Genomic DNA, 54050 nt, shown 5'->3' with positions numbered 1-54050 from the left:
CCCGGGGGACGGCGTGAGTCCGGAGACCGTCGCCGCACCCCCTGTGCGACCGCATGCGTGAAACTCCGCTCATGATGCTCAATCATGCGCACAACGAGCTCCAACCGAACACCTATTGACACACCCCTGATCGCCCCGCCAGAGTCGTGACGCGTCCGACGCCGTATGCACTGAGGAGCGATGAACCCATGTCAAAACTCCCCGCAGTCTCACGCCGCCTGCTCCTGGGAGGCGCCCTGGCCACCACCGGGGCCCTGGCGACCGGGGTGGGATCCGCCCCCGACGCGGCCGCGGCGGTGACGGCGGCGCCCGTGCCTCGCCGGAGGCCGGGCCAGAAGTCCATGGTCGACGTGCCCTACGCCGTCCACCGGACGGTGCGCGTCGGCGTGATCGGCCTGGGCAACCGCGGCGCCGGCATGACCACGGGCTGGTCCGTCGTCCCCGGCTGTACGGTCACCGCCGTCTGCGACATACGCGCCGACCGGGCCAAGCGGGTCGCCGACGGCCTGGCCGCCGCCGGGAAGCCCCGCCCCGCCGAGTACGGCGGCTCGGACGACGCGTACACGCGGATGCTGCGGCGCGACGACGTCGACCTCGTCTACATCGCCACGCCCTGGGAGTTCCACTACGCCCAGGGCAAGGCCGCGCTCCTCGCCGGCAAGCACGTCGTCGTCGAGCTGCCCATCGCCACGGAGCTCGACGAGCTGTGGGACCTCGTCGACACCTCCGAGCGCACCCGCAGGCACCTCATGCTCTCGGAGAACTGCAGCTACGGCCGCAACGAGCTGGCCATGCTCAAGATGGCGCACGAAGGCCTGTTCGGCGACATCACCAACGGGCACGGCGGCTATCTGCACGACCTGCGCGAGCTGCTGTTCTCCGACACGTACTACACCGACGCGTGGCGGCGGCGGTGGCACACCCGCAGCACCGCCTCCTTCTACGCCATGCACGGCCTCGCGCCGATCGCCGCCGCCATGGACATCAACCGGGGCGACCGCATGACGACGCTGCGCGCCACGGCGACCGAGCCGAAGGGCCTGGCCGACTACCGGGAGCGGTTCGTGCCCAGGAACCACCCCTCGTGGAAGGAGACGTACGTCAACGGCGACCTGGTCACCTGCCTGATCGAGACGGCCAAGGGCCGGGTCATCCGCGCCGAGCACGACGTGAGCTCCCCGCGGCCGTACAGCCGGATCAACTCCCTCGCGGGCAGCCGGGGGATCTTCGAGGACTACGCGGGCGTGCTGTCGTCCGGGGGCGGCCGCGTCTACGTCGAGCCGGACCACAGCGGGCACTCCTGGCGGTCCTTCGACTCCTACCGCAAGGAGTTCGACCACTGGCTGTGGAAGAAGATCGGCGACGACGCGGCGAACAACGGCGGCCACGGCGGCATGGACTACGTCCTGCAGTGGCGGACGGTGCAGCTCATGCGGGCGGGGCTCGTACCCGACATCGACGTCTACGACTCGGCGGCCTGGTGCGCGCCCGTCCCCCTGAGTGTCATGTCCCTGGCGGCGAAGGGGCGTCCCGTCGAGATCCCGGACTTCACCCGGGGCGCCTGGGTCAACCTCCGCATGGGCCTCGACTCGCGCGCCACCGAGATGCCCCCTGTGGTCTGAGGCCGCCCCCGCTTCCCTTCCCCCTTTTTCCCGTCTCCGCCCCTGCCGTGAAGGAGCAGCACGTGAGACCAGCAGGATTGATCCGCTCGCTCGGGGCCGTCGTCGCGGCGGGCGCGCTCGCGCTCCTCCCGGCCACGGCTTCGGCCGCGACCCCGTCCGTGACTCCGAGCCCGTCCGCGGCCACGGCCACGACGGTGTCGATCTCCCCCGTCGACCTGGACGGCCCGGCCGTCTCGACGGTGAAGGTGACCGTCACCAACGCGGGCCCGGAACGGATGCGTTCGCTGAAGGTGTCCTTCGGGGGGCCGGTCGGCTGGGCCGTCCAGCCCTCGGTCCTCCAGGTGGACGGTTCCCTGGCCAAGGGCGCCTCCGCCGAGGCCGCCTTCCGGATCCAGGTGCCGGAGCGGCGCGCCGGCTTCACCGTCCGCACGTTCACCGCGACCGCCACCTACCGGGGCGGCGACGGAGCCGGGTCGGCCACCGGCACCAGGACGCAGCACAGCGGCACTCCCCTGGCGAACCTGGCCGCCGCGTACAACAACGTGGGGGTGACCGACGAGAGCGACACGAAGCCCGGGAACTACGACGGCGAGGGCAACAGCTTCTCCGCGCAGAAGCTCGCCGCCGCCGGACTGCGTCCCGGCGGGACCGTCGACGCCCTGGGCGCCGAGCTGCGCTGGCCGGACGTCCCGAGCGGTACCGAGGACAACGTCTCCGCCGCCGGCCAGGCCATCGCCCTGAACGGCAGGGGCAGCAGGCTCGTCTTCCTCGGTTCGGGCGTCACGAGCGGGGCCTCGGGCACCGCGACCGTGTACTACGCGGACGGAACGAGCGGCAGCGGCTCGTTCGGGTTCCCGAACTGGTCGTTCGACCCGGCCGACGCCCACGGGGCGACCCTGGTGGCGTCGAGCGACGGGCGCAACCGGCCCCATGGGTACGGGAACGCCGGCATCGCGTACCGCGTGTTCGCCCACTCGATCCCGCTCGACCCCGCCAAGCAGGTGGCGTTCGTGGTGCTGCCGGGCAACGGCAACATCCACCTCTTCGACCTGGCCGTCGCCCCCTGACCGTCGCCCGGTCGCACCCCGGCCCCGCCCCGGACGCCCCCCTGCGTCCGGGGCGGCCCGTCTCCGCCGGGAGGGACGGCGGAGACGGTGGTGAGGAGGGGTGCGGCCGTTCACTAGGGTGAGTCGCATGCCTGCCCCCTTGAGTTCAACGAAGACCGCCTCCGCGCTGCGCACGGCCGCACGCGTCTCCGCCGAGTCGCTGCTGGTGCTGCTGATGGCGGCGGTGGCCCTGTGGATCCTGGGCCGTATGTGGTCGGTCGTCTGGCCGCTCATAGTGGCCCTGTTCCTCACCACCATGACCTGGCCCCTCGCCCACTTCCTGCGGAGACTCGGCTGGGCACCCGCCCTGGCCGCGGCCGTGGTGACCGTCCTCTTCCTCGTGGCCGTCGCGGGCATCGTCGCCCTGATCGCGGTGCCGGTCGCCTCCCAGTCCGGGGAGTTGGCCGACGGGGTGGTCGAGGGCATCCAGAAACTGCGCGAGTGGGCCGCCGGGCCGCCGCTGAACATCGGGGACGACCAGATCTCCAAGGGCTTCGACGCGGCGGTCGCGCGGGTCCAGGACAGCGTCGGCAGCATGGTCACCACCGTCGTCACGGGGGTGAGCACCGTGTTCAACGGTCTCGTCACGGCCGTCCTGGCGCTCTTCCTGATGTTCTTCTTCCTCAAGGACGGACCGCGCTTCCTTCCGTGGCTCACCCGCCAGCTCCCCGGCCGCCTGGCCACCGACGTCCCCGTCGTGGTGGAGCGCGGCTGGGACACCCTGGGCGCGTTCGTGCGTTCGCAGGCGTTCGTCGGCCTGCTCGATGCCGTGTTCATCGGCCTGGGCCTGTGGTTCCTCGACGTGCCCCTGGTGCTCCCCCTGGCCGTGCTGACCTTCGTCTCCGCGTTCGTGCCGATCGTGGGCGCCCTGTTCGCGGGTCTGGTCGCGGTCCTCATCGCACTGGTGTCGAACGGTTTGACGGACGCGCTGCTCGTGCTCGCGATCATCGTCGTGGTGCAGCAGTTGGAGGGCAACGTGTTCCAGCCCATGATCCAGAGCCGCGGCCTCGGTCTGCACGCGGCGGTCGTCCTCCTCGCGGTGACCCTGGGCGGCAGCCTGGCCGGCATCGTGGGCAGCCTCCTCGCGGTGCCCGCGGCCGCGCTGGTCGCGGTGGTCTGGAACTACGTCCGCGAACAGCTCGCCGGTCCCCCGCGCGAGCCGGACGCCGAGGAGCCGACCGCGGAGGGCCCGAACGCCGACGGATCGGGCACCGGCGAGCCGCACACCACCGCCGTACCGTCGTAGGCCCGGCCGCCCCGCCGCCCTTCCGGGCATTCGGACCGTGCGGGGAGGGACGGACGGAGCAGGAGGGGCGGGACCGGCCGGATTCGAACCGGCGTCCTCGCAATTTTGGAGACCGCGCGCGTCGACCTCTGCGCTACGGCCCCACCCCGCGGCGATCCTACGGGCTCGGCGGCTCGCGCGGTCAAGGACGGCGTATCGAGGACGGCGTATCGAGGACGGCGGACGCGGCCCCGGGCGCCCGCCCCCTACCGTCCCCGCCAGAAGGGGGACACGTCCAACGACCACACGTCTCCCGCTTGGTGGATGTCCGGATCGCCGGTGTCGTGATCGCCGTCCCCGTACGGGTCGGGGTCGGCGATCACGTGGATCCGGGTGCCGGACTCCGGCACCCGGTAGCGGTGGATGTCTCCCGAGAGGTCGTCGGGCTCGACCGCGTGCCCCAGGGCGAGGACGGCGGAGCGCAGGTCCTCGAAGCGCACCCGGGGCGCGAACGTCCCGTACCGGCTCACCAGGAGCGGCGGCGTGCAGGGGCCGTGGACCAGGCGATGGACCTGCACCATGATGCCGAAGCAGGTCATGGAGCCGTCCGTGCCGCCGGTGCCGCCAGTGTCAGAGAAGAGGACCTCCAGCAGGCCGTAGTCCCGCCGCAGCACGCCGTCGCCGGGATCGTCGAGGCAGTCCGTCCCCAGCGCGATGTCCCAGGCTCCGGGAGTGGAGCCGGCACCGGTCCCGAAGACGTCGCGGCGCGTGGCGACGTGAGCGTAGAAGTCCAGGTCGGACACCGGTCGTTCTCCTCGTTCGGGGGGGTGCGGAACCCACCGTACCGGCCGATCCGCACGCCGCCGGACCCGCACTCGTACCTGCGCCCGCACCCGCACCCGCACCCGGTCGAAAGGCGTCGGCGCTGTCTCGAAACGGTTCCCTCAGCGCCCTCTTGTCACCCGTAAGTTGAGGTGATGGGCCGATCACCGGACCGCCCGGCGGGTCCGGCACCACAATGCGCGCATGGACGAACACTGGAAGCGACGTCTGGACGAGGTGCGCGCGGGGCTGGTGCGGGAGGGCGATCCCGTCGCCTGGGTGACCGAGGCCGACGCCGTCGAAGCCGTCGTGCGGTATCCGCGGCTCGCCGTGCGCGGTTCGCTGTTCGGCGTGGTGGCACGGGACGCCGAGGAGGGCTCCCCCTGGCGGGTGGTGCTGCCGGTGCAGGCGGGGATGCCGCAGGAGGCCCGGGACAGCCTGCACTCGAAGTTCTTCTTCCGGGCCAAGGACGACACCGACGACCGGAAGGTGCGGCGCGAACTCCTCGCGGCCGTACACGTCCTCGAACGGAAACCGGTCGACGAACTCGTCGTGCTGGGGACCACGTACCGGATCGTGCGCGGCAACGAGGTCGCGCGCGTCGGCGACGACGGCCTGGAGCCGCCGCGCCCCACCGACCCCGAGCCGGTCTTCCGGGTCTGGGAGCGGCAGGCCGGCGCCCGCGGCTGCCTCGACACCGGCGCCGTGCTCGACCCGGAGAAGGCGCGCGGGCTGATGGCCGAGGCCCTGCGGATCGGGCTGCGGGAGTTCCACTACGCAGGGAAGCGCTACCCCGCCGCCGTCCGGGCCGACTCCCGGAAGGCGGTCGCCACCCATCCGGACATCGCGATGCTGCCCGTCGGCTTCGGCGTCGTGGAGCGCTCCGGCGACGTCTGGCAGCCGCAGGGCTCCCTGTCGCCGACCCCGCACGAGGCGCGGCGGGGCCTGTACACCTGCCTCACCGACCTGTGGGGCCGGCTGTACGAGTGGGACGACGCGCAGCGGGAGCGGTACCGGCGGGCCGGTGAGCTGTTCCGAGCCGCCCAACGCGCCGACGAGGTACGGGTGGACGGCCGGGAGTTCCGGATCTGCCGCGTCGAGCGGATGGTCCGGTTTGGTCCCGACGGCCCCGAGGGGCCGCGCCCCTCGGACATCGACGAGTACGGGCCGACGAAGATGCATCCGCGCATGGACGAGGACGGCGTCGTGTACCACGGGGAGGACGCGGAGGAGTAGGCGGCAGGGGGCCGGGGCCGCCCCTCGTCCTGTCCCCGTATCCGTATCCGTATCCGTATCCGTATCCGTATCCGTATCCGTATCCGTATCCGTATCCGTATCCGTATCCGTATCCGTATCCGTTCGGAGCAGGTCGCGGCCGACCGGAAGAACCTCAAGTCGCTCGCGGTGTCGGTGGGTTATGACGGCGGGAGGACCTGGAAGTCCATGGAGGTCCGGAACGGACGGATCTCCGTGGAGAGCCCGGCGAAGGGCAGCGGCGTCTCCCTCTCCCCCGAGGTCGTGGACGAGCGGGGCAACGCGTCGAGCCTGACGATCCGCGACGCGTGGTACGGCAGGTGGCTCCGGTCGCGTGATCACCCCGGCCCGGCGCCCCCGACTCGGTCGGCGCCGGGCCGCGGTGTGTCCGGGGGTGAGTGAACCGGCGGAGGGGACGGCCCGTCAAGATCCCCTGTGTGTTCATGCCTTGAACGCTCGAAGGGGGCCGTGGGGGCCGCATCACGAGAGCGGCGCGGTTTCAGTCGTTGTCGGTGTTAACTCTTGACGACGTGGCGGGGTGGCGGTTGACTCACCGCACCGCGCTGAGAGCGCTCCCAAAACTGTTCCGACCGGCACCGGGACGGACTCCGCGCTCGCAGACCGCGTTCGTGAAGTGGAAGTGATCGAGGGATCCCGCCCGGCTCTCCGCCCGTACCACCGCACCCCGTACCGAAGGAGCCGCAATGCCACGCACCAGACACCACAGCCGCTTCGGGAACCGCGTCCGGGGCAGAACCGCGACGGCGGTGGTCGCCGCCGGCGCCGTGCTCGGCGGGCTGCTCGCCGGGGCGCTGCCGAGCGCCGCCGCCGACGAGCCCGTGCCGGTGGCCGTCGACCGGTTCGAGGGCGAGGTCCCCTTCGGCAATCCGCCGGCGGAGGGCATCTTCACCTGGGGCAGCGACGCCGACGACCATCCGGCGCTGCGGCTCTCCGAGCGCGCCGACGCGCCCGAGGGCTCCAAGGTCCTGGAGGGCACGTTCGACATCAGCGGCTGGGGCGGGTTCACCCACGACTTCGCCTTCGACCGGCCGGCCCACGACTGGACCGCGTTCAAGGGCATCCGCTTCTGGTGGTACGGCCAGAACACCGCGCCCCTGCCACCCGGTTCGGGCAAGCGGATCAACTTCGAGCTCAAGGACGGCGGCGCCAACGGCGAGGCGTCCGAGCTGTGGACCACGTCCTTCACCGACGACTGGGAGGGCTGGCACCTCGTCGAGATCCCGTTCTCCGAGTTCCAGTACCGGGCCGACTACCAGCCCGTCGGCGGCATCGACCAGGTCCTCGGCCTGAACGAGATGTGGGGCTACGCCCTGACCCTGCCGCCCGGCTCGCCCGGCTCGTTCGCGCTCGACGGCGTGGAGCTGTACGGCAGGGCGGAGCCCGCGCTGAACACCAAGGTGATCACCGACGCCGCCGTGTACCCGGTGGCCGAGGGCGGCAGCGCGCGGGTGAAGGTGACGGTGGCCACCACCGGTTCCGGCCCCATCGGCGAGCCGGTCACCGTCGCGTACGCCACCGGGAAGGGGACCGCCGAGGCCGGGAAGGACTACGCGCCGGTCAGCGGCACCCTGACCTTCCCGGCCGGCACCCCGTCCGGCACCTCCCGGGTCGTCACCGTGGCGACGGAGAAGGACCGTTCGGCCGAGGAGGCCGAGACGATCCAGCTCACCCTCGACGTGACCGGCGCCAAGGCGCCCGCCGAGACGCCGCAGGTCGTCGTGGACGCCCACGGCCTCCCGTACCTGGACAAGCGGCTGCCGGTGAAGAAGCGGGTCGCGGACCTCCTCGGGCGGATGACCCTGGAGGAGAAGGTCGGGCAGATGACGCAGGCCGAGCGCAACGCGCTGCGGTCGCAGGGCGACATCGCCTCGTACCGGCTCGGCTCGCTGCTCTCCGGCGGCGGCTCGGTGCCGGCGCCCAACACGCCCGAGGCGTGGGCGAAGATGATCGACGCCTACCAGCTCCGGACGCGGGCCACCCGCTTCCAGGTCCCGCTGATCTACGGCGTGGACGCGGTGCACGGGCACAACAACGTCATCGGCGCGACGATCATGCCGCACAACATCGGCATCGGCGCCGGGCGCGACCCGAAGGTCGCCGAGCGGACCGGGGCCGTCACCGCCAAGGAGGTCCGGGCCACCGGCATCCCGTGGGACTTCGCCCCCTGCGTGTGCGTCACCCGGGACGAGCGCTGGGGCCGTTCGTACGAGGCGTTCGGCGAGGACCCGGCCCTGGTGAAGGCCATGGAGACGGTCATCGACGGCATGCAGGGCGCGCGCGACGGATCGGACCTGGACCGCGACGACAAGGTGCTCACCAGCGCCAAGCACTTCGTGGGCGACGGCGGTACGGAGTTCGGGTCGTCGACGACGGGCTCGTACACGATCGACCAGGGCGTCACCAGGGTGACCCGGCAGGAGCTGGAGGCGGTGCACCTGGCGCCGTTCGCCGAGGCGGTGAAGCGCGGGGCGGGCACGGTCATGCCCTCGTACTCCTCGCTCGACGTCATCGGGGACGACAAGGGCCCGGTGAAGATGCACGCCAACGCCGAGATGATCAACGGCGTCCTCAAGGACCGCATGGGCTTCGAGGGGTTCGTGATCAGCGACTGGCAGGCGATCGACCAGATCCCCGGCGACTACGCGAGCGACGTGCGGACCTCGGTCAACGCCGGGCTCGACATGATCATGGTGCCGACCAACTACCAGGACTTCACCCGGATCCTGGCGGAGGAGGTGACGGCCGGGCGGGTCTCCCGGGCGCGCGTGGACGACGCGGTCGCGCGGATCCTGACCCAGAAGTTCCGGCTCGGCCTGTTCGAGAAGCCGTACGCCGACACCACCCACCTCTCCTCGGTCGGCTCGGCCGCGCACCGCGCGGTGGCGCGGGAGGCGGTCGCCAAGTCGCAGGTGCTGCTGAAGAACGACGGCGGCGTGCTGCCGCTGAAGAAGTCGCAGAAGGTGTACGTCGCCGGCTCCAACGCCGACGACCTGGGCAACCAGGCGGGCGGCTGGACCATCAGCTGGCAGGGCTCGTCCGGCCGGAACACGACCGGGACGACGATCCTCGAAGGCATGCGCAAGGCGGCTCCGGACGCGGCGATCGACTACTCGAAGGACGCGTCCGCCGCGACCGAGGGGTACGACGTCGGGGTCGTGGTGGTCGGCGAGACGCCGTACGCCGAGGGCATCGGCGACGTGGGCAACGGGCACGACCTGGAGCTGACGGCGGCCGACAAGGCGGCGGTGGACAAGGTCTGCGCGGCGATGCCGTGCGCGGTCCTGGTCGTCTCCGGGCGGCCGCAGCTGATCGGGGACCGGCTCGGGGCGATCGACGCCCTGGTGGCGTCCTGGCTGCCCGGCACCGAGGGCGACGGCGTGGCGGACGTGCTGTACGGGACGCGGCCGTTCACCGGCCAGCTCCCGGTCACCTGGCCGAAGTCGGAGGCGCAGCTGCCGATCAACGTCGGTGACGCCTCGTACGACCCGCAGTTCCCGTTCGGCTGGGGGCTGACGACCCGGCCGGTGCCGCAGGCCGGGGGCGAGCTGACGCTGAAGGCGATCGGGGTCGCGGCCAAGGTGCTCCAGGCGGCCGGGCGCGGGACGTCGCCGGAGGGCCGGGAGCTGCTGTCCCGGGCGCGGGACGTGGTCCAGAAGAAGATCGGGCAGGACATCACCCCGGCGACGGCCGGGCCGTTCGCGGAGGCGGACCGGCTGCTGCTCTCGGGTGACCTGACGGGTGCGGTCGCACGGCTGACGGCGGCGTACCGGGCGGCCTGAGGCGGTGTGCGAGAGGGGCCCTCCCCGTGTACGGGGAGGGCCCCTCCTCCTGTCGGTGGGGGCGCCGGCGGGGACGGTCCGGGAAACCGGGGTAGAAGGGCGGCATGGACAGCTCTTTCTGGATCGTGGTGGCCGGGGTCCTCGCGCTGGTGGTGGCGGGGTACGCGGCCGTTCTGCTCGTGCGCGTCTTCCGGGCCCGCAGGCTGCTGCTCGACGCGGGTGTCCCGCTGCAGTCCAAGGCCCTGTTCTGGGCGGCCGTGGTGTACACCGTGTCGCCAGTCGACCTGATCCCCGACCCGGTCTACCTGGACGACGTCGGCGTCCTCCTGCTGGCCCTGCGGGCGCTGCACTCGGCGGCCGCCAGGAGCAGGGCGGGCCGCGAGGAGCTGAAGGGCTGACGCGGTACGAGGCGGCCCCCGCGATCGGGTGCGGGGGCCGCCTCGTCGTGTCCGGCCGTGGGTCAGGCGGGGTGCGGTCCGCCGCCGAACGGCCCGCCCGTCCGGTAGTGCACGGCGATCTCCTCCCGGTACTGCCGGTCGGCGAGGTGCTTGTCGGAGTGGAACTCCGGCGCGTCCTTGATCTGCTCCTTGGTCAGGTCGAGGTGCACCGCCTCCTCCTCCAGGTCGATGCGGGTGACCGCACTCGCCGGGATCAGGACCTCCTTGCCGAAGATCCACACCCCGGTGTCGACGACCAGGTAGGCGTCACCGACCTCCGCGGAGTGCTTGTCGACCTTCCCGATGTGCCCGTCGGCCGCCTCGACCCGCCACCCGGTCAGGTCCGTGCCCACCAGGTGCCCGAACGCCTGCCCGTAGTTCCACACGTTCTCCGCCATATCGCTCACTCCTCCGTTCTCGGACGTCTCCTGAGGGGGACCGCCTGCCCGGAGGAACGGACCTCACACCCGTGCGGGCGGTCCGCGACGAAGACGATCGACCGGGGGAAGACCAGGGGCGAGTGCGCAGCCGCGAGGAGCAGTAACAGCGGCGGAAGGGGCCGGGCGCGCGTCATGGTGACGCAGGCTGTCGGGGAGCGCCCAGCGGCTCACTGGGGGTGTCCGTCAGTGGTGTGCCCGGCCCCTTCGCGGGTCAGAGGCCCGGTACGACCAGGCCGCTCTCGTAGGCGACGACGACCGCCTGGGCGCGGCTGGCCAGGCCGAGCTTCCCCATGGCTCGGTTGAGGTGGGTCTTGACGGTGGCCTCGCTGATGTGGAGCTCCCCGGCGATCTGCCCGTTCGACAGGCCCCTGCCGGTCAGCTGGAGCACCTCGCGCTCCCGGCCGGTCAGCGCGTCGAGTCCGGGGCCCCCGGACCGTACGGTCTCCTCGGCGGCGGGGGCGGCGCGGTGGGTGAACGCCTCGACGAGGCGCCTGGTGACGCTCGGCGCGAAGAGGTGGTCGCCGCCCGCCACGGCGGCGACGGCCGCCAGGAGCCGTTCGGGCCCGGAGTCCTTGAGCAGGAAGCCGGAGGCGCCGACGCGCAGCGCCCCGTACACGTACTCGTCGAGGTCGAAGGTGGTGAGGATCAGGACGCGGGGCGCCGGGTCGGGCGCCTCCGCCAGGATGCGGGCGGTGGCGTCGATCCCGTTGACGCCGGGCATGCGGATGTCCATGAGGACGACGTCGGGACGGAGTCGCGCCGCGAGGGCCACGGCCTCCTCTCCGTCCACCGCCTCGCCGACCACCTCCGTGCCCGGGGCGGCCTTCAGGAGCCCGACCAGGCCGGCGCGGATGAGGAACTGGTCGTCGACGACGAGGACCCTGATCACCTGGCTCATGCGATGAGGTGGTACTCCTGTCCGTGCCGGCGGGTTCAGCCCTCCCGGGCCGCCGGCGGAAGCCGGTCGTCCGGGACGGGTTCGCCGCGACGGGCGGTGGCGGGCGGTGCGCCGGCCCGCGCCGCGAGGGGCAGGGTCAGTCGCACGGCGAACCCGTCGCCGTCGTCGCGCGGGCCGATGTCGATCCGCCCGCCGTACAGCTTGGCCCGCTCCCGCATGCCGATCAAGCCGTGACCGGTTCCTGTGGGCATTTGCGCGGGAATCGTCCGCCCTCCCCCGTTGGTGACGCTCACCTCCAGGTGGCGCGGTCCGTAGCGGACGACGACCTCGGTCGCGGCGCCGGGCGCGTGCTTGAGGACGTTGGTGAGGGACTCCTGGACGACGCGGTAGGCGCAGAGGTCGGCGCCGGAACCGAGCGGACGGGCGTCCCCCAGGACGGTCAGCCCGACGGGGGTGCCCCCGGACCTGACCCGCGCCACGAGTTCGCCGAGGCGCGCCAGGCCGGGCATCGGACGGTCCGGTGCGCGGGGGTCGGCGCCCTCGCGCAGCAGCGTGAGCATGCGGCGGAGTTCGTCGAGCGCTTCGGTGCCCGTGTCGGCGATGGTGTCGAGGGCGGTGCGCGCGGTGGCGGGGTCGCTGTCGAAGACGAACCGCGCGAGGCCCGACTGCACGGAGATCACCGCCATGTGGTGGGCGACCACGTCGTGGAGTTCCCGGGCGATCCTGCCCCGCTCGTACGCGACCTCGCGCAGGGCCCGTTCCTCCTGCTCGGCGGCGAGCGCGCGGGTGAGTTCGGTGGCCCTGCGCGAGAGCGTCCCGAACCACCAGAGCACCGCGGGGAAGACCACCGCCTGGCCCGCGGCGGCGGCCAGCGAGCCGTGGTCGGCGCCGTTCAGCTCGTCGAGCAGACCGGCGCCGAGCCACGTCAGGCCGGTGACCGCCGCGCCGGGCACCGAGATCCGGGCCGGGCGCTCCGAGGCGAGGGTGTAGGTCGCCAGGAGCGTGGCCAGGGAGTTGACCACGGGCCAGTACCCCAGGGCCGCGTAGACCGCGAAGCCGCTCTGCGCGAGGACGAACACGGCGACGGGGAACCGCGTCCGGACCACCGCGGGCAGGTTGACCACGACGACGAGCGCGTAGGCCACCGGGTCGAGGGCCGGCCAGCGCTGGGCGGCGGCGTCCTGCCCGAGGAGCAGGGCAAGACCCGTCATCGCGACGCCGATGAGCGCGTTGACGAGGGTGCTGCGGAGCGGGCGGAGCTTCATCGCGGCAGCCTAGCCAGCCGCCGCGGCCCGGGCGTCAACCCAGCGGCATACCGCCGTGGTTGTACGGGGCGGGGGGGGCCGCGCGGCTCACGGGCCGGGGGCGGTACGGGCGCGGGCACAGCACGGGACGGGGTGGTGCGGGGCGCAGGCAGCGCGGGACGGGCCGGTACGGGGTGCGGGGCGTACGGGGCGTGGGGCGTACGGGCCTTGCGGCGTCGTGGTCCGGTCGCGGGGCGGACGTACCGCGCGTGTTGCAGGCGCACGGGTCCTACCGCGCCGGATGGACGAACGAATCGTTCCAGGACGGGACGACCGCCCGCCGATGTGTGCCTAAGATCGAGTTCCGGCAGGTGGCCGGTGGAACTCCCCTTCTTCCCGGGGGCGTTCGCGGGAACGAGGGGGCGGGAGATGACGACGAGCGGGGGATCCGGAGAGGAGCCCACCAGCTACGGGCTGCGGCCGCCGGTGCCGTCACCACGGGCCGGAGCCGCCGCCCCGCACCCGGCGGTCTCCGGGGGCCCGGGGGAACGGGACGAAGGGGGCGAAGGGGGCGGCCGGAACGACCGGCACGAGCGGCCGGTGGACGGTGGCGGACCGGCCGGTGCGGGGCCGACCGGTGCCGGGCCGTCCGGTGCGCCGTCGTCGCCGGAGGCCGGTGCCGGGCGGCTGCTGGGCGGTCGCTACCGGCTGCTCGAACGCCTGGGCGCGGGCGGCATGGGCACGGTGTGGCGGGCCCGGGACGAGGTCGTGGACCGTGACGTGGCCGTCAAGGAGCCCCGCGTCCCGGAGCACTTCTCCGCCGCCGAGCGCCGCACCGCCCACCAGCGCATGCGGCGCGAGGCGCGGGCGGCGGCCCGGATCGACCACCCCTCCGTGGTGACCCTCCACGACGTCGTGGTGGAGGACGACCGGCCGTGGATCGTGATGGAGCTCCTGCGGGGCAGGTCCCTGGCCGAGATCCTCGACGAGGGGACCCTGGAGCCCAGGGAGGCGGCACGGATCGGGCAGGCCGTCCTGGGCGCGCTCCACGCGGCCCACGAGGCCGGCGTCCTGCACCGGGACGTCAAACCGGGCAACGTGATGGTCTGCCGCCACGACCGGGTCGTCCTGACCGACTTCGGCATCGCCCAGGTCGAGGGCGAGCAGAAGCTCACCGAGACCGGGTCCTTCATCGGCTCCCCCGAGTACATCGCCCCCGAGCGCGTCCTGGGGCGGCGGCCGGGCCCGGAGTCCGACCTGTGGTCCCTCGGGATCACGCTCTACCAGGCGGTCGAGGGCGTCTCGCCCTTCCGCCGCCAGACCACCCCCTCCACCCTCCAGGCGATCCTCCTCGCCGAGCTCCCCCCGCCCCAGCGCTCGCGGGAGATGACGGCGCTGATCACCGGCCTGCTGCGGAAGGAGCCCGAGAACCGCCTCACCGTCCAGACCGCGCGGCCCCTTCTGAGCGCCCTCGTCGCTCCCCCGGCCCGGCCCGTGCCGGAGCGCACCCCCACCGAGGTGGTGGGCATCGCGCCGGACGAGCCGACCGCCCCGCTGCCGGTGCGGCTGCTCCGGAGCCGTTACGGCGTCGGGGCCGCCGCGGCGGTCGTCCTGGCCCTGGTCGTCACCCTGGTGCTCCGGCTCGGGGGCGACGGGCCGCCGGAGGGCTGGAAGGAGTACGACGAGTACCGGATGGGGCTGTCCGTCGCGGCCCCGGCCGATTGGACGATCGCCGTCGAGGACGACCTGGACAACGAGAGCGGGGCCTACCGCGGCACCCGCTACACCACGCCCAAGGGGGACGTGTGGCTGCTCGTGGACCGGATGGAGAACGCCACCGAGACCCCGCGGGCGATCGCCGAGCGGTGGAAGAAGGAGCACGAGTCGGCCAGTCCGCCGACCAACGGCACCGCCAGTGTCGCCACCGTCGAGTCCGGCACCCACCAGGGCCGTGACGCGGCGGTCATCACCGAGTCCTACAGCCGGCAGGAGGAGAACGAGGTCACGCGGCGGCTGTGCAAGACCCTCATCGTCGTCACCTCCCGGCAGGAACGCGTGACCCTGGGGGTGGACGTGCCCGACGGGAAGGGCGCGGCGAAGACCGCCGGGGACCTGCTGGAGAAGGCGCGCTCCGCCTTCGAGATCCGGAACCCGTAGCGACCGGGCGGCGCCCCTCGCACGGCGCGCTGCCGTGTGCCGTCGTCACCCCGGCCGTACGGAGGGCGCACGGGGAACGCACGGAGGTCGTACGGCGGTGGTGCGGCGGTCACAGGCTCCTCAGGAGGTCGTCGAGGGGGCCCGGCACCCGCTCGGCGTCGAGGGCCTCCACCAGGAGGCGGCCGTAGCGGATCTTGCGGCCCTTCTTCGTGCCGAGGAAGCGCCGCAACTGCCGCTGCCGGGGCCGGCCGTGCTGTGCGGGCTGGTTCAGGAAGGTCTGCCAGGCACGCAGGTCGCCCTCCGCCCGGACGATCTCCTCGACCCGCTCCGGGCCCAGCGCGCGGACCAGTTCGTCCTCCAGGTCCGCCGCGCAGACGAAGAAGTCCCCGGACGGCGCCCCGGCCCGCTCCAGGCCGCGGGCGTAGAAGCCCCGCTCGCCCTCGTCGCACAGCCCGGTCAGGCGCAGGCCGAGCCCGGGCGGCCCGAGCAGCCCGGCGTAGCGGGCGACGTTCATCGCCCCGCCCATCGACACCACGCACACGCCTTCGGCGGCGAGGTCCCGGCCGCGCCGCGCGGCCAGCGCCTCCACGGCCGCGAAGTCGCTCGGCCCCTCCAGGAGCACCGCCGTCCGCAGCCCCAGGGCCTCGGCCAGTTCCCTCGTCGTGCCGCCGGGGCCGCCGGCCGCCCGACGGTCGATCTCGTCCCGGAACGCCCTCATGTCCGCCATGGGGCGAGTCTGCACGTCCGCCGGCCGGTGCGGTACGGAATATCCCGGGGCGGCGGCTACGCCTTCCTGGGGATCAGGCGGCAGCGGGCCGGGCCCGCCGCCTGGAGGGTGATCGCGGAGGTGAGGGGCACCTCGGTGTCGACGGCCTCGAAGTCGTACCGCTGGAGGATCATCGCCAGGGCGATCACCGACTCCAGCATCGAGAAGTGCTGCCCGATGCAGGCGCGCGGGCCGCCGCCGAAGGGGAACCAGGCGTACCGGGGGCGGGCGGCCTCCGCCTCGGGCGTGAAGCGGTCGGGGTCGAAGCGCTCCGCGTCCTCCCAGTAGTCCGGGTGGCGGTGGGTGACCCAGGGGGCCACGACGACGTCCGCGCCCGCCGGGACGGCGACGCCCCCGATCTCGGTGGCGGCGACGGCGCGGCGGCCGATGACCGGGGCGGCCGGGAAGAGGCGCATGGCCTCCTTGAGGACCCGGGTGACGTAGGGCAGCACGTCGAGGTCGGCGGCGCCGGGGGTGCGGCCGTCGAGGACCCGGTCGACCTCCTCCTGGGCCCGCTCGCGCTCCTCCGGGTGGAGGGCGAGGAGGTGGAGGGCGAAGCCGAGGGAGGTGGCGGTGGTCTCGTGTCCGGCGAGCAGGAAGACGAGGACCTGCTCGCGCAGTTCGGTGGCGTCGAAGCTGCCGTCCTCGGCGCTCTCGGCCCCGATGAGGAGGGTGAGGAGGTCGTCCCCCTCGTCCGACGCCCGGCCCGAGGAACGGCGTTCGGCGATGATGCGGTCGCAGACCTCGTACAGCGCCCGGTGGACGGCCGCGGCCCTGCGGTTGCCGGGGGTGGGCCAGTGGCGGGGGACGTTGAGGGGGGAGAAGCCGCGGCGCAGAACGTAGGCGCCGAGTTCGGGGAAGCTGCGCTCGACGATCCGCACGGCGGTGTCGACGTCCGTGCCGAAGAGGATGCGGGCGACGGCGCGCAGGGCGAGCCGGGCCATCTCCTGGAGGACGTCGACGGATTCGGCGCCGGCGTCCCGCCACTCCTCGGTGAGGGTGGTGACCTCGGCGGCGACGGCGGCGGCGTAGCCGTCGACGCGGCGGCGGGTGAAGAGGGGCTGGACGAGTCGCCGCTGGCGGAGGTAGTCCTCGTCCTGGCTGGTGAGGAGGCCGTTGCCGAAGGACTCGCGGACCTCCTGGTAGAAGGCGTTGTCCTTGCGGAAGTTGGCGGATTCCCCGGCGAGGACCTGCTGCGCGCCCTCGGCGGAGAAGACGCCGTAGAGGGTGGCGCGGACGCCGGGCGGTCCCGCGGTGATCCGCACGACGTCCCCGTGCTCGCGCCGGGCGCGCAGGAAGGTCGCCAGGGAGTCGTTCTTGAGGTCGAACATGGAGCCGAGCAGCGGGAGTCCCGCGAGCTCGGGCGCTTCGGTACCGGCGGTGACGGCCATGGACGGCTCCCCCTCGATCGTCGATTGCCGGTGATTCTCCCCCAGGAAGTGACTCACGGGTAGGGACGGGTGGACAGTGGTCCGCATCTGGCCTGCCGGGGTGGGAAAGGCGTCTGCCGGTGGCGCACGGGAAGCGGGGAGGCCGTCTGTCAGTGGCGTCTGGGAAGCTCGCGCCATGGACCGGAACACGCCGTCGGAGCGCCCCGAGATGACCCTGCAGCTGACCATCGACTGCGCGGACCCCCAGCGGCTCGTGCCCTTCTGGCTGGAGGCCCTGCGGTACGTCCCTGATCCGCCGCCCGCCGGCCACGCCACCTGGCGGGCGTACTGGGAGGCCGTCGGCGTCCCCGAGGAGGAGCTGGACGGGGACGCGGGGGAGCTCCCGGAGTCCATCGTGGACCCGGAGGGCACGGGCCCCCGGGTCTGGTTCCAGCGCGTCCCCGAGCCGAAGACGGTCAAGAACCGCGTCCATCTCGACCTCAAGGTGGGCGGCGGCCGCGACGTCCCGCTCGCGCTGCGCCGCACGCGGGTGGACGGCGAGGTGGCGCGGCTGACGGCGATCGGCGCGACCGTCCTGTACACGATGGACCGGCCGAACGGCATGGACCACTACGCGGTGGTCCTCCAGGACCCGGAGGGGAACGAGTTCTGCCTCGTCTGAGCGGCCGGGGCGGCCCTCGCACCGGATCCCCGGGGGGTCCCCGGGCGGGAGAACGGCTCCGGGAGCGGGCCGGGCCCGACGACCCCGGGGCCGGTGGATCGGGGGCCGGGGCCGGGCCCGGTGGATCGGGGGCCGGGGCGGGGCCCGGTGAATCGGGGGCCGGGGCGGGAGCGGGGGTCGTTCCGTACCCTGGCGGCATGCGGATGCGCCCCACTCTGAGCTGGACCCCCACCGAGGACCTGCCGCCGGGCAGCACGGACCCGGGGCCGGTCGCCGACGCGCTGGGCGCCGGCGGCGTGCTGGTGCTCAGCGGGGCGGGCCTCTCCACGGAGTCCGGGATCCCCGACTACCGGGGCGAGGGCGGGAGCCTGAGCCGACACACCCCGATGACCTACCAGGACTTCACCGCGAGCGCCCGGGCCCGGCGCCGCTACTGGGCGCGCAGCCATCTGGGCTGGCGCACCTTCGGCCGCGCCCTCCCCAACGCCGGGCACCGGTCCGTGGCCGCCTTCGGGCGGCACGGCCTGCTCTCGGGCGTGATCACCCAGAACGTCGACGGTCTGCACCAGGCCGGCGGCAGCGAAGGCGTCGTGGAGCTCCACGGGAGCCTGGACCGGGTCGTCTGCCTCTCCTGCGGCGCCCTCAGCCCCCGCCGTGACCTCGCCCGGCGGCTGGAGGAGGCCAATCCCGGCTTCGAGCCGGTGGCGGCCGGGATCAATCCGGACGGCGACGCCGACCTCACCGACGAACAGGTCGGGGACTTCCGGGTGGTGCCCTGCGCGGTCTGCGGCGGCGTCCTCAAACCGGACGTGGTGTTCTTCGGCGAGGCCGTTCCTCCGGCGCGGGTCGAGCACTGCCGCGAGCTGGTCCGCGGGGCGGCCTCGCTGCTGGTCCTCGGCTCCTCCCTCACGGTGATGTCCGGGCTCCGGTTCGTCCGCCAGGCGGCCCAGGCCGGAAAGCCGGTGCTGATCGTCAACCGGGACCCGACCCGGGGCGACCGGCACGCCGTCACCCGCGTCGCACTCCCCCTGGGAGCCACCCTCACCGCCGTGGCCGCGCACCTGGGCATCCCCGTCGAGGACCGGTCCGGGGCCGGAGGGCCGGACGCGTAGTCCTCCTCGCCGCCTGCTCCGGATCCGCCCAGGAGTTCGGGTACGGGGAGAAGGCCACCGGTGAGGAACATCGCCGTCCGGAAGCGACCGGGCCGCGGGCCGTCGGCGGCGCCGCGGGGCGGCCCCGCGCCCGGGGCCGGTTCGGGCCCCGGGTCAGTTCGCGCGGCGGGCGGCCCAGACGGTGCGTTCGGTGCGTACGGCGAGATCGTCGCGGCGCAGGATGCCGTGGGGCCCGTCGGCGTCGAGCAGCCGGTCGAGCGCGGCGAGGTCCTCGGGCGGGAGCGCGTCGGCGACGCCGTGGCGGATGCGTCGCAGACCCCCGAGGGCGTACGCGCCGACCCGGTCGTCACGGGAGGCGCCGACGTGCGCGGTGATCGTGCGTTCGCCGGCGAGGACGAACCCGGCGCCGGTGAGCATCGGCCCCCAGTCGGCCCCGCGGTGGGGCATGCGCCCGGCGTGGAGGCGGTCGCCCGCGGCATGGCAGCGCCCTTCCAGACCGGGCCGCTCCTCCGGGGCGTCCTCGGGGAGGAAGCGGGGGAAGCCGGCCTGCTCGACCACCGTGAACAGCCCGCCGGGGGCGAGGAGGTCGCGGACCTGGCGCAGGGCGCGGTCGGGGTGGAGCATGTGGTGCAGGGAGGCGGAGGCCCACACCAGGTCGGGGGCGCCGAGGTCGGGCCAGTCGGCCCCGTCGAGGTCGGCCTGCACGGTGCGCACGCGCCCCTCCGCGCCCCGGGCGCACGCCTTCTCCCGCAGCCGCTGGAGGTGCCCGGCCGAGGAGTCGACCGCGGTGACGCGGGCCTCGGGGAAGTGGTCGAGGAGGGCGAAGGTGCCCGCTCCCGTACCGCAGCCCAGGTCCACGATCTCGCGCGGGGGCGTCCGGACGGGCAGCCAGGAGACGAGGTCGGCGATGTGCTCGGCGAGGACCTCCGCGTCCAGGTCGAGGAGGTCCGCCTGGTCGTTCGCCTCGTGGGAGTGCGCGGGGGAAAGGGTGTGTGCGTGTGCGTGTGCGTGGGTCATGCCTTCACGCTAGGACGCCCGTGCGCCTGTGGCACGACTTCATGCCGTTTACGCAAGAAGGTCGCCCCGTCCGCTGCCCGAGGCGCAAGAACCGCCCTCCCGCGCCGCCTCACCGGCCGGGCGGCGCCTGGGCGTCGCGGTCGCCGTCGTCACGCTGGTGGCCGCGGCGGGCGTCGCGGTCGAAGATGCCCAGGATCTCGCACGGTCCCCCTTCCGCGCCGATCGCGTGCGGCGTCATCGTGGGGAACTCCGCGGCCTGGTTGGTCTCGACGCGGAAGCGGCGGTGTCCCAGCACGAGGGTCGCGGTGCCGGACAGGACGACGAGCCATTCCCGTCCCGGGTGGGCGCGCATGCCGGAGGGGTGCTCCGGCGGCGGCTCGGTCATGCGCCGGCGCACGACGGTCATGCCCGGCTCGCCCTTCATCGGCCAGCGCATCGCCCCGTGCGCGCCGTCGATCATCGGGCTGACGACGACGTCGTCGGCGGCGGTCTCCACGAGCTGGTCGAGCGTGGTGTCCAGGGCGCGGGCGAGGACGACCAGCTGGTCGAGGGCCAGACGGCGCCGGCCGTTCTCGATGCGGCTGAGGGAGGACTGGCTGAGCCGGGCGCGCGTGGCCAGCTCTTCCAGGGACCAGCCCTGCGCCACCCGCAGGGCACGGATCCGCTTGCGTACCAGACCGTCCAGGTCTTCGTCCTCTTGCTGCATGAGCAGCACTTTATGCCTTCAGCGCAAAGTCGAGCCGGTGCCGCGCCTGCCCGTCACGGCTGCGGGGCGCCGGAGCGGCGCTGGTCGCTCTCCTCGCGGAGGGCCGCGGTGCGGTGGGCGAGGGTGCCGACCCGTTCGGCCAGGTCCGGGTGGAGGGGGGCCAGGTGGCGGTGGGTGCGGGCGAGGGGCTCCAGGAGGAGGGCGGGGTCGTCGTCCGCGAGGGCCGCGCCGAGGTCGTGCCGGAGGGCGGCCGGGAGGGTGTCGAGGGCGGTGATCTGACCGGCGAGGCGGCGCAGGTCGGCGGCGTTGCCCCGGGCCCAGGTGGTGACGCTGCGGTCGGCGGCCCGGCGGTCGCGGGTGGCCTGCACGCGCTGTTCCCCGGTGGTTCCGGGGCGGCCGGGACGCACCCGCAGGTAGCGGCGCTCGGCGGCCTGCCGGCTGGTGACGCCGAGGGGGTGGGCGAGCTCGGCCCAGCTGGCGCCCGCGTCCCGCGCCGCCTCGATGAGACCGGGCTCCCAGCCGGCGAGCTGCTCGCGCAGTTCGCGCAGGAGGAGAAGGGCGGCCAGCGCCTCTTCGGAGGAGGTGCCCGCGGGGGCGCCCGAAGCATCCGGGACGTCCGGAGCACCAGGAGCGCCAGGAACGCCGGGAACGTCCGAGGAGGTCGCGGACCGGGCCTTCCGCGCGGTCTCGCCCATCGCGGCGAGGGCCGTGAAGGCCGCGTGGAAGCTGACGGGGAGGTCGGCTCCTGTCATGGGATCACACCCTTCCTTCCGCTTGTCGTCCATCCGTTGACGATGGAGTTGTCGTCCATCCGTTGACATGTTACAACGGTGTCAGGTGAAGCGCATTGGCAGTCACTGCCTGAACCGACTGGAGGTGTTTCGCGATGTTGATGCGCACCGACCCGTTCCGCGAGCTCGACCGCCTCACGCAGCAGATGCTGGGCACGACCGGCACGTGGTCCCGTCCTTCCGCGGTCCCGATGGACGCCTACCGCGAGGGCGACGCGTATGTGATCGTCATGGACCTGCCCGGGGTGTCGACCGACGCGATCGACATCGACGTCGAGCGGAACATGCTGACGGTCAAGGCCGAGCGACGGCCCGTCCCCAAGGCCGACGACGTCCAGATGGAGCTGTCCGAGCGGCCCCTCGGCGTCTTCTCCCGGCAGCTGATGCTGGCCGACACCCTGGACACCGAGAAGATCACGGCCGACTACGAGGCGGGCGTCCTCACCCTGCGGATCCCGATCGCCGAGCGCGCGAAGCCCCGCAAGATCGCCATCGGCCGCGGCGACGGCCGCAAGCAGATCAGCGGCTGAGCCGCCACGGGGTGGGGGCGGAAGCCCGCCCCCACCTCCTCTCCCCCGCTCACCGTCACCCAGCCTCCCCGCCGAAGGAAGGGGCCCGTGATGAGACCGCGATGGCACGCGTTCCTCGACCAGGTCAGGGAGCGCGGTGACCACGACACGCCCCAGGAGGCCGAACGGGCCGCCCGCGTCGTACTGGCGCTGCTCGGCGCCCATCTGGTCGGCGACGTGCGGGCCGCGCTCGCCGCCCGCCTCCCGGAGACCTTCGCCGTCGTCCTGCTCAACCCCCTCCAAGCCGCCGAACCGCTCTCGCCGGAACGCTTCGTGCGCGCGACGGCCGCCTGGATCGAGGGGGCCACCGAGCGGACCGCGGCCTGGGACGTCAGCGCCGTCCTCAGCGTCGTCGCCGACGCCGCGGGGGAGGAGCTCACCGGCCAGATGCTCCTGCAGCTCCCGCCCGGCTACGACCTCCTCTTCGGCCGGCCGCACCTCTCCCGATGAGCCCGCCGCCCCGCCCTCGTGAGCCCGGCGCCCTCCCGGCGGGCCCGGCCCGCCCCACCCGTCGAAACCCGTCCACTGCGCCCGGCCCGACCGGCCGGGCCCGAAGAGAACGGCGATACGCACGATCATGACCCTCCGGACCGAGACGACGACCTCCCCCACCACTCCTGCGGCCCGCACGGTCTCCCCGACCTCCCCGGCCTCCGTGACCGAGTCCGCATCGGCGCGCGGCGGGGTGTCCTACTCCGGCCTGCTCGAACGGGTCCGCTACGAAGGCGCCTACCCCACCCGCGAGCGGGCCGAGGAGTCCGTGCGCTCCGTCCTCGCGGCCCTGGGACGGCAGCTCGTCGGCGACGAGCGGGTCGACCTCGCCGCCCGCCTCCCCGTCGAGGCGGCCCTGGTCTTCACCGCCCAGGTGCCCGCCACCGCACCGCTCACCGGCTGGGAGTTCGTCAAGGACCTCGCCCGGCGCACCGGCGGCAGCCCCGCCACCACCCGCTGGGACGTCGGCGCCGTCCTCGCCCCCGTCGCCCGGCTGGCCGGCCCCGAGCTCGTCGACCGCGTCATCGGCCAACTCCCCTCCGGCTACGCCCTCCTCTTCGGCCGGGCCGAACTCGCCCCGCGCCGGCGCGCCGCCCGCCCGGCGAACCCCATCGCGGACCGGGGAGCCGCGTAGGGGGTCGCCGGAAACGTCACCCGAACGAGGGGTGTGGCCTTCCCGCCCCGTTCCGCCGGAGCCGGGCGGGTAAGTATGATCAAGCGATGGCTGATATGACCGAGACCACGCCCGGCTGGCTGTCCACGGACGAACTGGAGATGGCCAGGGGCCACATGCCCATCCTGTACGTCGAGGCCGTGCCCGTGCGCGTGGACGACAGCGGCGAAGTCACCAGCGTCGGGCTGCTCCTGCGCATCGGCGCGGACGGAACGATCAGCCGCACCCTGGTGTCCGGCCGTGTCATGCACCACGAACGGGTCAGGGACGCGCTGCTGCGCCACCTGGAGAAGGACCTCGGCCCCGTGGCCCTGCCCCGGGTCCCCGCTTCCCTGCAGCCCTTCACCGTCGCCGAGTACTTCCCCACGGCGGGCATCACCCCGTACCACGACCCCCGTCAGCACGCGGTGTCCCTCGCCTACATCGTGCCGGTGACCGGCGACTGCCGGCCCCGTCAGGACGCCCTCGACCTCGTCTGGTTCAGCCCCCAGGAAGCGGCCTCCCCCGCCGTGCAGAGCGAGATGCCGGGCGGCCGGGGAGCCCTCCTGAAGCAGGCCCTCGCGCACGTCGGCCACACCTACTGAGGCCGCGCCGGGACGGCGTCCGGACCAAACCGGGGCGGGCGCGCCGCGTGGCGCCGTCCCGGCCTCGGCCCCCGTGCCTACGGTGCCCGCATGACGACAGAACCCGAAGGGGACCGGGCCGAGTCGGCCGACGTCCGTGCGGCCCGCGCCGCCATCGAGGCCCATCTGAACCGTACGGACCCGGCCCCGGAGGGGGAGCCGCACGCCGCCGGCCCCTCCGTTCCCCGGGAGGACCGGGGCGACACCGCGCAGGGGGTCCGCCGCGTCGACGACGCCACGGCGGAGCGCATCGCCCGCGAGGCCTGGGACGCGGTCCTCGCGGCCACACCGCCCCCGCCCGACCCCGGCACCGACCCGGCTCCCGCGCGGGGCGCCCGGGAGCCCGCCGAGGTCACCGAGCTCCGCGCGCGGGCGATCGCCGTCACCCGCGGCCTGCGGGAGCTCGGCCACCACCTCGACGAGACCCTCCTGCCCGGGCCCGACATGGCCGCCGGATAGGGCCTGCCCGGCGGTTCGGGGACGGAAGAGCGGCCGGGCTCCGGCTCCGTCGGGCGCAGAACCTTCACACGAACCGCCGCGCGTCGGACGCGGATCCGGGCACCCGCACGGAGAGCGAGGAAACGCGGTCCGGCGAGGCCGACGCGTTCGACGAGGAGGAAATGTGCCGTGGTTGCGATCGCCGTTCTCCTGCTGCCCCTGCTGGGACTGCTCCTGTTCCTCATGGACCGGGTCGAGGACCGCGTGACGAGTCCGCCGAAGGCCTCGCGCCACGCGGGCCGGCGCCATCTGCGGCTGGTGGCGGAACCCGGACGAACGGCCGGGGAGCGCCGCCCGGCCCGGCACCGGTCGGTCCGGGGCGGGTCCGCGCGCGGCGGGAACGGGCCGGGCACGGGCGCCGGGAGCGCCGACGCGGCCTGAACGACGTGGGCTTATGCCCGCCGAGCGGGGGCACCCGCAGGGGCATGGCCACATCTCACCATGCAGGAGACGAAGAGCGCGGCGGCGAGGCCGGAGCGCGGGAGAAGCCGACGCCCGAGGAGGTCGGGCCGGGGCCCGAAGTGGAGCGGCGCGCGCCGGACGCCCCGACCGAGCTGAAGGGCCGGTCCTGGCTGGGGATCCTCAAGGGCTCGGTGCGGGAGTTCAAGGACGACGAGCTGACGGACCGCGCGGCGGCCCTCACGTACTACGGCATCCTGGCCCTCTTCCCCGCGATCCTGGTGCTCCTCTCGCTGCTCGGCATCAGCGGGAAGTCGACCACCGACCGGGTCATGGAGAACCTGCGGCAGCTCACCCCCGGTCCGGCCCGCGACATCCTGAACAACGCCGTGGAACAGCTCCAGGGGCAGGCCGGCACGGGTTCGGTCATGGCGGTCGTCGGCGTGGTGCTCGCCCTCTGGTCGGCGTCGGGCTACGTCGGGGCGTTCATCAGGGCGGCCAACCAGGTGTACGACATCCCGGAGGGCCGCCCGGTGTGGAAGCTCCTTCCCGTACGGGTCGGGATGACGGCCGTCCTGATGGTCCTCGCGGTGGTCAGCGCCCTGATCGTGGTGTTCACCGGCACCCTGGCGCGCCAGGCCGGGACCGCGCTCGGCGTCGGCGACACCGCGCTGACGGTGTGGTCGATCGCCAAGTGGCCGGTCCTGGTCCTGCTGGTGTCCGCCATGATCGCGCTGCTGTACGGGGCCAGCCCCAACGCCAAGGTCAAGGGGTGGAAGTGGATCACCCCCGGCAGTTTCCTGGCCCTGCTGATCTGGATGCTCGCCTCCGCCGGGTTCGCGCTGTACGTCGGCCAGTTCGCCTCGTACAACAAGACGTACGGCACGATGGCCGGCGTCATCGTCTTCCTGGTCTGGTTGTGGATCAGCAACCTGGCCCTGCTCCTGGGTCTGGAGTTCGACGCGGAGGCGGTGCGGCAGCGGGCCGTGCTCGGCGGGATGCCGCCGGACCGGGAGCCGTACACGGAGCCGCGGGACACGCGCGCGTGGGACGAGGACGACCTGCGGCGGTTCGAGGGGATCGACCGGGAGCGGGACGCCGGGGACGCGGAGGGGCGGCGCGGGCCGTCCGGTGACGCGCCGGGGAAGCGGGCGTAGCAGCGGGGCCCGATCCCGCTCCGATGGACCACCCCGGGTGCATGAACCCTTCGAAACAGGTCAGATGCCACGCATGAGGACAGGAGAGAACGGGTTCGAACCCGGCGACGTCGTCGTGGTCACGGGCGCGTCGAGCGGGATCGGACGCGCCGTGGCACGGGCGTTCGCCTCGTGCGGCGCGCGCCTGGTCGTCACCGCCCGCAGCGCGGACGCCCTGGCGGAGGTGGCGAGGGAGTGCACGGCCGCGCACGCCCGGGCCGAGGCGGTGGCCGTCCCCGCCGACGTCACCGACGCGGCCGCGACGACCCGGGTCGCCCGGGCGGCGCTCGACCGGTACGGCCGGATCGACGTCTGGGTGAACGCGGCGGGTGTCGGCGTCCTGGGACGCCTCGACCGGGTGCCGCCGGACGACGTGCGGCGGCTGTGGGAGGTCAACGTCCTGGGCGTGTTCCACGGGATGCGGGCCGCGCTCCCCGCGATGCGCCGCCGGGGACGGGGCGTGGTCGTCACCGTCTCGTCCCTGCTCGGGGGTGCCGTCGAGGCGCCGTACCAGGGCCCCTACGCGGCCTCCAAAGCCGCCTTGATCACCCTGGACGAGGTGCTGCGCCAGGAACTGGCGCTCTCCGGGGACCACGGGATCGCCGTGTGCACCGTCCTCCCGACCGGCGTCGACACCCCGTTCTTCCAGCACGCGGCCAACCGCACCGGCCGCCGCGTCCGGTCCCTGCCGGCCGTCGCCACCCCCGAACGGGTCGCGGCGGCCGTCGTGCGCGCGGCGGTCCGCCCCCGGCGGCGCGTGGTCGTCGGACCGGGCGCACGCCTCCTGCCGGCCGCCCACGCCCTGGCGCCCGGCCTGGTGCGGCGTGTGATCCGGCGGCGTACCGAGAACACCTACTTCGGCGACCCGGGCACGGCCCCGGAGACCATCGGCATCCTCCACGAACCGTCCGGGGACACGGCGGCGGTGTCCGGCGGCCGGCACGCGCGGCTCCGTACGGCGGGCCGCCGGGCCGCCGCCCTGGCCGTCGGGGCCGGTGCCGTGGCCGGAGTCCTCCGCGTCCGCTCCCGACGCCCCTCCCCTCTTCCCTCCTGAACCTCCCTCCCGACTTCCCTCCTGAGGAGATCGCAGCCATGGCACAGTGGAACCGTCTCGTCGAGGCCACGCCCGAGGACGTCTGGTCGGTCCTGAGCGACGGACGGCTGTACTCGCGGTTCGTGACCGGCACCCACGACACGTGGGAGGAGGACGGGCAGTGGCCCGCCCCGGGTGCGGAACTGGGATACGTGCTGAAGCTCGGACCGAAGTCCTACCGGGGCCGCACCACCTCCCGGATCTGCGAGCCGAGCCGCCGCCTCGAACTGGAGGCGAAGACCGACCTGGGCACCGCGCGCATCGCCTTCCGGCTCGAACCGTGGGGCCGCGACACCCTCGTCGTTGTCGACGAGCATCCCCTCCGGGGCCCGGCCGCCCGCTGGCACAACACGGCCGTCGACGTGCTGACGCGCTGGCGGCACCGCAGCATGCTGGCACGCCTGGAGGAGGTCGCCACCTCCCGGGAGGTCCGGGAGCGGGGAGCGCGGACGTGACGGCGCCCGACGCCGTGGTCGTCGGCGCCGGGCCCAACGGCCTGGTGGCGGCCAACCTCCTCGCCGACGCCGGATGGCACGTCGTCGTCCTGGAGGCCCGGGACGAGCCGGGCGGGGCCGTGCGCAGCGACCGGGGCGTCCACCCCGACTACGTCCACGACACCTTCAGCGCCTTCTACCCGCTCGCCGCCGCGTCGCCGGTGATCCGGGACCTCGCGCTCGACCGGTACGGGCTGCGCTGGAGCCACGCCCCCGCCGTCGTGGCCCATCCGCTCGCCGACGGGCGCTGCGCGGTCCTCGACCGCGACGTCCACGAGACCGCCGCCTCGGCGGCCGGCTTCGCCGCCGACGACGGCGCGGCCTGGGAGCGGCTGCACCGGCTCTGGCGCGGTGTCGCCGACGACCTGATCGGGTGCCTGTTCACCCCGTTCCCGCCGGTGCGGGCGGGGGCGCGGCTCCTTGCCCGCACCGGTCCCGGCGACGCGCTGCGGCTGCTGCGCACGATGCTCCTGCCCGCGCGCCGCTTCGGCGAGGAGAACTTCGCGGGCGAGGGCGGGAAGCTGCTGATCGCCGGAAACGCGCTCCACGCCGACCTGGGCCCCGAGTCGGCCCTCGGCGGCGGTTTCGGCTGGCTCATGAGCATGCTCGGGCAGGACCACGGCTTCCCCGTGCCCGTGGGCGGGGCGGGCAGGCTCACCGACGCGCTCGTGGCGCGGCTGCTCGCCCGGGGCGGCGAACTGCGCTGCGGCCACCCCGTGGTCCGGGTGGTGGTCCGGGGCGGCCGGGCGGTCGCCGTGCGCACCGAGGACGGCACCGAGGTCCCCGCGCGGCGGGCGGTCCTCGCCGACGTCCCGGCGCCCCAGCTGTACGAGCGCCTCGTCGGCGAGGAGCACCTGCCGCCGCGGCTCCGCGCCGATCTGCGCCGCTTCCAGTGGGACTTCTCCACGGTCAAGGTGGACTGGGCGCTCGACCGTCCGATCCCCTGGACCTCCGAGGGCGCGCGCCGGGCCGGGACCGTGCACGTCGCCGAGGGCATGGACGCGCTCACCCGTTTCGCCGGGCAGATCGCCATGCGGCAGGTGCCGGAGGTGCCGTTCACCGTGCTCGGGCAGATGACCACGGCGGACCCGACCCGCTCCCCCGCCGGTACGGAATCGGCGTGGGGCTACACGCACGTCCCGCAGCACATCCGCTCCGACGCCGGGGAGGACGGCATCCGCGGGCGCTGGGACGAGCGCGAGAAGGAGGCGATCGCCGACCGCGTCGAGGCGGGCATCGAGCGCCTGGCCCCCGGGTTCCGCGCCACCGTCCGCGCCCGGCGGGTCCTGGCGCCGCCCGATCTGGAACGGCTCAACCCGTCCCTGGTGGGCGGGGCCGTCAACCAGGGCACCACCAACGTGCACCAGCAGCTGGTCTTCCGCCCCGTGCCGGGCACCGGACGCCCGCGCACCCCGATCCGGGGCCTCTACCTCGCCTCCGCCACCGCGCACCCGGGCGGCGGGGTCCACGGCGCTCCGGGCGCCAACGCGGCCCGGGCCGCCCTCAGGGGCCCTCACCTGCCCCGGCGGCGCCGCTGAGGCGGTGCCGGGCCGCTCGGACGCGGTACGGGGCAGTAGGCGGTGTGCCGGCAGAGGGAGAGGGGCGGACCGCCGCCACAGGGGCGGGCCGGGGCCCTCCGCCCCGCCGCACGAGGAGGCACCGCCATGACGCTCTTCGTCCACGCCGTCGTCCCGGGAGTCTCCACGGAGCAGTACGACGAGCTCAACGCCGCGCTCCAGCGGACGCCCGGTGTCTTCGACGGCTGCGTGGCGCACGCGTGCGTGTCGACGGACGACGGGATCGAGGTCTTCGACATGTGGGAGACCGAGCAGCAGATGAACGCGTTCGTCGAGAAGATGACGCCCGTCGCCGTCGAGCACGGCCGGCCCGAGACCGGCATCGCCCCGCGCATCATGCGCGTCCACAACCACTGGGTCCCCGGCGCGACCGGCTGACCTCCGCCCCGGGGCGGCTCCGGACCGGAGCCGCCCCCTCGCACGCGTACCGCGGGAAAGAGTCCGGGCGGCGATGTCGAGAACCCGTGCCCCGCTCCGTCCCCGGGGTGAACGCGACCACAATGGGCCGCACCCCCTCCGAGGAGAGACCACGATGGCGAAGTACCTGCTGCTGAAGCACTACCGGGGCGCCCCGGACCCGGTCAACGACGTGCCGATGGACCGGTGGACGCCGGAGGAGATCTCGGCGCACGTGCGGTACATGAACGACTTCGCGGACCGGCTGCGGGAGAGCGGCGAGTTCGTCGACGGCCAGGCGCTGGCCCCGGAGGGGGCGTGGGTCCGGTACGACGGCGAGGGCCGCCCGCCGGTCACCGACGGGCCGTTCGCCGAGACCAAGGACCTGATCGCCGGCTGGATGGTGATCGACGTCGACGGTTACGAGCGCGCCGTCGAGCTGGCGGGCGAGCTGTCGGCGGCCCCCGGGGCGGGCGGGAAGCCGATCCACGAGTGGCTGGAGGTGCGCCCGTTCCTGACCGCGCCGCCCACCGCCGCGGAGTGGTGCCACTGATGGACGAGGCCCTGCTCAGGGGCCTCGTGCCGGGCGTCCTCGGGATCCTCGTCCGCCGCGGGGCCGACTTCGCGGCGGCCGAGGACGCCGTGCAGGACGCGCTGGTCGAGGCGGTCCGCACCTGGCCGGCGGATCCGCCCCGGGATCCGAAGGGCTGGCTGGTCACCGTGGCCTGGCGCCGGTTCCTCGACGCGACCCGGGCGGACGCCGCCCGGCGTCGGCGTGAGGACCGCGTCGAGGAGGAGCCGGCTCCCGGGCCCGTGCCCGCCGTGGACGACACGCTCCGGCTCTACTTCCTCTGCGCCCACCCGTCGTTGTCGCCGTCGTCCGCGGTCGCGCTCACGCTGCGCGCCGTGGGAGGGCTGACCACGCGTCAGATCGCCGGGGCCTATCTGGTGCCCGAGGCGACCATGGCGCAGCGCATCAGCCGGGCCAAGCGGACGGTCTCCGGCGTGCGCCTCGACCGGCCCGGCGACGTGGCCACCGTGCTGCGCGTCCTCTACCTCGTCTTCAACGAGGGGTACTCGGGCGACGTCGACCTCGCCGCCGAGGCGATCCGGCTCGCCCGGCAGCTAGCGGCCGTGATCGACCACCCCGAGGTGGCGGGGCTGCTCGCCCTCATGCTGCTCCACCACGCCCGGCGTGCGGCCAGGACCGGGCCCGACGGCGGTCTGGTGCCGCTCGCCGAGCAGGACCGGGGCCGGTGGGACACGGCGGCGATCGCCGAGGGCGTCGGGATCCTGCAGGCGGCCCTGGCGCGCGACCGGCTGGGCGAGTTCCAGGCCCAGGCCGCCGTCGCGGCGCTGCACGCCGACGCGCCCACCGCGGAGGAGACGGACTGGGTGCAGATCGTCGAGTGGTACGACGAGCTGGCGCGCCTGACGGACAGCCCGGTCGTACGGCTCAACCGCGCGGTGGCGGTCGGCGAGGCGGACGGGCCGCGGGCCGGTCTCGCGGCGCTCGCGCCACTGGACGGTTCACTGCCCCGGTACGCGGCGGTGGCGGCGTACCTCCACGAGCGCGCCGGCGACGCGGCGACGGCGGCGCGGCTGTACGCGGAGGCGGCCCGCAGGGCGCCCAACCTGGCCGAGCGGGACCATCTGACACGGCGGGCCGCCCGGCTCAACACCGACCGGAGCGACCGGAGCCGCTGACGGGGCCGTCGCGGAGCGCGGGGCCGCCGTGGGTGCGGGGCTCGGGGCCGTGACGAAGCCGGGGTCGTCACGGGCGCCGGGCCGTCGTGAGGCCCGGGGCCGTGATGGGCGGCGGGGGCCGGGCCGGTCGTGAGGGCCGGGGCGGTCGTGAGGGCCGGGGCGGTCGCGGCCCCGGGGCCGGTCGCGGGGTGGTTCGGCCGGGCGTGGCCGTTGTTCCGTGCATGGATCACCTCGCGATGGGCAGCCGCCTCGTGGCGGCCGGGGCCCTGGCGGCCGTGCAGGCCGCCGTCAGGCGAGTGGCCGGTGGAGCCGAGCGAGGCGCCGCCGGTGCTCGGAGGCGAGCGGCACCTCGTGTGGTTCGCGGAGGCGGACGGTGAGCTTTCCCCTGCCCGACAGCGTCGATGCCCTCAAGGACATGATCGGCCGCGAGGTCACGTCCCTGCGCGCGGCGGTACGCCGGAACGCGGAGCGTCCATCGGGAGCGCCGGCCAGCACCGAGCGGGCGTCCCCGGTGCGGTCCCTGGCCGTGCTGCCGCCCTCCGTGGAGACGGGCGAGGCCTCGCCGTGCCTGTGCGGCAGCCATGAGCCGGGCGCCCGCGGGGTCTGCTCGATCCTCGCCGCGATCCCGGCCTCGGCCGTGCTGCTCGAACCGCTGTGGAACGAGTCGGGCGGCATCCCGGACTTCCGGATCGTGGCGGGCAACCGCATCAGGTCGGCGGACTGGCTGGAGGAGCCGGACCACCAGGTCGGGCAGCGTTTCCTGGAGGCGCGGCCGGGCGCGGCGGACTCCGGCCTGCTTGCCGCCCTGACGGACGTGGTGGGCACCGGCAAGTCCCTGAACGGCCAGGTGGTGGACTACACGGAGCAGCGGCTCGGACGGATCCACCGGACCCCGCTGCTGTACACCGCCGCCCGGTGCGGCGAGCAGCTCCTCGTGACGTGGCGGCCCCTGCAGAGCACGGCCGAGATGATGACGATCGACGCGCAGTTCATCGCCTCGATGGGCTGGGGGAACTGGGACCTGCTCTCCGGGAAGGTGACCTGGTCGGAGGGGCTCAGCCGGATCCTCCACACCGACGTGCGCATGCCGTGGTCCCTTGAACAGCTGTGCGACGCGCTGCTGCCGGACGACCTGACGGCGTTCGCCGAGTTCCTCACCTCGGTCCTCGCGGGCGAGGAGCCCGCCTGGACCCGGATCCGCTTCGTGGTGCTCGGCGAGGTCCGCACGCTCGACCTCCTGGGGCGGCCGGCCACCGGGACGGACGGCCGGGCCTGGGCCCTCAACCTGGTGGCCCGCGACCTCACGCCGCAGATCCGCAGCCGGCGGCGGCTGGCCGAGACGGAGCGGGAGACGGATCTGCTGCGGCGGCAGACGGAGGCGGAGCGGAGGATCGCGGACACGCTGCGCGAGGCGATCCTGCCGACGCATTCGGAGGCGCTCGCGGCGGTCGGCCTCACGGTGGCCGCCGCCTACCGGCCGGCCGAGCCCGAGGCGGCGGTGGGCGGCGACTGGTACAAGTGCCGGCTGCTGCCGGACGGCCGGGTGCTCGTGGCGATCGGCGACGCGTCGGGGCACGGTCTGGAGGCCGTGGCGCGGATGGCGCAGCAACGCCACGCCCTGGCGGGCCTGGCGCAGACGGGCGCGTCCGCAGGGGAGATCACGACCTGGCTGAACGAGCTGGTGTGCAGCGACCCGGCGGGACAGACGGCCACGGTGGTGGCCGGCCACCTCGACGACGAGAAGGTGCTGCACTGGGCCGACGCCGGCCATCCCGCGCCGCTGCTGCTGCGCGACGGCCGCGCCGAGCCGCTGGAGGCCAAGCAGCGCGGTCCGCTCCTCGGCGCGCTGCCGGGGTACGCGTACGAGACCTCGTCCGTGCCGCTGCTCCCGGGCGACCTGCTGGTCCTCTACACGGACGGGATGGTCGAGCACCGGGGCGAGGACGTGACCGTGGGGATCGGGCGGCTCGCGGAGGCGGTGGCGGCCTCGTCCCACCTGGAGCCTCGGGAGCTGATCGACGCGCTGCTGGCTGATCCCGAGATCGCGGGCCACGAGGACGACGCGTGCGTCCTGGGGATCCGGGTGAACTGAGCGGCGCGTACGGCGTGCCCCGCCGCGGCCGGGGAGGGCGCGCGGGCGGAGCGTGCGGGCGGGGTGAACGGCCGTGCGGTCCGCTCCTCCGCGGGGGGCGTGACGCCCCGCTCCCCCGCCCGTTGAGCGGACGGGGGCGGGCGTGTCGCCGCCGGACCGCCGGGGAACGAGACGGTGTCCGCGGCGCCGGCGCCCCGTACCGGCCCGCCGTCCGCGCCACGGCCCCCTTCTTCGCCGCCCCGCCCCGCCGGGGCGGCGCACCGATCGGAGAGAGATGACGACGCCTTCCGCCCCCGACGGGTCCCCCGGCCCGTCGATGACCGACGAGGAGTACGGGGCCCTGCGCACCTCGGCCGCCCTGTGGGCCGGGACGTCGGTGCTGATCACCGACGCGTGCGGGCGGGTCCTGGTCCAGCGCGTCGACTACCGCCCCTCGTGCCTGCTGCCGGGCGGGGCCGTCGACAAGGGCGAGTCCCCCGCGCGCGCCGCCGCCCGGGAGCTGTGGGAGGAGCTCGGCGTGACGGCGGTCGTCGACCGGGGCCTCGCCGTCGACTGGGTCTCCGCCGAGGGTTTCGGCGCGCCGGGGGTCATGCGGTTCCCGGGCGAGATCCTGCACGTCTACGACGGAGGCGTCTGGGACGAGGGGCGGATCGCCGCGATCCGGCTGCCCGGGCACGAGGTCGAGGCCGTGGAGTTCGCCGAGCCCGCCGACCTGCCCGGTCTGATGACCCCGGGCGACGCCCGCCGGGTCCTGTCCGCGCTGCGCGCCCGTATCGACGGCGCGGGCCCCGCGCTCCTGGAGGACGGCGTCCCGATCGCCCCCGGTGTCCTGGACCGGGTCGGTGTCCTGCGTACCGCGCGGGTCCGCGAGCACTTCCCCTTCCGTCCCGCCCCGGCCCCGGAGGGCCTTCCGGTGCGCCGGTCGGAGGGCTGGCTGCTCGCTCCGGACGGGCGGGTCCTCGTCCTCCTCGACCCCGGCACCGGCGCGGCCCGGCTGCCCGGCGGCGCGCCCGGGCCGGCGGACCACGGCGACCCCTGGGCCACCCTGGTGCGCGAGGCCGGCGGGGAGGCGGCGGCGACGGCCGCCCGCCCCCTGTACCTCGGGCACCTCCTCGGCCCGGAAGGCCCGGACGGGTCGGAAGGATCGGACCGGTCGGACGGCCAGGACAGGTCAGAAGCGGCGGAAGCGGCGGAAGGGTCGTACGCGCTCGTCTGTCACGCCGCCGTCCTCACCCGCCTCGGGCCTCCGCCCGCCGGCGCGGGCGCCGATCGCACCCCGGTCCGGGTCCTGGCCACCCCGGAGCAGGCCCTGGAGCTCTTCGACCGGGGTCCGCACGGGGCCGCGCAGCTCGCGGCCGTCCACCGGGCCCGCGCCCTCCTCGGCATCCCCCGGGCCGACCGCCGGGCCGTCACCGAACTCCCGGGCCCCGTCACCTTCCAGGCTTCCGGGGACGTCCGGCGGCCCTGTCCGAAAGTGTGCGGGTGACGGCGCTTCCGGTTCTGGTGCCGATGATCCACCCCCGCCAGAATGATTCAAGGTTGAACAATCAAGAGCGGCGGGAGAGCTGTGATGGGGACGGGTCGGGTCGTGGCGGTCTTCGGGGCATACGGGCACACCGGGCGGTTCGTGGTGGCGGAGCTGCTGGAGCGGGGGTTCACACCGGTCCTGGCCGGGCGCGACGAGGGCAGGCTGCGGGCGCTCGCGGCCTCCCGTCCGGGGCTCGGCGTGCGGCCGGCCACGGTCGACGACCCGGCCTCCCTCGACCGCGCGCTGACCGGCGCGGACGCCGTGGTCAACTGCGCCGGCCCCTTCGCCACGACCGCGGCGCCGGTGATCGAGGCGGCGCTCCGCGCCCGGATCCCGTACGTGGACGTGGCCGCGGAGATCGAGGCCAACCTCGACACGTTCGCGCACTTCGCGGAGCGCGCCGCCGCGGCGGGCACCCTCGTGGTCCCCGCGATGGCGTTCTTCGGCGGCCTCGGCGACCTGCTGGTCACGGCGGCGGCGGGCGACTGGGAGGAGGCCGACGAGGTGCACGTCGCGTACGGGCTGAGCGGCTGGCACCCCACCGCCGGCACCCGTACGGCGGGCGCGGTCTCCCGGGAGCGCAGGGACGGCCGGCGCGTGGTGTTCGAGGGCGGCGGGCTGCGGTACCGCGACGACGCCCCGCCGGCCCTGGAGTGGGCCTTCCCCGAACCGCTGGGGGTCCGGTCCGTGATCGGGGAGTTCACCATGGCCGACGTCGTCACCGTCCCCAGCCACCTGGCCGTCCCCGAGGTGCGCACCTACATGACGGCCGAGGCCGCGCGGGACCTGGCCTCGCCCGACACGCCGGCGCCTGCCGCGGTCGACGGGCGGGGGCGGTCCGACCAGACGTTCCTCGTCGAGGCCGTCGTGCGCTCCGGCGGTGAGGAGCGGCGGGCCGTGGCGCGCGGCGGGGACATCTACGCCGTCAGCGCGCCGCTCGCCGTGGAGGCGGTGGACCGTGCCCTCACCGGCCGGGCCGGGACGGTCGGCGTCGCCTCCGCCGGCGCGGCCTTCGACGCGGCCGCCTTCCTGCGCGCCCTGTCCCCGCACGTTTCGGTCGAACTGCCCCGGTGACCCCCTCGAAACGCCTGTACGGCGACGCGTTTTCCGCCGTACGGGCGTTTCGAGGTGCCCTTTGCGGCCAGACGCGACATTGGAGGCATTCACGAACCGATGCGAGGAGGACGACCGGGATGGCCAAGGTGTCGCATCTGCCCGGGCGGGCGGAGCACCAGTGGAACTGGCAGATGGCGGCGGCGTGCCGGGGCGTGGGCACCGAGGTGTTCTTCCACCCCGAGGGCGAACGGGGGCAGGAGCGGGCGGCGCGCGAGGAGGCCGCCAAGGCCGTCTGCGAGTCTCGTGGGCTCGGAGATGTGTATAAGAGACAGGTTCGGGCCCGCCCCTCGTTCCCGTCGCGTTCCCGTCCGGCCCGTCAGACGAGACGGCCGCCGAAGGGTCCGCCCAGGCCGTAGTACGTGACCAGCTGGTCGCGGTAGGCCGCGTCGTCCAGGTGCTCGTCGCGGCGGAACTCCGGGGCGTCCTTGATCTGGTCCTTGGTGCGGTCCACGAAGATCGTCCGCTCCTCCGGGTCGATCCGGGTCACGGTGCTCGCCGGCAGCAGGACCTCCTTGCCGAAGATCCAGGGGCCGGTGTCCACGACCAGATAGGAGTCGTCCACCTCGTCGGAGTGCTTGTCCACCTTTCCGATGCCGCCGTCGGTCGCCTCGACCTTGTAGCCGGTCAGGTCGGCGCCGGCCAGGTGCCCCGCGGTCGAACGGTAGCTCCACGTGTGCTCGGTCATTTCTCGACAACTCCTCCGGTGGGGAAGGACGGTCGGCGGTCCACCGCCGCCCGGGGTCCGCCTGCCCCGGTCCCCCCGGCTCATTCGCGTGCCCGCCCCGGGGGGGGGGACAGCCGGACGGCTCCTGCCCGGCCGCACGGCTCCTGCCCGGCCAGATGGCCCCTGTCCGCCCGGAAAGCGGGATACGGACCGGGCCGCCGGGTAGCCGAACCCCATGAACACCAGCGAGAACCCCCCGCACCACCCCGTCCCCCCGTTCCCCGACCAGCAGCAGGAGCATCCCGGCTCGACCGAGCGGATGGATCCGCGGCCCGACCACGGCGAGGAGTCCTACCGGGGCCACGACCTGCTCCCCGACCGGGTGGCGGTCGTCACCGGCGGCGACTCCGGGATCGGCAGGGCCGTGTGCCTCGCGTTCGCCCGCGAGGGCGCGGACATCGTCTTCACCCACTTGCCGGAGGAGACGGACGAGGCGGCCGAGACGGCGCGCCTGGTCCGCGAGGCGGGCCGCAAGGCCGTCCCCGTCGAGTGCGACGTCCGCGACGAGGAGCAGTGCACGGCCCTGATCGACCGGGCGGCGGGCGAGTTCGGGCGCGTCGACGTCCTCGTCAACAACGCCGCGTACCAGATGGCCCGGCCCGACGGGATCGAGGCCATCAGCACGGAGCAGTTCGACCGGGTGATGAAGACGAACCTGTACGGGATGTTCTGGCTCTCCCGCGCGGTCCTCCCCCACATGCCGCGCGGCGGGTCCATCATCAACACCACCTCGGTGCAGGGCTACCAGCCGAGCCCGCACCTCCTCGACTACGCGATGACGAAGGCCGCGATCGTCTCCTTCACCCACAGCATGGCGCAGCTGCTCGCCGAGCGCGGCATCCGCGTCAATGGGGTCGCCCCGGGTCCGGTGTGGACCCCGCTGATCCCCGCGACGATGCCGGACGTGAAGGACTTCGGCGGCCAGTCGCCCCTGGGGCGCCCCGCCCAGCCGGCGGAGATGGCGCCCGCGTACGTCTTCCTCGCCTCGCCCGGGGCGAGCTACATCACCGGGGAGATCGTCAACGCCACCGGCGGCACTCCCCTGCCGTGAGGCGGTCCGGGAACTGTCGCCACGCGGCCCGGGCCCCTTCCGTGAGGCGGTCCGGGGCCGCTGCGAAGGGGGCCGTACGACCTTCGGGTCGTACGGCCCCCTTCGTCGTACGGGGTGGCGGCCGGTGTCACATCGGGGCGTCGGCCGCGGGAGGCCGACCGGCCCTCCCGGGTGCGTTCCCGGCTCCGGAGGGCTCCGGCGTCCGGGTGAGGGGCAGGTGGTAGAGCGCGAAGGCCTTGCCGATGACGGGCTGGGCGACGTTGCGGACGCGCACCCCGCCCGCCGTCATGCCGTGCTCGGTGCCCAGGTGGGCGTGGCCGTGCACCGCGAGGTCGGCGCCCGCCCCGTCGATGGCCTCGGCCAGGAGGTAGCTGCCGAGGAACGGGTAGATCTCGACCGGCTCGCCCGCGAGCGTGTCGGGGACGGGCGAGAAGTGGGTCAGGGCGATCCGCGCCTCGCAGTCGGCCAGGTCGGACAGGGCCTCGTGGAGTCCCTCGGCGGCCCGGCGCGTGGTGCGGACGAAGTCCTTCATCTCGCGTTCGCCGAACTCTCCGGCGCTGCGGCCCGCGAAGCCGCCGCAGAAGCCCTTGGTGCCGGCGATGCCGAGCCGGCCGCCGTCCACCGGCAGGACCGTCCGGTCGCCCTCCAGGACGGAGACCCCCGCGTCGGTGAGGACGCGGGCGATGTCCGCCTCCCGGTCGGAGTGGTAGTCGTGGTTGCCGAGGACGGCGACCACGGGGACGCCGAGGTCCCGGACCTCGTCCGCGACCACCTCCGCCTCGGGGACCGTTCCGTGGCGGGTGAGGTCCCCGGCGAGGAGGAGGACGTCCGCGCAGAGCGGCAGGGTCTCGAAGGAGGGGCGCAGCAGGCCCCGGCAGTCCGGGCTCAGATGGATGTCTCCGACGGCCGCCACCCGGACGACGGCTCCGTCCTCCTGTCGTTCCGGGGCGGTCACAGCAGCTCCTCGGGGCGCTCGGGGGGATCGATGCAGGCGACCGTCAGGTCCGCGCGGACGAGGAGGCCGGCCAGTTCCGTCTCGGCGAGCCGGAGGATCTCCTCCCGCTCTCCGGCCGTCGGTACGGTGCCCGTCAGGAGCACGGCCCCACCGCGCGTCTCGACGCGTACTCCCAGTTCGGCCGTGTCGTCGCGTGCGAGCCGTTCCCTGAACCGGGCGATCCGGTACTCGTTCTCGCCGCTGTCCATCGCGTTCCTCCGTCCTGTCGTCCTGCCGTGCGGTCCTCCGGGCGGGCGCGTCCCGTGCGGGCGCGTCTCGTAGGGGCGCGTCCTGTGCGGGTGCCCCCGTGCGGGGCGGCCGCCCTTCACCGTCGCGTCTCCCCCGTCCCGTACGTACCATTCCTCCCCCTGCGCGGGGCCGCGGGCGGACGGGTCGGGGCCCGCCGGGGCCTCAGTCCTCCAGGGAGCGGGTGGCCGGGCCCTGGAGGACGCTGCCGTCGGCCGCGAAGCGGGAGCCGTGGCAGGGGCACTCCCACGTCTGCTCGGCGTCGTCGAAGCCCAGTTCGCACCCCATGTGGGTGCAGCGGCGGCCGGTCCGCAGCCCGGCGAGGAAGTGGCGGGCGACAGCGGCCTGGTGCCGGACGGCCCCGGGCGTCTCGCGGACGGGGAGCCGGCGGCGCGGGTCGAAGAGCTCCGTCCAGTCCGGGCGGGGCGCGCCGGTCACGTGCGCGGCGAGCAGCCGGCCCGCGGCGACCCCGTTGCTGAGCCCCCATCCGCCGAAGCCGGTGGCCACGTACACGTGCTCGGTGTCGGGGTGCTCGTGTCCGACGCAGGGGACCCCGTCGACCGTGTCGACGTCCTGGGCGGCCCACCGGTGGACGACGGGCGCCCGGGCGAAGCCCGGCAGCCGGTCGCGCGCCCAGGCCTCCAGGCGCTCGTACCGGGCGCGGACGCCTCCGCTCCCCGGCTCGAAGGACTCGCCCGAGACGATCAGGAGCCGCCGGCCGCCGGCAAGGGGGGCGGTGCGCACCGAGCGGACGTCGTCCTCGTCGCTCCAGTACATGCCGTGGGGGGCGTGGCGCTCCTCGACGGGGGCGGCGACGACGAGTTCCCGGCGCAGCGAGAGGCGCATCAGGAGGGTGGGGTGGCAGCGGAGCGGGAAGTGGGTGGCGAGGACGACGTCGCGGGCGTGGACCGTGCCCCCGCCCTCGAGGGTGAGGCGGCACTCGGCGCCCTCCTTGAGACCGGTGACGCGGGTGCCCTCGTGGATCCGGCCGCCGTGGGCGACCAGGTCGCCGGCCAGGGCGAGCAGGAAGCGGCGCGGGTGGAACTGCAGCTGGTCCTCCACGCGGACCGCCGCCGCGACGGGGAACGGGAGCCCCGTCCCGGCCTCGCCGGGCTCCCCGTCCACCTCGACGGCCCGCAGGCCGGCTCCGGCCGCGGCAGCCGCCTCCGCGCGGATCTCCCCGGTCCGCTCCTCGTCGGAGGTGTACGTGTACGCCGGGCGGTGTTCGATCTCCGCGTCGACGCCGAGCTCCTCGCACAGCCGCACGACCTCCCGCAGGGCGTCCTCCTGGGCCGCGGCGTACCTGGCGGCCGCCCTGTCCCCCTGGGCGTGGCGGAGGGGCTCGTAGCGGAGGCCGTGGAGGGAGGTCAGTTTCCCGGTGGTGTGCCCGGTGACGCCGGATCCGATCCGGCCGGCCTCCAGGACCACGACGTCGCGTCCGGCGCGGTTGAGCGCGCGGGCGGTGCAGAGGCCGGCGATCCCGGCGCCCACGACGACCGCGTCCGCGGTGAGGCCGCCCTCCAGCGGCGGGTGGGCGGGGCCGGGCGGCGCCGACTCCATCCAGTACGAGCTTCCGGATCCGGGCATGATCCCTCCTCCGGCCGATCGGACGTCCGCCCGGCGTCTACCCGGGACGGGCGCGCGCAGTCACCGGGCGGACTCGGCCGTCGGGGAGCGCAGCCGTCGGGGGCGGTGCGAGGGCGCGTGTCGAAAGTCCCGCCTGCCCGGCGGGCAGGCGGCGCTACTTCCGGCACACGTCCTAGCGCTCCTCGGTCTCGGCCTCGCCCCTCCGCCCGTGCGGGCGGCGCTGTTCCTCGCGGCCCAGGCCCGGGGACTGGCGCTTCTCGGTCATGCCGCCCTCGTCGTCGGGGGCGCCGTCCCGGGTCGCCTTCTCGGCCTCCCGGCGCGCCGCGACGTCGCCGCTCTCGCCGACGGCCTCCGAGGGCGTGGTCCGCGGCGGGCCGTCCGCGGGCAGGGTGCGGCGGCGCTCGTGACGGGTCATGGTGGTCCTCCTCGGTCGTACGGGCGGGCACGGGGGCGGCTGCCCCCGTGCGTCACGCGGAAACAGCGCCGGTGGGGGCGAGCACGAAGGCGTGGCCGGCCGGGTCCGTGTAGCGGCGCGTGTCGGTGCGCCGGTCGAGCCGGGTGCCGTTCTGGTCGGCGGAGACGGGGCGCGCGCCCAGGGAGACGGCTTCCCGCTCGGCCTCGTCGAGCGCGTCGGGCGCCACGAGGATGAGCAGGTGGGCCTGCTGGGAGTCGTCCGGCCGGGGCCAGCTCGGCGGCGCCTGGCCGGGGTCGCGGCGGATGCCGAGGACGACGCCCGCGGAGCCGGAGACGAGGAGCAGGTCGGGGTCGCCGGAGCTCGGTTCGACGGTGGCGTCGAGCAGGGCGGCGTAGAAGCGCGCGAGGGGTTCGGGGTCGGTGCTGTCGAGGACGAGGACGCCGGTCTTGGAAACGGTCATGCGGTGCGTGTGCCCCGCCAACGCCCTTTCAGGCCGCGGGAGTCGGCGTCCGTGCGGCCGCTCTCCGGGTTGGGGGTCGCGCGGCGCGTGAGCTTGCGCGGCTCTCGGCACTCCATACGCAGTACTCTTGCTGAAGTGGTATGAAGTCGACAGCACAGACGGAGTGGGTCCATGGTGAGACGGAACGACCAGCGGCGCGCGGCCCTCGTCGACGCCGCGATCGAGGTGCTGGCCGGGCAGGGCGCCCGGGGCCTGACGTTCCGGGCGGTAGACACCGAGGCGGCCGTCCCCGCCGGGACCGCCTCCAACTACTTCGCCAACCGCGACGACCTGCTCACCCAGGCCGGCGCCCGGGTCTACGAGCGCCTCCGGCCCGACGAGGCCACGATCGCCCGGCAGCAGACGGCCGGCCGGGACCGGGAGACCTACGCGGAGCTGATGCGCGAGCTCGTCGGCCGGATCGCCGCCTTCCGCACCGGCTACCTCGCGCTGCTCGAACTCCGCCTGGAGGCCACCCGCCGCCCCGAACTGCGCAAGGTCCTCACCGAACGGGTCCGGGCCGACGTCGACGCCAACGTCGCCCACCACGAGGCCTCCGGCCTCCCCGGCGACGCCATGGGCGTCAAACTCCTCATCCTGACCCTGAACTGGCTGATCGTCGAACAGCTCACCCTGCCGGACGTCTTCACCGAGGCGGAGCGCGAGCAGCTGGTCGCGGCGGCGGTCGAGCGGATCGTACCGGCCGGATAGGCGCCGCCCCGGGCGGTGGTGACGGCCCGTCGCGTGCCCGGCCGCATCGGGGGTACGAGGAAGTGACGGCCGCCGTGTCCGGGGGCGCCGGGGAGCGGCGCTCCCCCACCGGACATCCGCGGATGGCGTACGAGTACAGGAGGCTCCATGTCCGCACTGTTGGCCCGCATCAAGCGGTTCGGTCGCAGCCCCCAGGGGCGGCGGGCGATCGCGTCGGTACGGCGCGCCGCCGCCGACCCCCGGACCCGGGCCCGGGCGCGCCGCGCCCTCGGGAGGCTGCGGGGGCGCCGCTGACGGCTCGTTCCCCCGCCGGCTCCTCGGCCGTGCGGGCCCGGCACCGGCCGGGCCCGCACGGCCGAGCGCATGGGCCGACGCGCGTGGGGCCGACGCGCGGGGGCTCACGGCGGCGCGTCGGACGGACGGACCTCGCGCAGCCGGTCCAGACGGCGGATGACCGGAGTGGCGCTCGCCCCGTGGAGGAGTACGGAGAACGCCACCGTGGTGGCGGTCAGGACCCACAGCTCGTGGGCCCGGTCCTCGAACCCGTGGTGGCCGAGCGCGTAGGCGAGGTAGAAGAGGGAGCCGATGCCGCGCAGTCCGAAGGCGGCGGTGACGACGCGCTCCCGGGGGCCGGTGACGAAGCCGAGCTGGGCGATCCAGCCCGTCACCGGGCGGACGACCACGACCAGGGCCAGGGCGAGCAGGACCATCGGCCAGGTCAGCGAGGCGAGGCCGGTGGCGGCGAGGTAGTGGCCGAGGAGGAAGAGCAGCGCCGCCGTCAGGAGGCGTTCGACCTGCTCGGTGAAGCCGTGCAGCACCTTGTGGTAGCCGTGGCCGCGCTCGGCGGCCCGGACGGCGCAGGCGGTGACGAAGACGGCGACGAAGCCGTAGCCGTGGGCGAGTTCGGTGAGGCCGTACGAGAGGAAGGTCGCGGCGAGCGCGACGAAGCCCTCCATGTGCTCGGACAGCCGAAACGATTCGGCCCCGGCCCGGAAGAACATCCAGCCGAGCATCCGGCCGAGGACGACCCCGATCACGACGGCGATCACCGCCTTGCCCACGAGGTCCACGCCGAACCAGTGTCCCCAGTCGGCCTCCGCCCAGGCGCCGCCGGCTCCGGCGAGCGCGACGGCGGCGAGGACGAAGGGGAAGGCCAGGCCGTCGTTGAGGCCGGCCTCGGCGGTGAGCGTGAAACGTACCTCGTCCTCGTCGTCGTCCTCGTCGGTCGGCTCCCCCACCCGCACCTCCGCGGCCAGCACCGGGTCGGTCGGCGCGAGCAGGGCTCCCACCAGGAGCGCGGTGGCCACCGGCCAGTCGAAGAGCCACCAGGTGAGCGCGGCGGTCGCGGCGACGGTCAGGGGCAGGGTGATGCCGAGGAGCCGCCACGGCCCGGCCCAGGAGCGCAGTCCGAAGCGCCGGTTCAGCGCGAGTCCGGCGCCCATGAGGGAGACGATCACGCAGATCTCGGTGACGTGCTCGACCCAGACCCGGTCCGCGACCGGGTCGAGTTCGGGCATCGGGAGGGGCAGCAGGCCGGACAGGGCTCCGACCGCCAGGAACACCATGGGCATCGAGAGCGGCATGCGCCGCACGAGCCTGGGCAGGACCGCCGCCGCCAGCGCTCCGAGTCCCAGGGCCGTGAACACGAGGTCGGCGGGGCTCACGGGTGGGACTCCGTTCCGGTGGTGGTGGTAGGGGGGCGAGGGGGCGGTGTCCCGGTCAGTCGGCCGGCTCGTCGGGGGTGGGGTGTTCGGGGTTGACGGTCCCGCTCTCGGGGTGTTCCCGGGGCCCCGTGCCGGACACGTCGGTGTCCGGGAGGTCCTCGTCGCCCGGGTCCCGCACGACGGGGATGGCCAGCGGGTCCTCGCCCTCGGCTGCCTGCTCGTCCTCGCGGTCGCGGGGTATCGGGTCCTCCGAGTTCCCCGGGGTGTACGCGTCACTCATGCGGGTCTCCTCTCCGTCGTCGGGTGCGGCACGGCGCGGCGGTCAGCGCGCCGTCGCCGGCGATCCCAGGCGGACGCGTTCCATGACGTATCCGCTGCGCGGGAGCGTCGGTACGCGGTGCAGGGGGATCGACAGGTCCTGGTCGGGCACGTCGTGGGGCAGCCGGGCGAGGCGCGGGACCAGGGAGGCCAGGAGGGCGAGGGTGATGTCCTCGCCGGGGCACCGGTGGCCCTCCGCCGGGTCGCCGCCGCCCTGCGGTACGAGGTCGTCGCGGCCGACCGCCGCGCCCGGCCGGGTGAAGCGGGTCGGGTCGAAGGCGTACGGCTCCGGCCACAGGTCGGGGTCGTGGTCGTGTCCGTACAGGTCGAGGAGGACCAGGCTGCCCTTGGCGATCGGGACGCCGCCCCACCGGGTGTCGGCCGCCGCGAGGCCGCCGGTGAACGGGGCGAAGGGGTAGAAGCGGCGGACCTCCTGGGCGAAGCCCCAGGCGTACCGCTCGTCCGCCGCCAGGAGCCCGCGGTGCTCGGGCCAACGGTGCAGGGCGTGGGCGGCGAAGACGAGGAACCAGGTGACCGCGACCGTGGGGCGCAGGACGTTCAGGAGCTCGACGGCCGCGGTGTGCGGGTCGAGCTGCCGGCCGTTCGCGTCGGTGTGCGCGGCCACCACCTGCGCGATCGTCGCCTGCCCCGACGGGGCGCCCGCGTGCCGCAGCTCCTCGATCAGCGGGGCGAGCCGCTCCTCCTGCCGCGTCCTCGCGCGCCGTGCGCGCACATGGCGGGGTCCGACGGCGGCGAAGCCGTCCACCATGGCCGCGAGGTCCCGCGCGGCGGTCTCCGCCTCGTCCTCGGACAGCGGGACGCCGGCCCAGTCGTGCACGGCCCGGGTGAGGACGCGGGCGGCCTCGTCGAAGAGGACCACCCGCTCCCGGCCCTGCCAGCCGGCCTCGGCGCGGTCCCACGCGCCCTGGGCGTGCTCCACCAGGGCGGCGATCCGCTCCGGGTCCTTGAGCAGTGTCAGGAACAGCGCCTTCCGGCCGCGGTGCGGCCCACCGTCGAGGGTGTGGACGGCCCCGCGGCCGAACAGGGTGTCCAGGACGGGGCCGGGCAGGGCGTCGTGCCGGCGGACGTGCCGCTCGTCGTAGAAGAAGTCCACCGCCTCCTTGCCGTGCAGCGCGACCCCGCGTCGGCCGAGGATCCGCACGGGCACGGCGGGCGCGTTCCCGGCCCGCCGACGCAGGTCGGGAAGCCATCCGTACCCCTTCACCAGGAGGGACGCGGTGCTGTCGAGCAGCGGGGGGCGGGTGGGGCCGGACATTTCCTGTGGTGTCGCTTTCATGAGAGACGGGTTCCACGAAGTCGTGATTTCACACCGTTCCGTGCCACCCGGCCGGGAGGGGGCCGGACGGCACGCGTCCGTTCAGCGGCCGGGGGTGAGCACCGCCTTGACCATGCCGTCCTTCTTGTCCTGGAACGTCTTGTACGCCTCGGGGGCGTCCTCCAGGGGGAGGGTGTGGGTGGCGAAGTCGTCGACACCGAGCGGGTCGGCGTCGTCCAGGAGCGGGAGGATGTCCTCGACCCACCGCCAGACGTTGGCCTGGCCCATGCGGAGCTGGATCTGCTTGTCGAAGAGGCTGAACATCGGGACGGGGTCGACAGCGCCGCCGTAGACGCCGGAGAGGCTGATGGTGCCGCCGCGGCGGACCACGTCCACAGCCGTGTCGAAGGCGGCCATGCTGTCCATGCCGGCCCTGGTCATCATCTTCTGGCCGACGGCGTCGGGGAGGAAGCCCGGGACCTTCTGCGCGGCCTTGGTGAGCGGGGCGCCGTGGGCCTCCATGCCGACGGCGTCGATGACCGCGTCCGTACCCCGGCCGTCCGTGAGGTCCCGCACCCGGTCACCGAGGTCCTTGCCGTGCTCCTTGAGGTTCAGGACCTCGACGCCGCGGCCGCGGGCGCGGTCGAGCCGTTCGGGGACGAGGTCCACGCCGATGACCTTGCTCGCGCCCTTGTGGAGCGCGACGCGGGCGGCCATGTCGCCGATGGGGCCGAGCCCGAGGACGGTCACGGTGCCGCCGGGCGGGACGTCGGCGTACGCCACGGCCTGCCAGGCGGTCGGCAGCACGTCCGAGAGGTAGAGGTAGCGCTGGTCGGGGGCGTCCTGGCCGACCTTGATGGGCAGGGTGTCACCGAAGGGGACGCGCAGGAACTCCGCCTGGCCGCCGGGGACCTGCCCGTAGAGCTTGGTGTACCCGAAGAGGGAGGCGCCCGTCCCGTACTCCCTGACCTGGGTGGTCTCGCACTGGGACTGCAGGCCCTGGTCGCACGTCCAGCACGTGCCGCAGGAGACGTTGAAGGGCACCACGACCCGGTCGCCGACCTTGAGGTTACGCACCTCGGGGCCGACCTCCTCCACGATCCCCATGGGCTCGTGTCCGAGGATGTCGCCGGGGTCCAGGAAGGGTCCGAACACTTCGTACAGGTGCAGGTCGGAGCCGCAGATGCCGCTGGACGTGACGCGGACGATCACATCCGTCGGGTCGACGATCCGGGGGTCGGGCACGGTGTCCACGCGTACGTCCCGGTGTCCGTGCCAGGTCAACGCCCTCATGGTCGAGCTCCTCACGTGCGGCTTGCGGGGTCACGGCGCGAGTGCCCCGGACGGGCGGTCGTATGCGTCCCGGCGGTCCGCCGCCCGGCGGGGACGCGCGGTAGCCGCGCGCCTTCGCGGGTAGCGGCTCCGTGGGAGGACCCGCGGGACGAGCCCCCGGAACGGGCCCCGGAGCCGGGGCCCGGGCGAGCGCGCGGGCGCCCCGTACGGACGACGGACACGGACGACGGGCACGGAGAGGGAGAACGCGATGACGGAGACCCTGAAGGTACGGGCGGGCAGGCGCGCCGTCACGGTCGGCCGGCCGGAGAAGGTGCTGTTCCCCGAGGACGGCATCACCAAGGCCGACCTCGCGGAGTACTACCGCGCCGTGGCCCCACGGATGCTGCCGCACCTGCGCGGCCGCCCGCTGACGCTGGAGCGCCATCCGGGCGGCATCGGCGAGCGGGGCTTCTTCCAGAAGGACGTGCCGGACCACTTCCCGGACTGGGTGGGGCGCGCCGAGATGCCGAAGGAGGGCGGCACCGTCACGTACGTCCTGGCCGAGGACGCGGCCACCCTGGTCCTCCTCGCCGACCAGGGCTCCGTCACCCTGCACCGGTGGCTGTCGAAGACCGACCGCCCCCACCACCCGGACCGGCTGGTCTTCGACCTCGACCCGTCCGAGGAGGGGTTCGGGGCGGTACGGGACGCCGCCCGGTGGCTGCGCGACCTCCTGGACGGGCTGGAGCTGCCGTCGCTGCTCATGACCACCGGCTCGCGGGGGCTGCACGTCCTGGTGCCGCTGGACCGGAACGCGCCCTACGACGACGTACGGGCCTTCGCCTCCGACGTCGCCGGGGTGCTCGCCGCCCGCCACCCCGACCTGCTCACCACCGAGGTGCGCAAGAAGGCGCGGGAGGGGCGGCTCTATCTCGACGTCCAGCGCAACGCGTACGGGCAGACCGCCGTGGCTCCCTACACGGTGCGGGCCAGGGCCGGCGCGCCCGTCGCGGCTCCGATCGGCTGGGACGACCTGGACGACCCGGAGCTCGACGCGCGCTCCCGGCGCCTCACCGACGTGGACCTGCTCCTGAGGGAGGACCCGTGGGGCCCGGCTCCGCGCGGGCGCTCCCTCAGGGCTGCGGCGGACCGCCTCCGTCGTACGGGTCTCCGTGCTCGTCCCTGAGGGGGTCGCCGCCGTCGAAGCGCCCCTCCTCGGACGGGCCGCCGTCGTCGAAGGGGCCGTCGTCCCCGGGCGGGTCCTCCTCGCCGCTTCCGTCGACGAACGGCCGTTCCTGGTCGAACGGGTCCTCGTCGCCGCGCGGCGCGAGCGCGATGCACTCCACGTCGATCCGGTCGGCGACTTCCGTCAGCGCTCCCGCCAGGGCCACCACCGTCTCCGGTGCGAGGTCGAGGTCGTCTTCGCCGGTCGACTCCAGCCACCCGGCCGCGAGGTGCCGGAGCAGGCCGGTCACCTCGTCGGCGGGGAGCACGAGATGGCCGTCCGGCAGAAGCACCAAGGACATGGATGCGTTCATGATGATCCGACCTCCGTGTCACCGACGCGCGTTCGGACGCGTCTTCAGGGGGTGTCGCCCGCGGGCGGGGTGCCGTCGGCCGTCTCCGGGCGGACGATGACGACGGGGCAGGACGCGTGCGCGGCGCACTGCTGGCTGACGGAGCCGAGGAGCAGGCTCGCGAACCCGCCCCGGCCACGGCTTCCCACGACGAGCAGTTCGGCGCCGTCCGACTCGCCGATCAGCACCTGGGCCGGGTTTCCCCGCACCACGTGCTGGACCAGGGGGACGTCGGCGTCCGCGGCGAGGACCGCGCCGAGTTCCTCGGAGAGTGAGCGCCGGGCCTGTTCCTCGTCGAACAGCACGTCCACGGCCGACGCGGACCATCCCCCCGCCCCGGGGAGGTCGTAGGCCCCCACCGCGCGCACGGTCGCTCCGGTGCGCCGCGCGTACCGGAGCGCCCAGCGCAGGGCCGCGTGCGAGGCCGGCGAACCGTCCACGCCCACGACCACGCGGGAGGTGCCGTCATCGGTGCTCATGTCATGCCCCTTCTCGCTCGCGCCGGGAAGGCGGTCCGGGCCCGGACGGCGGGGTTCGGCTCCGTCTCGGTTCCGCCCGCAGCCGGAAGGGCCTCCTGCCGACCGACTACCCGGCAGCACGTGCCGTACGCGCGGACGGCCCGGCGTAGGGGCGGTCGCCCCTCCGTACCAATGTGCCCCGGGCGGGGCCGGCCCGCCCGGCAGCCGCCGCCGTGCGCGTCCGTCCCGGGGGTCTGCGGGGGCCGTCCGGGAGCGGGATCAGTCCAGGGCCTCGTCGGCGAGGCGGATGCGCGCTCCCATGTTGGTCTCCATCATGCGCAGGGCGGCGTCGGCCAGGTCCTCGTGGATGTGGGCGACGGCGTCCCGGGCGATCGTGACGGAGAGGTGCCGGATGTGGGCGTCGAGGGCGGAGTAGAGCACGCACTGTTCCGTGACCTGGCCGCAGAGCACCAGGTGGTCCACGTCGAGCGTGCCCAGGAGGTAGGCGAGCGGGGTCTCGTAGAAGACGGAGTGGCGCGCCTTGACGACGAAGTAGGACGTCTCGTCCGGGCGCACCGGGTCGACCAGTTCGGCGTGGGGGCCGCCGAGGGCTGCCTCCAGGATCTCCCCGTGGTGGGAGCGCCATTTGCCGAAGTTGTCGTTGGCGTAGACGACGGGCAGACCCCGCTCGCGGGCCCGTTCCAGGAGGCGCACCACGGCGGGCAGGGCCCGGGTGACGGAGGGGACGAGGAGTTCCGCGTCCGGGTGGTCGTAGCGGTTGAGCATGTCGATGACGACGAGGGCGGTCTTGCTCATGTTCTCCAAGTTTCCAGATCGTCGGTCCGGGCGCGCGTCGGGCCTTCGGTGGGGTGGAGGCGGGCGGTCGGGCGGACGGGACGGACGCGGCGGTCGGGGCGGTGGGCGGTTGCGGAAAGGCCGCGGGGCCGGTCGCGGGACGTCGTCCGTCCACGCGACCGGCCCCCGGCCCGTCGTCTCGGCACTGCCCGTACCGCGTACTGCCCGTACCGCGTACTGCCCGTACCGCGTACTGTTCGTACCGCGTACGTCCGTACTGCCCGTGCCCGTCGTCCTCAGGACCGGTCGGCGGGCGGCCAGGTGCCCGCGCCGTGCGCGGACCGGTCGACCTGGCCCGGGACGGTGGGGACGCTACCGGTGGAACCGGTCGTGCCCGGGGTGCCGCCGGTCGGGGCCGGGCCCGCGGCGTCCGAGGGGCTGACGCGGCCGCGCCAGCCGCCGGTCGCCCGTCCGCGCTCCTCGATGAACCCCTTGAACCGCTTCAGGTCCCCCTTGACCCGCAGGTCGAGGATCCCGAGGGCGTCGCCGGTCTTCTCCACCACGCCCTCCGGCTCCACCTCCATCGCGAGGCGGACCCTGGTGTGGCTCTCGTCGAGCGGCTGGAAGGTCACGACGCCCTTCTGCCGGACCTCGCCACCCACGGTGCGCCACGCGACGCGCTCGTCCGGCAGCTGGTCGACGATCTCGGTGTCGAACTCGCGCCGCACCCCCGCCACCTTGGTCCGCCAGTGGCAGTGGCGGTCGTCGACCTGCCGCACCTCCTCCACGCCTTCCATGAAGCGGGGGAACTCCTCGAACTGCGTCCACTGGTCGTAGGCGCTCCGCACCGGGACGTCCACATCGATGGTCTTCTCGACCGTGCTCACCGGTTTGCCTCCTTCGTTCCGTTGTGGTCGTTGCCCGCGTACCCGGCCGTCCCCGCCTCAATCAGGGCTTCGACCGGGTCCCGAACTCCGGTGCGCGGTCCCGGAACCGGAAAGGTGCAGGCAGGCGCGTTCCTTGCATAATGGAGGGTGGCAGCCACCTGTCGAGCTGCTTCAGGCTGGACACAGAGCGTCCTGCGGCGGAGAACGGCCCCGGCGGCCGGCTCGCGCCGAGGATGCGGCGCTCGCGGTGTTCCCGTCGAGTTCCACGAACCGCTCACCGTGCGCCGCACCGGGACCGCTCGCCGGTCCCTCCCACCGATCACCCGATCACCGGCCTCGTGCCTGATCACCGCCTCGTGCCGCGTCCGCGGCGCCCACCCGGTCCGGGAGGTAGACCATGCTCGTGAGCCATGCCCTGAAGGACGGCGTCCTGCACCTGAGGCTCCTCCGCGAGCTCGACGTCACCAGCCGGGCCGCGGCGGCCCTGGAGATCGAGGCGATCGTCTCCGCCTACCGTCCCGAGCGGGTGCTCCTCGAATTCCCGACCCCCTCCCCGTCCCCGGCCTCCTTCAGCGCGCTCGCCCGGGCCCGCAGGATGTGCGCGAGCCTCGGCATCGCCCTGGCGGTGAGCGGACCGGGCTCCGTGCCGCTCCAGGCGCCGGGGAGCGCGCCTCCGGCCATGACCGCCTGAGTGCCCTTCGGGGCGCATGTCCCTCGTGCGCCTCTCGTACGCCAGGGAGGGCCGTGATGTCCTCACGGCCCTCCCCGGCTTCGCGTCGCGACGGGTCTCCTCTACGCGGAGTCCTCGTCGCCCTCGTCGCCGTCATCGTCGTCGCCCGCCTCGCCGACGACCGCGTCGGCCGCCTCCTCACGCGCCTGCTCGTCGCCGCTCTCCCCCGGGGCCTCGGAGGGAGGGGTGGTGCGCGGGTCGGGTTCGCCGTTCCGGTGCTGGCTCATGTCTGTCGCTCCTCGGTCTCGATCGGGGTCGGTGTCGGTGTCGGAGGGGGAGTCGGGGTGGGTCTCGGGGTCAGGACGGCGGGTACGGGGCCGACTTGAGGCGGCGGGCCAGGTGGGCCGTATTGGCGGCGAGGGTCGCGGTGGTGCCGGCCGTGGCCTTGGGGGTCTTGTCGAGGTCCTGGTAGTCGGTGCCCTGCATGGCCTCCCCCACCCAGTAGGTGACGGCGTTGGGGGCGAGGGAGAAGCCGACGTCGTTGAGGCCCTGGAAGAGGTCCGCGCTCACCTTGTGCGCGCCGTCCTCGTTCCCGACCACGCAGACGGCCGCCACCTTGCCGTAGGTGAGCATCCGGCCCTCGTCGTCCGTCTCGGAGAGTTCGGCGTCTAGGCGTTCCAGGACGCGCTGGGCGATGCTGGAGGGGTGGCCGAGCCAGATGGGGGTCGACAGGACCAGGATGTCCGCGCCCAGAACGGTGTCGCGGATCTCCGGCCAGTCGTCCCCCTCCCCCATGTCGGTCTTCACGCCGGGCAGGACGTTGTGGTCGGCGATCCTGATGGTCTTGCCGGTGACTCCGTGCTCGCCCAGTGCCGCCATGACCTGCTCCGCAAGCAGCTGGGAGCTGGAACGGGCGGGCGACGGGGACAGGGTGCAGACGAGGGCGACGGCGCGCAGGGGTGTCGTATCCATGGAGGTGCCGCTACCCCGCCGAAGGGGCCTTATGTCGCACAGGCAGCCCATATCGCGCGTTTGCCGGGCGGCCATCGGGGCAGGCCGTTCCCCCCTCCGGAGAAGCGCTCCGGGACCTCGGATCCCTCAGGAGCCGACCGTGACCGACGGTTTCACCGCAGCGCTCGACCATCCGATGTACGTCGTCACGGCGGCGACGGCGGACGGGGAGCGTCCGGTCGTCACGGCGGAGCCGCTCCTGCCGCGCCCTGGCGGCCTCCCGCCGCTTCCGCAGCACATGTCGCACCCCTTCGTCCCGCCCTCCTGCCCGCCCGTCGCCCGGTCCGGGACACGCCGTTCCCGCCCTCCGCCGGGCTCTCCGCCCGCCGGACGGGTGACGCGGGCCGGAAGCACGGTGCCGGCGGCGGGCCACCGGACGCCGATCCCGGGCGGACGGGCCGTGTCGCACCCTCCCCGCGACGGGGGCGGTGCCGTGCGGGGCGGGGCCGGGCGTGTCCCGCACGGCTCGGTCCCGTCGCGGGCCGGTGCGGTTTCCCCGTACGCGTCAGGACCAGGACGCCGCCACCAACGACCTCTCCGCCGCCGCCAGATGGACCGCCGAGGCGAGCCAGGCCCGGGCGTAGCCGTCGGCCGAGGCGTCGGTGAGGCGGCCGAAGGCGTCACGGGGGCGACGGTCCGCCTCCGCCGTCAGGGCCGCCGCGAGCTGCGCCGCCCCGCCGAGGCCCGCCCGGCGCAGCGGGGCGAGGAGGGCGGCCGCGTCCGTCCCCCGCCCGGCCTCGGCCACGGCGCGCCGCCCGCCCGCGACCCCCGTTTCGAGGAGCCGCCGCACCCGCCACAGCGGCGCGTCCGCCAGCGGATCCGGCACGGCGTCCACCGGGGCGAGCGGCCCGGCGGACGCGGCCCCGCGCGGGAAGTGACTTCCCTGGAGGCGGTCGTACCCCAGGTCGGCCCTGCCGAGCCACTCCTCCGGCAGCCGCAGCGTGTACGGCTCACCCGGCACCGGGCCGACCGCCAGCGGCCGGAGCGTCGCCGCCCGGTCCAGGTCCGGACGCCCGAGGACGCGCAGGACGAGCCCGGGGTGCTCGGCGATCCTGCGCAGGTTGGCGGCGTGCGGCAGCTCCGGGTGCGGGTGGGCGGGGCGCAGCCGCAACAGCGGCCCGCCCCCGGCGACGCGCGCCACGAGGTACTCCCCCGCCGCGCCGACCACCTCCACGTCGCAGCCGAGGAGGGCCGCTTCGGGGGCGCCGCCCTCCCGGGCGCCGGCGTCGAGCGCGGCGGCCACCGCCCCGCCCACCGTTCCGGCGAACAGCGCCGCCGCGGGCTCCTCCGACCAGTCCACGCCGCGCAGCGGAGTCGCGTTCACACCCCGGCCCGCCCCGAGCCGCCCGTCCGGCGAGACGGTAGCGCCGACGATCCGCAGGCCCCCGCGCGCGAGGCCCGCGTGGTCGAGGACGGCCCCGCCGAGCGCCACGGACGCGGAGCCCGCTCCCCTGGCGCGGGCCGGTCCGCCGGGGCGCACGTCGGAGATCGTGTAGCGGGAGCCGTCCGGGCCCACCAGGTGCGTGGCGACGCCCCCGTACCCGGTGGCGGAGAGGACCGGTTCCCGGCACAGGCCGTACACCCTGAGGCTGCCGCCCTGTCCGTAGGCGCGGCGCGCGGTGCCCGCCGCGCCGGCGCCCGCCGCCCCCGAGGCGAGCAGGGCGGCGCCGGACAGGAGGTCCCGGAAGGCGTCCGCGAGGTCGCCGAGGCGCTGTCCCCGGCCGTGCTCCCGGGCGGCGCGCAGGCCTCGTACGACGCGGAGCGCGGCCGCCTCGGCCCGGGGCAGCCCGGCCAGGCGCGCGGTGTGGGCGGCGCGCAGCAGTTCGGCCTGGACCACCGCCCCGCCGGCCGTGACCCCCGCCGACAGGGCTTCGGCGGCCGCCTCCCACAGGGCGGTGGCGGCCCGGACCTGGGCGGGGGTGGGGGCGGCCGGGGGTGCGGTGTTCCCGGAGGGTTGTCCGGGGGCGGGAGCGGGGGCGGCCGCGGGTGG

The 54050-nt window shown here is 74.5% G+C and carries 57 protein-coding genes, 1 tRNA gene and 1 pseudogene (1 of these 59 running past the window's edge); 32 read left to right on the top strand and 27 right to left on the bottom strand.

Annotated elements, in window-relative coordinates:
* The 4 genes from OO47_RS17075 to OO47_RS17060 all read left to right on the top strand — a co-directional run.
* A protein-coding gene (locus OO47_RS17075; protein WP_234323209.1) for an NUDIX hydrolase crosses the window boundary here: on the top strand, nt 1-61 show its final stretch. 518 nt of this gene lie to the left of the window's left edge; only the last 61 of its 579 coding nucleotides appear in the window; its start codon lies beyond the left edge, outside the window; it ends in the stop codon at nt 59-61.
* Between the two features lie 127 nt (nt 62-188).
* Nucleotides 189-1622, top strand: coding sequence for a Gfo/Idh/MocA family protein (locus OO47_RS17070; RefSeq protein ID WP_030217526.1), 1434 nt, complete (start codon nt 189-191; stop codon nt 1620-1622).
* Nucleotides 1623-1684: 62 nt separating this feature from the next.
* Nucleotides 1685-2689: an NEW3 domain-containing protein gene (locus tag OO47_RS17065; RefSeq protein ID WP_030217521.1), complete on the top strand. Its 1005-nt coding sequence runs from the start codon at nt 1685-1687 to the stop codon at nt 2687-2689.
* A 127-nt stretch (nt 2690-2816) separates the two neighbouring features.
* On the top strand, nt 2817-3974 hold the full coding sequence (locus tag OO47_RS17060) for an AI-2E family transporter (protein WP_051716186.1): 1158 nt from the start codon (nt 2817-2819) through the stop codon (nt 3972-3974).
* Between the two features lie 68 nt (nt 3975-4042).
* On the opposite strand, the gene OO47_RS17055 is transcribed toward OO47_RS17060, so the two are convergent.
* A tRNA-Trp gene (locus tag OO47_RS17055) sits at nt 4043-4117 on the bottom strand.
* A gap of 102 nt (nt 4118-4219) precedes the next feature.
* A complete protein-coding gene (locus OO47_RS17050) occupies nt 4220-4756 on the bottom strand; it encodes a hypothetical protein (RefSeq protein WP_030217515.1) in 537 nt (178 codons plus the stop codon).
* Nucleotides 4757-4979: 223 nt separating this feature from the next.
* Between OO47_RS17050 and OO47_RS17045 the strand changes: the two genes are divergently transcribed.
* The 3 genes from OO47_RS17045 to OO47_RS17030 all read left to right on the top strand — a co-directional run bounded on the left by OO47_RS17045 (nt 4980) and on the right by OO47_RS17030 (nt 10227).
* Nucleotides 4980-6011: a DUF5954 family protein gene (locus OO47_RS17045; RefSeq protein ID WP_030217513.1), complete on the top strand. Its 1032-nt coding sequence runs from the start codon at nt 4980-4982 to the stop codon at nt 6009-6011.
* 722 nt (nt 6012-6733) lie between these two features.
* Nucleotides 6734-9829, top strand: a complete 3096-nt coding sequence (locus OO47_RS17035) for a glycoside hydrolase family 3 protein (RefSeq protein ID WP_030217511.1) — start codon at nt 6734-6736, stop codon at nt 9827-9829.
* Between the two features lie 104 nt (nt 9830-9933).
* The gene (locus OO47_RS17030; RefSeq protein ID WP_030217508.1) at nt 9934-10227 is read left to right on the top strand and encodes a YkvA family protein; all 294 of its coding nucleotides are present in this window, start codon (nt 9934-9936) and stop codon (nt 10225-10227) included.
* Nucleotides 10228-10289: 62 nt separating this feature from the next.
* Here OO47_RS17030 and OO47_RS17025 read toward each other — a convergent pair whose 3' ends face one another.
* The 3 genes from OO47_RS17025 to OO47_RS17015 form a co-directional block, all read right to left on the bottom strand.
* A complete protein-coding gene (locus OO47_RS17025; RefSeq protein ID WP_030217504.1) occupies nt 10290-10664 on the bottom strand; it encodes a PRC-barrel domain-containing protein in 375 nt (124 codons plus the stop codon).
* A gap of 253 nt (nt 10665-10917) precedes the next feature.
* Nucleotides 10918-11604 carry a response regulator gene (locus tag OO47_RS17020; protein ID WP_030217502.1) on the bottom strand — a complete coding sequence of 229 codons (687 nt, stop codon included), beginning with the start codon at nt 11602-11604 and terminating at the stop codon, nt 10918-10920.
* Between the two features lie 35 nt (nt 11605-11639).
* Nucleotides 11640-12869, bottom strand: coding sequence for a sensor histidine kinase (locus OO47_RS17015; protein ID WP_030217501.1), 1230 nt, complete (start codon nt 12867-12869; stop codon nt 11640-11642).
* Nucleotides 12870-13277: 408 nt separating this feature from the next.
* On the opposite strand from OO47_RS17015, the gene OO47_RS17010 reads away from it, so the two are divergent.
* Nucleotides 13278-15005 (top strand): serine/threonine-protein kinase, encoded by a 1728-nt coding sequence (locus tag OO47_RS17010; protein ID WP_030217498.1) that lies wholly within the window; start codon nt 13278-13280, stop codon nt 15003-15005.
* Nucleotides 15006-15114: 109 nt separating this feature from the next.
* Here OO47_RS17010 and OO47_RS17005 read toward each other — a convergent pair whose 3' ends face one another.
* Entirely contained in the window at nt 15115-15732 is a 618-nt protein-coding gene (locus OO47_RS17005) for a TOPRIM nucleotidyl transferase/hydrolase domain-containing protein (protein ID WP_030217495.1), read from the bottom strand.
* A gap of 56 nt (nt 15733-15788) precedes the next feature.
* Nucleotides 15789-17162, bottom strand: a complete 1374-nt coding sequence (locus tag OO47_RS17000; RefSeq protein WP_030217492.1) for a cytochrome P450 — start codon at nt 17160-17162, stop codon at nt 15789-15791.
* A gap of 175 nt (nt 17163-17337) precedes the next feature.
* On the opposite strand from OO47_RS17000, the gene OO47_RS16995 reads away from it, so the two are divergent.
* Both OO47_RS16995 and OO47_RS16990 read left to right on the top strand, forming a co-directional pair.
* Nucleotides 17338-17823: a VOC family protein gene (locus tag OO47_RS16995; RefSeq protein ID WP_033209342.1), complete on the top strand. Its 486-nt coding sequence runs from the start codon at nt 17338-17340 to the stop codon at nt 17821-17823.
* Nucleotides 17824-18020: 197 nt separating this feature from the next.
* Nucleotides 18021-18935 (top strand): NAD-dependent protein deacetylase, encoded by a 915-nt coding sequence (locus OO47_RS16990; protein ID WP_030217490.1) that lies wholly within the window; start codon nt 18021-18023, stop codon nt 18933-18935.
* Nucleotides 18936-19088: 153 nt separating this feature from the next.
* Here the strand turns inward: OO47_RS16990 and OO47_RS16985 are convergent, their stop codons facing one another.
* The 3 genes from OO47_RS16985 to OO47_RS16975 all read right to left on the bottom strand — a co-directional run bounded on the left by OO47_RS16985 (nt 19089) and on the right by OO47_RS16975 (nt 21410).
* Nucleotides 19089-19952: a class I SAM-dependent methyltransferase gene (locus OO47_RS16985; RefSeq protein ID WP_030217489.1), complete on the bottom strand. Its 864-nt coding sequence runs from the start codon at nt 19950-19952 to the stop codon at nt 19089-19091.
* Between the two features lie 109 nt (nt 19953-20061).
* The gene (locus OO47_RS16980; RefSeq protein ID WP_199812306.1) at nt 20062-20658 is read right to left on the bottom strand and encodes a helix-turn-helix domain-containing protein; all 597 of its coding nucleotides are present in this window, start codon (nt 20656-20658) and stop codon (nt 20062-20064) included.
* Between the two features lie 53 nt (nt 20659-20711).
* Nucleotides 20712-21410, bottom strand: coding sequence for a hypothetical protein (locus OO47_RS16975; protein ID WP_033209338.1), 699 nt, complete (start codon nt 21408-21410; stop codon nt 20712-20714).
* 134 nt (nt 21411-21544) lie between these two features.
* Between OO47_RS16975 and OO47_RS16970 the strand changes: the two genes are divergently transcribed.
* From OO47_RS16970 to OO47_RS38770, 17 genes and pseudogenes are all read left to right on the top strand, one after another.
* Nucleotides 21545-21979: an Hsp20/alpha crystallin family protein gene (locus tag OO47_RS16970; protein WP_030217482.1), complete on the top strand. Its 435-nt coding sequence runs from the start codon at nt 21545-21547 to the stop codon at nt 21977-21979.
* 90 nt (nt 21980-22069) lie between these two features.
* Nucleotides 22070-22468: a DUF2267 domain-containing protein gene (locus tag OO47_RS16965; RefSeq protein WP_030217479.1), complete on the top strand. Its 399-nt coding sequence runs from the start codon at nt 22070-22072 to the stop codon at nt 22466-22468.
* Nucleotides 22469-22595: 127 nt separating this feature from the next.
* Entirely contained in the window at nt 22596-23144 is a 549-nt protein-coding gene (locus OO47_RS16960) for a DUF2267 domain-containing protein (protein WP_078489696.1), read from the top strand.
* 95 nt (nt 23145-23239) lie between these two features.
* The gene (locus OO47_RS16955) at nt 23240-23767 is read left to right on the top strand and encodes an NUDIX hydrolase family protein (protein ID WP_030217471.1); all 528 of its coding nucleotides are present in this window, start codon (nt 23240-23242) and stop codon (nt 23765-23767) included.
* A gap of 90 nt (nt 23768-23857) precedes the next feature.
* Nucleotides 23858-24265, top strand: coding sequence for a hypothetical protein (locus OO47_RS16950; RefSeq protein WP_030217468.1), 408 nt, complete (start codon nt 23858-23860; stop codon nt 24263-24265).
* A gap of 168 nt (nt 24266-24433) precedes the next feature.
* Nucleotides 24434-24685, top strand: a complete 252-nt coding sequence (locus OO47_RS16945) for a hypothetical protein (protein WP_063831913.1) — start codon at nt 24434-24436, stop codon at nt 24683-24685.
* Nucleotides 24686-24729: 44 nt separating this feature from the next.
* Complete coding sequence (locus tag OO47_RS16940; RefSeq protein WP_078489695.1) at nt 24730-25860, top strand: YihY/virulence factor BrkB family protein; 1131 nt, start codon at nt 24730-24732, stop codon at nt 25858-25860.
* 73 nt (nt 25861-25933) lie between these two features.
* Nucleotides 25934-26953 (top strand): SDR family NAD(P)-dependent oxidoreductase, encoded by a 1020-nt coding sequence (locus OO47_RS16935; protein ID WP_033209335.1) that lies wholly within the window; start codon nt 25934-25936, stop codon nt 26951-26953.
* Nucleotides 26954-26991: 38 nt separating this feature from the next.
* Nucleotides 26992-27447, top strand: coding sequence for an SRPBCC family protein (locus OO47_RS16930; protein ID WP_030217457.1), 456 nt, complete (start codon nt 26992-26994; stop codon nt 27445-27447).
* The gene (locus tag OO47_RS16925) at nt 27444-29024 is read left to right on the top strand and encodes a phytoene desaturase family protein (protein ID WP_030217455.1); all 1581 of its coding nucleotides are present in this window, start codon (nt 27444-27446) and stop codon (nt 29022-29024) included. Before OO47_RS16930 ends, OO47_RS16925 begins: the two co-directional genes overlap by 4 nt.
* A gap of 126 nt (nt 29025-29150) precedes the next feature.
* The gene (locus OO47_RS16920; protein WP_030217452.1) at nt 29151-29441 is read left to right on the top strand and encodes a hypothetical protein; all 291 of its coding nucleotides are present in this window, start codon (nt 29151-29153) and stop codon (nt 29439-29441) included.
* 154 nt (nt 29442-29595) lie between these two features.
* Nucleotides 29596-30012 carry a YciI family protein gene (locus OO47_RS16915; protein ID WP_030217450.1) on the top strand — a complete coding sequence of 139 codons (417 nt, stop codon included), beginning with the start codon at nt 29596-29598 and terminating at the stop codon, nt 30010-30012.
* A complete protein-coding gene (locus tag OO47_RS16910) occupies nt 30012-31166 on the top strand; it encodes an RNA polymerase sigma factor (protein WP_030217448.1) in 1155 nt (384 codons plus the stop codon). The genes OO47_RS16915 and OO47_RS16910 overlap by 1 nt, the downstream gene beginning before the upstream one ends.
* Nucleotides 31167-31539: 373 nt before the next feature.
* Complete coding sequence (locus OO47_RS16900; RefSeq protein WP_051716184.1) at nt 31540-33258, top strand: PP2C family protein-serine/threonine phosphatase; 1719 nt, start codon at nt 31540-31542, stop codon at nt 33256-33258.
* 274 nt (nt 33259-33532) lie between these two features.
* Nucleotides 33533-34744 carry an NUDIX domain-containing protein gene (locus tag OO47_RS16895; protein WP_051716183.1) on the top strand — a complete coding sequence of 404 codons (1212 nt, stop codon included), beginning with the start codon at nt 33533-33535 and terminating at the stop codon, nt 34742-34744.
* 84 nt (nt 34745-34828) lie between these two features.
* Entirely contained in the window at nt 34829-35860 is a 1032-nt protein-coding gene (locus OO47_RS16890; protein ID WP_030217444.1) for a saccharopine dehydrogenase NADP-binding domain-containing protein, read from the top strand.
* A 119-nt stretch (nt 35861-35979) separates the two neighbouring features.
* Nucleotides 35980-36138: pseudogene (locus OO47_RS38770) on the top strand (WhiB family transcriptional regulator); the annotation flags it as partial.
* A gap of 80 nt (nt 36139-36218) precedes the next feature.
* On the opposite strand, the gene OO47_RS16885 reads toward OO47_RS38770, so the two are convergent.
* Complete coding sequence (locus tag OO47_RS16885; protein WP_030217443.1) at nt 36219-36587, bottom strand: PRC-barrel domain-containing protein; 369 nt, start codon at nt 36585-36587, stop codon at nt 36219-36221.
* 214 nt (nt 36588-36801) lie between these two features.
* Between OO47_RS16885 and OO47_RS16880 the strand changes: the two genes are divergently transcribed.
* Nucleotides 36802-37677 (top strand): glucose 1-dehydrogenase, encoded by an 876-nt coding sequence (locus OO47_RS16880; protein WP_030217442.1) that lies wholly within the window; start codon nt 36802-36804, stop codon nt 37675-37677.
* Nucleotides 37678-37804: 127 nt separating this feature from the next.
* On the opposite strand, the gene OO47_RS16875 is transcribed toward OO47_RS16880, so the two are convergent.
* From OO47_RS16875 to OO47_RS16855, 5 genes are all read right to left on the bottom strand, one after another.
* On the bottom strand, nt 37805-38632 hold the full coding sequence (locus OO47_RS16875; protein WP_051716182.1) for a metallophosphoesterase family protein: 828 nt from the start codon (nt 38630-38632) through the stop codon (nt 37805-37807).
* Nucleotides 38629-38880, bottom strand: a complete 252-nt coding sequence (locus OO47_RS16870; protein ID WP_030217438.1) for a BON domain-containing protein — start codon at nt 38878-38880, stop codon at nt 38629-38631. The genes OO47_RS16875 and OO47_RS16870 overlap by 4 nt, the downstream gene beginning before the upstream one ends.
* A 202-nt stretch (nt 38881-39082) precedes the next feature.
* Nucleotides 39083-40504, bottom strand: a complete 1422-nt coding sequence (locus OO47_RS16865; protein ID WP_030217436.1) for an FAD-dependent oxidoreductase — start codon at nt 40502-40504, stop codon at nt 39083-39085.
* Between the two features lie 172 nt (nt 40505-40676).
* Nucleotides 40677-40919, bottom strand: coding sequence for a hypothetical protein (locus OO47_RS16860; protein WP_030217422.1), 243 nt, complete (start codon nt 40917-40919; stop codon nt 40677-40679).
* A gap of 52 nt (nt 40920-40971) precedes the next feature.
* Nucleotides 40972-41379, bottom strand: coding sequence for a VOC family protein (locus OO47_RS16855; protein ID WP_030217420.1), 408 nt, complete (start codon nt 41377-41379; stop codon nt 40972-40974).
* Nucleotides 41380-41550: 171 nt separating this feature from the next.
* Between OO47_RS16855 and OO47_RS16850 the strand changes: the two genes are divergently transcribed.
* Together OO47_RS16850 and OO47_RS37280 are read left to right on the top strand one after the other, a co-directional pair.
* The gene (locus OO47_RS16850; RefSeq protein ID WP_030217417.1) at nt 41551-42129 is read left to right on the top strand and encodes a TetR/AcrR family transcriptional regulator; all 579 of its coding nucleotides are present in this window, start codon (nt 41551-41553) and stop codon (nt 42127-42129) included.
* Between the two features lie 147 nt (nt 42130-42276).
* Nucleotides 42277-42423 (top strand): hypothetical protein, encoded by a 147-nt coding sequence (locus OO47_RS37280; protein ID WP_167345346.1) that lies wholly within the window; start codon nt 42277-42279, stop codon nt 42421-42423.
* Nucleotides 42424-42527: 104 nt separating this feature from the next.
* Here OO47_RS37280 and OO47_RS16845 read toward each other — a convergent pair whose 3' ends face one another.
* The 4 genes from OO47_RS16845 to OO47_RS16830 form a co-directional block, all read right to left on the bottom strand.
* Complete coding sequence (locus OO47_RS16845) at nt 42528-43793, bottom strand: cation:proton antiporter (RefSeq protein WP_030217414.1); 1266 nt, start codon at nt 43791-43793, stop codon at nt 42528-42530.
* A 55-nt stretch (nt 43794-43848) separates the two neighbouring features.
* Complete coding sequence (locus tag OO47_RS16840) at nt 43849-44073, bottom strand: hypothetical protein (RefSeq protein ID WP_030217411.1); 225 nt, start codon at nt 44071-44073, stop codon at nt 43849-43851.
* Between the two features lie 42 nt (nt 44074-44115).
* Nucleotides 44116-45387: a cytochrome P450 gene (locus OO47_RS16835; RefSeq protein ID WP_234323208.1), complete on the bottom strand. Its 1272-nt coding sequence runs from the start codon at nt 45385-45387 to the stop codon at nt 44116-44118.
* Between the two features lie 102 nt (nt 45388-45489).
* A complete protein-coding gene (locus OO47_RS16830; RefSeq protein ID WP_030217406.1) occupies nt 45490-46680 on the bottom strand; it encodes a zinc-dependent alcohol dehydrogenase in 1191 nt (396 codons plus the stop codon).
* A gap of 250 nt (nt 46681-46930) precedes the next feature.
* Between OO47_RS16830 and ligD the strand changes: the two genes are divergently transcribed.
* Nucleotides 46931-47848 carry a non-homologous end-joining DNA ligase gene (gene ligD / locus OO47_RS16825; protein WP_030217403.1) on the top strand — a complete coding sequence of 306 codons (918 nt, stop codon included), beginning with the start codon at nt 46931-46933 and terminating at the stop codon, nt 47846-47848.
* Here ligD and OO47_RS37275 read toward each other — a convergent pair.
* The 4 genes from OO47_RS37275 to OO47_RS16805 form a co-directional block, all read right to left on the bottom strand.
* Nucleotides 47796-48188, bottom strand: a complete 393-nt coding sequence (locus tag OO47_RS37275; RefSeq protein WP_051716181.1) for a DUF6213 family protein — start codon at nt 48186-48188, stop codon at nt 47796-47798. The two genes, ligD and OO47_RS37275, sit on opposite strands and share 53 nt — an antisense overlap.
* Nucleotides 48189-48244: 56 nt before the next feature.
* Complete coding sequence (locus tag OO47_RS16815; RefSeq protein ID WP_030217397.1) at nt 48245-48718, bottom strand: universal stress protein; 474 nt, start codon at nt 48716-48718, stop codon at nt 48245-48247.
* Nucleotides 48719-48976: 258 nt separating this feature from the next.
* On the bottom strand, nt 48977-49513 hold the full coding sequence (locus tag OO47_RS16810; RefSeq protein ID WP_030217394.1) for a cysteine hydrolase family protein: 537 nt from the start codon (nt 49511-49513) through the stop codon (nt 48977-48979).
* Nucleotides 49514-49788: 275 nt separating this feature from the next.
* Complete coding sequence (locus tag OO47_RS16805) at nt 49789-50379, bottom strand: SRPBCC family protein (RefSeq protein WP_078489692.1); 591 nt, start codon at nt 50377-50379, stop codon at nt 49789-49791.
* Nucleotides 50380-50776: 397 nt separating this feature from the next.
* On the opposite strand from OO47_RS16805, the gene OO47_RS16800 reads away from it, so the two are divergent.
* Nucleotides 50777-51070 (top strand): hypothetical protein, encoded by a 294-nt coding sequence (locus OO47_RS16800; RefSeq protein WP_030217390.1) that lies wholly within the window; start codon nt 50777-50779, stop codon nt 51068-51070.
* A gap of 101 nt (nt 51071-51171) precedes the next feature.
* Here the strand turns inward: OO47_RS16800 and OO47_RS36880 are convergent, their stop codons facing one another.
* The 3 genes from OO47_RS36880 to OO47_RS16790 form a co-directional block, all read right to left on the bottom strand.
* A complete protein-coding gene (locus tag OO47_RS36880) occupies nt 51172-51336 on the bottom strand; it encodes a hypothetical protein (protein WP_158708665.1) in 165 nt (54 codons plus the stop codon).
* A gap of 70 nt (nt 51337-51406) precedes the next feature.
* A complete protein-coding gene (locus OO47_RS16795) occupies nt 51407-52021 on the bottom strand; it encodes a flavodoxin family protein (RefSeq protein WP_030217387.1) in 615 nt (204 codons plus the stop codon).
* Between the two features lie 544 nt (nt 52022-52565).
* Nucleotides 52566-54050, bottom strand: a 1485-nt coding sequence (locus tag OO47_RS16790) for a hypothetical protein (RefSeq protein ID WP_051736395.1), incomplete at its 5' end; no start/stop codon positions are given.

The organism is Streptomyces bikiniensis (genome assembly GCF_000716625.1).
GTDB classification, from domain to species: Bacteria; Actinomycetota; Actinomycetes; order Streptomycetales; family Streptomycetaceae; genus Streptomyces; species Streptomyces bikiniensis.
Note: the sequence above shows the minus strand (reverse complement) of the source record. Positions and strands in the feature narration are given on the sequence as shown.

What these genes read in the sequence shown, in the direction of transcription:
- OO47_RS16910 (WP_030217448.1), top strand. Translation starts at nt 30,012, where the DNA reads ATGGACGAGGCCCTGCTCAGGGGCCTCGTGCCGGGCGTCCTCGGGATC.
- OO47_RS17025 (WP_030217504.1), bottom strand. Translation starts at nt 10,664, where the DNA reads ATGGCGGAGAACGTGTGGAACTACGGGCAGGCGTTCGGGCACCTGGTG.
- OO47_RS16830 (WP_030217406.1), bottom strand. Translation starts at nt 46,680, where the DNA reads ATGAGGGCGTTGACCTGGCACGGACACCGGGACGTACGCGTGGACACC.
- OO47_RS37275 (WP_051716181.1), bottom strand. Translation starts at nt 48,188, where the DNA reads ATGTCCTTGGTGCTTCTGCCGGACGGCCATCTCGTGCTCCCCGCCGAC.
- OO47_RS37280 (WP_167345346.1), top strand. Translation starts at nt 42,277, where the DNA reads ATGTCCGCACTGTTGGCCCGCATCAAGCGGTTCGGTCGCAGCCCCCAG.
- OO47_RS16980 (WP_199812306.1), bottom strand. Translation starts at nt 20,658, where the DNA reads ATGCAGCAAGAGGACGAAGACCTGGACGGTCTGGTACGCAAGCGGATC.
- OO47_RS16940 (WP_078489695.1), top strand. Translation starts at nt 24,730, where the DNA reads ATGGCCACATCTCACCATGCAGGAGACGAAGAGCGCGGCGGCGAGGCC.
- OO47_RS16965 (WP_030217479.1), top strand. Translation starts at nt 22,070, where the DNA reads ATGAGACCGCGATGGCACGCGTTCCTCGACCAGGTCAGGGAGCGCGGT.
- OO47_RS16865 (WP_030217436.1), bottom strand. Translation starts at nt 40,504, where the DNA reads ATGCCCGGATCCGGAAGCTCGTACTGGATGGAGTCGGCGCCGCCCGGC.
- OO47_RS16950 (WP_030217468.1), top strand. Translation starts at nt 23,858, where the DNA reads ATGACGACAGAACCCGAAGGGGACCGGGCCGAGTCGGCCGACGTCCGT.
- OO47_RS17045 (WP_030217513.1), top strand. Translation starts at nt 4,980, where the DNA reads ATGGACGAACACTGGAAGCGACGTCTGGACGAGGTGCGCGCGGGGCTG.
- OO47_RS16860 (WP_030217422.1), bottom strand. Translation starts at nt 40,919, where the DNA reads ATGACCCGTCACGAGCGCCGCCGCACCCTGCCCGCGGACGGCCCGCCG.
- OO47_RS16800 (WP_030217390.1), top strand. Translation starts at nt 50,777, where the DNA reads ATGCTCGTGAGCCATGCCCTGAAGGACGGCGTCCTGCACCTGAGGCTC.
- OO47_RS16995 (WP_033209342.1), top strand. Translation starts at nt 17,338, where the DNA reads ATGGACCGGAACACGCCGTCGGAGCGCCCCGAGATGACCCTGCAGCTG.
- OO47_RS17060 (WP_051716186.1), top strand. Translation starts at nt 2,817, where the DNA reads ATGCCTGCCCCCTTGAGTTCAACGAAGACCGCCTCCGCGCTGCGCACG.
- OO47_RS16880 (WP_030217442.1), top strand. Translation starts at nt 36,802, where the DNA reads ATGAACACCAGCGAGAACCCCCCGCACCACCCCGTCCCCCCGTTCCCC.
- OO47_RS16935 (WP_033209335.1), top strand. Translation starts at nt 25,934, where the DNA reads ATGAGGACAGGAGAGAACGGGTTCGAACCCGGCGACGTCGTCGTGGTC.
- OO47_RS16855 (WP_030217420.1), bottom strand. Translation starts at nt 41,379, where the DNA reads ATGACCGTTTCCAAGACCGGCGTCCTCGTCCTCGACAGCACCGACCCC.
- OO47_RS16960 (WP_078489696.1), top strand. Translation starts at nt 22,596, where the DNA reads ATGACCCTCCGGACCGAGACGACGACCTCCCCCACCACTCCTGCGGCC.
- OO47_RS16885 (WP_030217443.1), bottom strand. Translation starts at nt 36,587, where the DNA reads ATGACCGAGCACACGTGGAGCTACCGTTCGACCGCGGGGCACCTGGCC.
- OO47_RS17005 (WP_030217495.1), bottom strand. Translation starts at nt 15,732, where the DNA reads ATGGCGGACATGAGGGCGTTCCGGGACGAGATCGACCGTCGGGCGGCC.
- OO47_RS17070 (WP_030217526.1), top strand. Translation starts at nt 189, where the DNA reads ATGTCAAAACTCCCCGCAGTCTCACGCCGCCTGCTCCTGGGAGGCGCC.
- OO47_RS16840 (WP_030217411.1), bottom strand. Translation starts at nt 44,073, where the DNA reads ATGAGTGACGCGTACACCCCGGGGAACTCGGAGGACCCGATACCCCGC.
- ligD (WP_030217403.1), top strand. Translation starts at nt 46,931, where the DNA reads ATGACGGAGACCCTGAAGGTACGGGCGGGCAGGCGCGCCGTCACGGTC.
- OO47_RS16970 (WP_030217482.1), top strand. Translation starts at nt 21,545, where the DNA reads ATGTTGATGCGCACCGACCCGTTCCGCGAGCTCGACCGCCTCACGCAG.
- OO47_RS16955 (WP_030217471.1), top strand. Translation starts at nt 23,240, where the DNA reads ATGACCGAGACCACGCCCGGCTGGCTGTCCACGGACGAACTGGAGATG.
- OO47_RS16975 (WP_033209338.1), bottom strand. Translation starts at nt 21,410, where the DNA reads ATGACAGGAGCCGACCTCCCCGTCAGCTTCCACGCGGCCTTCACGGCC.
- OO47_RS16920 (WP_030217452.1), top strand. Translation starts at nt 29,151, where the DNA reads ATGACGCTCTTCGTCCACGCCGTCGTCCCGGGAGTCTCCACGGAGCAG.
- OO47_RS16930 (WP_030217457.1), top strand. Translation starts at nt 26,992, where the DNA reads ATGGCACAGTGGAACCGTCTCGTCGAGGCCACGCCCGAGGACGTCTGG.
- OO47_RS17015 (WP_030217501.1), bottom strand. Translation starts at nt 12,869, where the DNA reads ATGAAGCTCCGCCCGCTCCGCAGCACCCTCGTCAACGCGCTCATCGGC.
- OO47_RS17000 (WP_030217492.1), bottom strand. Translation starts at nt 17,162, where the DNA reads ATGGCCGTCACCGCCGGTACCGAAGCGCCCGAGCTCGCGGGACTCCCG.
- OO47_RS17030 (WP_030217508.1), top strand. Translation starts at nt 9,934, where the DNA reads ATGGACAGCTCTTTCTGGATCGTGGTGGCCGGGGTCCTCGCGCTGGTG.
- OO47_RS16890 (WP_030217444.1), top strand. Translation starts at nt 34,829, where the DNA reads ATGGGGACGGGTCGGGTCGTGGCGGTCTTCGGGGCATACGGGCACACC.
- OO47_RS17010 (WP_030217498.1), top strand. Translation starts at nt 13,278, where the DNA reads ATGACGACGAGCGGGGGATCCGGAGAGGAGCCCACCAGCTACGGGCTG.
- OO47_RS16810 (WP_030217394.1), bottom strand. Translation starts at nt 49,513, where the DNA reads ATGAGCAAGACCGCCCTCGTCGTCATCGACATGCTCAACCGCTACGAC.
- OO47_RS16795 (WP_030217387.1), bottom strand. Translation starts at nt 52,021, where the DNA reads ATGGATACGACACCCCTGCGCGCCGTCGCCCTCGTCTGCACCCTGTCC.
- OO47_RS36880 (WP_158708665.1), bottom strand. Translation starts at nt 51,336, where the DNA reads ATGAGCCAGCACCGGAACGGCGAACCCGACCCGCGCACCACCCCTCCC.
- OO47_RS17035 (WP_030217511.1), top strand. Translation starts at nt 6,734, where the DNA reads ATGCCACGCACCAGACACCACAGCCGCTTCGGGAACCGCGTCCGGGGC.
- OO47_RS16990 (WP_030217490.1), top strand. Translation starts at nt 18,021, where the DNA reads ATGCGGATGCGCCCCACTCTGAGCTGGACCCCCACCGAGGACCTGCCG.
- OO47_RS17020 (WP_030217502.1), bottom strand. Translation starts at nt 11,604, where the DNA reads ATGAGCCAGGTGATCAGGGTCCTCGTCGTCGACGACCAGTTCCTCATC.
- OO47_RS16815 (WP_030217397.1), bottom strand. Translation starts at nt 48,718, where the DNA reads ATGAGCACCGATGACGGCACCTCCCGCGTGGTCGTGGGCGTGGACGGT.
- OO47_RS16895 (WP_051716183.1), top strand. Translation starts at nt 33,533, where the DNA reads ATGACGACGCCTTCCGCCCCCGACGGGTCCCCCGGCCCGTCGATGACC.
- OO47_RS16835 (WP_234323208.1), bottom strand. Translation starts at nt 45,387, where the DNA reads ATGTCCGGCCCCACCCGCCCCCCGCTGCTCGACAGCACCGCGTCCCTC.
- OO47_RS16850 (WP_030217417.1), top strand. Translation starts at nt 41,551, where the DNA reads ATGGTGAGACGGAACGACCAGCGGCGCGCGGCCCTCGTCGACGCCGCG.
- OO47_RS16985 (WP_030217489.1), bottom strand. Translation starts at nt 19,952, where the DNA reads ATGACCCACGCACACGCACACGCACACACCCTTTCCCCCGCGCACTCC.
- OO47_RS16915 (WP_030217450.1), top strand. Translation starts at nt 29,596, where the DNA reads ATGGCGAAGTACCTGCTGCTGAAGCACTACCGGGGCGCCCCGGACCCG.
- OO47_RS16870 (WP_030217438.1), bottom strand. Translation starts at nt 38,880, where the DNA reads ATGGACAGCGGCGAGAACGAGTACCGGATCGCCCGGTTCAGGGAACGG.